The organism is Curtobacterium sp. GC_Cur_3, from assembly GCF_026544205.1.
Classification (GTDB): Bacteria; Actinomycetota; Actinomycetes; order Actinomycetales; family Microbacteriaceae; genus Curtobacterium.
Window position 1 is genome coordinate 1 of sequence record NZ_JALNUI010000027.1, and the last position, 55999, is coordinate 55999.

General features: G+C 71.6%; 58 protein-coding genes and 1 tRNA gene. 27 read left to right on the top strand and 32 right to left on the bottom strand.

Going from position 1 to position 55999, the window contains the following annotated elements:
• Positions 1-1103 (top strand): substrate-binding domain-containing protein (locus tag OXR63_RS14065; protein WP_267424262.1); only part of this gene is annotated, 1103 nt, incomplete at its 5' end.
• Between the two features lie 470 nt (positions 1104-1573).
• Here OXR63_RS14065 and OXR63_RS14070 read toward each other — a convergent pair.
• From OXR63_RS14070 to dcd, 3 genes are read right to left on the bottom strand one after another with little or no spacing between them, the layout of a single operon-like run.
• Positions 1574-1903, bottom strand: coding sequence for a HepT-like ribonuclease domain-containing protein (locus OXR63_RS14070; RefSeq protein ID WP_267424264.1), 330 nt, complete (start codon positions 1901-1903; stop codon positions 1574-1576).
• Positions 1900-2415, bottom strand: a complete 516-nt coding sequence (locus tag OXR63_RS14075) for a helix-turn-helix domain-containing protein (RefSeq protein WP_267424266.1) — start codon at positions 2413-2415, stop codon at positions 1900-1902. Before OXR63_RS14075 ends, OXR63_RS14070 begins: the two co-directional genes overlap by 4 nt.
• A 45-nt stretch (positions 2416-2460) precedes the next feature.
• The gene (gene dcd / locus OXR63_RS14080) at positions 2461-3048 is read right to left on the bottom strand and encodes a dCTP deaminase (RefSeq protein WP_071279613.1); all 588 of its coding nucleotides are present in this window, start codon (positions 3046-3048) and stop codon (positions 2461-2463) included.
• A gap of 86 nt (positions 3049-3134) precedes the next feature.
• On the opposite strand from dcd, the gene OXR63_RS14085 reads away from it, so the two are divergent.
• The 3 genes from OXR63_RS14085 (at position 3135) to OXR63_RS14095 (ending at position 7076) form a co-directional block, all read left to right on the top strand.
• Positions 3135-4238, top strand: a complete 1104-nt coding sequence (locus tag OXR63_RS14085) for a GNAT family N-acetyltransferase (RefSeq protein ID WP_267424269.1) — start codon at positions 3135-3137, stop codon at positions 4236-4238.
• A gap of 10 nt (positions 4239-4248) precedes the next feature.
• Entirely contained in the window at positions 4249-4944 is a 696-nt protein-coding gene (locus tag OXR63_RS14090) for a DUF6882 domain-containing protein (protein ID WP_267424271.1), read from the top strand.
• Positions 4945-5030: 86 nt separating this feature from the next.
• Positions 5031-7076 (top strand): cytochrome c oxidase assembly protein, encoded by a 2046-nt coding sequence (locus OXR63_RS14095; protein WP_267424273.1) that lies wholly within the window; start codon positions 5031-5033, stop codon positions 7074-7076.
• 59 nt (positions 7077-7135) lie between these two features.
• Here the strand turns inward: OXR63_RS14095 and OXR63_RS14100 are convergent, their stop codons facing one another.
• Complete coding sequence (locus tag OXR63_RS14100) at positions 7136-7483, bottom strand: hypothetical protein (RefSeq protein ID WP_139200826.1); 348 nt, start codon at positions 7481-7483, stop codon at positions 7136-7138.
• Complete coding sequence (locus tag OXR63_RS14105) at positions 7473-8570, bottom strand: DUF6177 family protein (RefSeq protein WP_267424280.1); 1098 nt, start codon at positions 8568-8570, stop codon at positions 7473-7475. The genes OXR63_RS14100 and OXR63_RS14105 overlap by 11 nt, the downstream gene beginning before the upstream one ends.
• Positions 8571-8800: 230 nt before the next feature.
• On the opposite strand from OXR63_RS14105, the gene OXR63_RS14110 reads away from it, so the two are divergent.
• From OXR63_RS14110 to OXR63_RS14120, 3 genes are all read left to right on the top strand, one after another.
• Positions 8801-8871, top strand: a tRNA-Gly gene (locus tag OXR63_RS14110).
• 64 nt (positions 8872-8935) lie between these two features.
• Positions 8936-9490, top strand: a complete 555-nt coding sequence (locus tag OXR63_RS14115) for an AAA family ATPase (RefSeq protein WP_267424281.1) — start codon at positions 8936-8938, stop codon at positions 9488-9490.
• 97 nt (positions 9491-9587) lie between these two features.
• On the top strand, positions 9588-10823 hold the full coding sequence (locus OXR63_RS14120) for an amidohydrolase family protein (protein ID WP_267424287.1): 1236 nt from the start codon (positions 9588-9590) through the stop codon (positions 10821-10823).
• A gap of 55 nt (positions 10824-10878) precedes the next feature.
• Here the strand turns inward: OXR63_RS14120 and OXR63_RS14125 are convergent, their stop codons facing one another.
• The gene (locus OXR63_RS14125; RefSeq protein WP_267424291.1) at positions 10879-11541 is read right to left on the bottom strand and encodes a TetR/AcrR family transcriptional regulator; all 663 of its coding nucleotides are present in this window, start codon (positions 11539-11541) and stop codon (positions 10879-10881) included.
• 176 nt (positions 11542-11717) lie between these two features.
• On the opposite strand from OXR63_RS14125, the gene OXR63_RS14130 reads away from it, so the two are divergent.
• The 3 genes from OXR63_RS14130 to OXR63_RS14140 all read left to right on the top strand — a co-directional run bounded on the left by OXR63_RS14130 (position 11718) and on the right by OXR63_RS14140 (position 14237).
• A complete protein-coding gene (locus OXR63_RS14130) occupies positions 11718-12722 on the top strand; it encodes a sugar phosphate isomerase/epimerase family protein (protein WP_267424293.1) in 1005 nt (334 codons plus the stop codon).
• Between the two features lie 61 nt (positions 12723-12783).
• Positions 12784-13338: an RNA polymerase sigma factor gene (locus OXR63_RS14135; RefSeq protein ID WP_267424295.1), complete on the top strand. Its 555-nt coding sequence runs from the start codon at positions 12784-12786 to the stop codon at positions 13336-13338.
• Positions 13335-14237, top strand: coding sequence for a hypothetical protein (locus OXR63_RS14140; RefSeq protein ID WP_267424297.1), 903 nt, complete (start codon positions 13335-13337; stop codon positions 14235-14237). The genes OXR63_RS14135 and OXR63_RS14140 overlap by 4 nt, the downstream gene beginning before the upstream one ends.
• A 50-nt stretch (positions 14238-14287) precedes the next feature.
• Here OXR63_RS14140 and OXR63_RS14145 read toward each other — a convergent pair whose 3' ends face one another.
• Positions 14288-14734 carry a winged helix-turn-helix transcriptional regulator gene (locus tag OXR63_RS14145; protein WP_267424299.1) on the bottom strand — a complete coding sequence of 149 codons (447 nt, stop codon included), beginning with the start codon at positions 14732-14734 and terminating at the stop codon, positions 14288-14290.
• A 106-nt stretch (positions 14735-14840) separates the two neighbouring features.
• Here OXR63_RS14145 and OXR63_RS14150 point away from each other — a divergent pair, with 106 nt between their 5' ends.
• The 4 genes from OXR63_RS14150 to OXR63_RS14165 all read left to right on the top strand — a co-directional run bounded on the left by OXR63_RS14150 (position 14841) and on the right by OXR63_RS14165 (position 17589).
• Positions 14841-15494, top strand: coding sequence for an FMN-dependent NADH-azoreductase (locus tag OXR63_RS14150; protein WP_267424300.1), 654 nt, complete (start codon positions 14841-14843; stop codon positions 15492-15494).
• A gap of 72 nt (positions 15495-15566) precedes the next feature.
• The gene (locus tag OXR63_RS14155; protein WP_267424302.1) at positions 15567-16112 is read left to right on the top strand and encodes an isochorismatase family protein; all 546 of its coding nucleotides are present in this window, start codon (positions 15567-15569) and stop codon (positions 16110-16112) included.
• A gap of 65 nt (positions 16113-16177) precedes the next feature.
• Positions 16178-16540 carry a hypothetical protein gene (locus OXR63_RS14160; RefSeq protein WP_267424304.1) on the top strand — a complete coding sequence of 121 codons (363 nt, stop codon included), beginning with the start codon at positions 16178-16180 and terminating at the stop codon, positions 16538-16540.
• A 119-nt stretch (positions 16541-16659) separates the two neighbouring features.
• Positions 16660-17589, top strand: coding sequence for a helix-turn-helix transcriptional regulator (locus OXR63_RS14165; protein WP_267424306.1), 930 nt, complete (start codon positions 16660-16662; stop codon positions 17587-17589).
• A gap of 216 nt (positions 17590-17805) precedes the next feature.
• Here OXR63_RS14165 and OXR63_RS14170 read toward each other — a convergent pair whose 3' ends face one another.
• Positions 17806-19044, bottom strand: coding sequence for an FAD-dependent oxidoreductase (locus tag OXR63_RS14170; RefSeq protein ID WP_267424308.1), 1239 nt, complete (start codon positions 19042-19044; stop codon positions 17806-17808).
• An 89-nt stretch (positions 19045-19133) separates the two neighbouring features.
• On the opposite strand from OXR63_RS14170, the gene OXR63_RS14175 reads away from it, so the two are divergent.
• From OXR63_RS14175 to OXR63_RS14200, 6 genes are all read left to right on the top strand, one after another.
• Entirely contained in the window at positions 19134-19703 is a 570-nt protein-coding gene (locus tag OXR63_RS14175) for a TetR/AcrR family transcriptional regulator (RefSeq protein ID WP_267424310.1), read from the top strand.
• A 32-nt stretch (positions 19704-19735) separates the two neighbouring features.
• Positions 19736-20845, top strand: coding sequence for an FAD-dependent oxidoreductase (locus OXR63_RS14180; RefSeq protein WP_267424312.1), 1110 nt, complete (start codon positions 19736-19738; stop codon positions 20843-20845).
• A gap of 60 nt (positions 20846-20905) precedes the next feature.
• On the top strand, positions 20906-22009 hold the full coding sequence (locus OXR63_RS14185) for a glycerate kinase (protein WP_267424314.1): 1104 nt from the start codon (positions 20906-20908) through the stop codon (positions 22007-22009).
• Positions 22010-22190: 181 nt separating this feature from the next.
• On the top strand, positions 22191-22382 hold the full coding sequence (locus OXR63_RS14190) for a hypothetical protein (RefSeq protein WP_071279573.1): 192 nt from the start codon (positions 22191-22193) through the stop codon (positions 22380-22382).
• A gap of 36 nt (positions 22383-22418) precedes the next feature.
• On the top strand, positions 22419-22880 hold the full coding sequence (locus OXR63_RS14195) for a hypothetical protein (protein WP_267424317.1): 462 nt from the start codon (positions 22419-22421) through the stop codon (positions 22878-22880).
• A gap of 90 nt (positions 22881-22970) precedes the next feature.
• On the top strand, positions 22971-23636 hold the full coding sequence (locus OXR63_RS14200) for a DUF6766 family protein (RefSeq protein ID WP_267424319.1): 666 nt from the start codon (positions 22971-22973) through the stop codon (positions 23634-23636).
• 29 nt (positions 23637-23665) lie between these two features.
• On the opposite strand, the gene OXR63_RS14205 is transcribed toward OXR63_RS14200, so the two are convergent.
• Positions 23666-23824 (bottom strand): hypothetical protein, encoded by a 159-nt coding sequence (locus OXR63_RS14205; protein ID WP_194629231.1) that lies wholly within the window; start codon positions 23822-23824, stop codon positions 23666-23668.
• A gap of 367 nt (positions 23825-24191) precedes the next feature.
• On the opposite strand from OXR63_RS14205, the gene OXR63_RS14210 reads away from it, so the two are divergent.
• Positions 24192-25238 carry an NAD(P)-dependent alcohol dehydrogenase gene (locus OXR63_RS14210; protein ID WP_267424324.1) on the top strand — a complete coding sequence of 349 codons (1047 nt, stop codon included), beginning with the start codon at positions 24192-24194 and terminating at the stop codon, positions 25236-25238.
• Positions 25239-25329: 91 nt separating this feature from the next.
• On the opposite strand, the gene OXR63_RS14215 is transcribed toward OXR63_RS14210, so the two are convergent.
• From OXR63_RS14215 to OXR63_RS14245, 7 genes are all read right to left on the bottom strand, one after another.
• The gene (locus tag OXR63_RS14215; RefSeq protein ID WP_267424326.1) at positions 25330-26733 is read right to left on the bottom strand and encodes a hypothetical protein; all 1404 of its coding nucleotides are present in this window, start codon (positions 26731-26733) and stop codon (positions 25330-25332) included.
• Positions 26723-27556, bottom strand: a complete 834-nt coding sequence (locus OXR63_RS14220) for a TIGR03943 family putative permease subunit (protein ID WP_267424328.1) — start codon at positions 27554-27556, stop codon at positions 26723-26725. Before OXR63_RS14220 ends, OXR63_RS14215 begins: the two co-directional genes overlap by 11 nt.
• Positions 27543-28562: a permease gene (locus tag OXR63_RS14225; protein WP_267424330.1), complete on the bottom strand. Its 1020-nt coding sequence runs from the start codon at positions 28560-28562 to the stop codon at positions 27543-27545. The genes OXR63_RS14220 and OXR63_RS14225 overlap by 14 nt, the downstream gene beginning before the upstream one ends.
• 44 nt (positions 28563-28606) lie before the next feature.
• The gene (locus tag OXR63_RS14230) at positions 28607-30691 is read right to left on the bottom strand and encodes an acyltransferase family protein (RefSeq protein WP_267424333.1); all 2085 of its coding nucleotides are present in this window, start codon (positions 30689-30691) and stop codon (positions 28607-28609) included.
• 138 nt (positions 30692-30829) lie between these two features.
• Positions 30830-34636, bottom strand: a complete 3807-nt coding sequence (locus tag OXR63_RS14235) for a family 78 glycoside hydrolase catalytic domain (protein WP_267424335.1) — start codon at positions 34634-34636, stop codon at positions 30830-30832.
• A 114-nt stretch (positions 34637-34750) separates the two neighbouring features.
• Positions 34751-35890 (bottom strand): CE1758 family FMN-dependent luciferase-like monooxygenase, encoded by a 1140-nt coding sequence (locus tag OXR63_RS14240; RefSeq protein WP_267424338.1) that lies wholly within the window; start codon positions 35888-35890, stop codon positions 34751-34753.
• Positions 35891-36037: 147 nt separating this feature from the next.
• Positions 36038-36946 (bottom strand): phosphatase PAP2 family protein, encoded by a 909-nt coding sequence (locus tag OXR63_RS14245; protein WP_267424340.1) that lies wholly within the window; start codon positions 36944-36946, stop codon positions 36038-36040.
• 244 nt (positions 36947-37190) lie between these two features.
• Between OXR63_RS14245 and OXR63_RS14250 the strand changes: the two genes are divergently transcribed.
• Complete coding sequence (locus tag OXR63_RS14250) at positions 37191-37637, top strand: DUF4383 domain-containing protein (protein ID WP_267424342.1); 447 nt, start codon at positions 37191-37193, stop codon at positions 37635-37637.
• Between the two features lie 683 nt (positions 37638-38320).
• Here the strand turns inward: OXR63_RS14250 and OXR63_RS14255 are convergent.
• The 12 genes from OXR63_RS14255 to OXR63_RS14310 all read right to left on the bottom strand — a co-directional run bounded on the left by OXR63_RS14255 (position 38321) and on the right by OXR63_RS14310 (position 48891).
• Positions 38321-39622, bottom strand: a complete 1302-nt coding sequence (locus OXR63_RS14255) for an ATP-dependent DNA helicase (protein ID WP_267424344.1) — start codon at positions 39620-39622, stop codon at positions 38321-38323.
• On the bottom strand, positions 39619-41613 hold the full coding sequence (locus OXR63_RS14260; RefSeq protein WP_267424346.1) for a cytochrome c oxidase assembly protein: 1995 nt from the start codon (positions 41611-41613) through the stop codon (positions 39619-39621). The genes OXR63_RS14255 and OXR63_RS14260 overlap by 4 nt, the downstream gene beginning before the upstream one ends.
• Positions 41614-41772: 159 nt before the next feature.
• Positions 41773-42060, bottom strand: a complete 288-nt coding sequence (locus OXR63_RS14265) for an HU family DNA-binding protein (protein WP_056123550.1) — start codon at positions 42058-42060, stop codon at positions 41773-41775.
• 294 nt (positions 42061-42354) lie between these two features.
• On the bottom strand, positions 42355-42660 hold the full coding sequence (gene rpsN / locus OXR63_RS14270) for a 30S ribosomal protein S14 (protein WP_267424355.1): 306 nt from the start codon (positions 42658-42660) through the stop codon (positions 42355-42357).
• 2 nt (positions 42661-42662) lie between these two features.
• Positions 42663-42833, bottom strand: coding sequence for a 50S ribosomal protein L33 (gene rpmG / locus OXR63_RS14275; protein ID WP_056123557.1), 171 nt, complete (start codon positions 42831-42833; stop codon positions 42663-42665).
• On the bottom strand, positions 42833-43069 hold the full coding sequence (gene rpmB, locus OXR63_RS14280; protein WP_071279553.1) for a 50S ribosomal protein L28: 237 nt from the start codon (positions 43067-43069) through the stop codon (positions 42833-42835). The genes rpmG and rpmB overlap by 1 nt, the downstream gene beginning before the upstream one ends.
• Positions 43070-43399: 330 nt before the next feature.
• Positions 43400-44836, bottom strand: a complete 1437-nt coding sequence (locus OXR63_RS14285; protein WP_267424357.1) for a lipase maturation factor family protein — start codon at positions 44834-44836, stop codon at positions 43400-43402.
• 193 nt (positions 44837-45029) lie between these two features.
• Positions 45030-45725 (bottom strand): alpha/beta fold hydrolase, encoded by a 696-nt coding sequence (locus OXR63_RS14290; protein ID WP_267424358.1) that lies wholly within the window; start codon positions 45723-45725, stop codon positions 45030-45032.
• Between the two features lie 10 nt (positions 45726-45735).
• Positions 45736-46167 (bottom strand): Fur family transcriptional regulator, encoded by a 432-nt coding sequence (locus tag OXR63_RS14295; protein ID WP_267424359.1) that lies wholly within the window; start codon positions 46165-46167, stop codon positions 45736-45738.
• Positions 46164-47090 (bottom strand): metal ABC transporter permease, encoded by a 927-nt coding sequence (locus OXR63_RS14300; RefSeq protein ID WP_267424360.1) that lies wholly within the window; start codon positions 47088-47090, stop codon positions 46164-46166. Before OXR63_RS14300 ends, OXR63_RS14295 begins: the two co-directional genes overlap by 4 nt.
• The gene (locus OXR63_RS14305) at positions 47090-47983 is read right to left on the bottom strand and encodes a metal ABC transporter ATP-binding protein (RefSeq protein ID WP_267424361.1); all 894 of its coding nucleotides are present in this window, start codon (positions 47981-47983) and stop codon (positions 47090-47092) included. The genes OXR63_RS14300 and OXR63_RS14305 overlap by 1 nt, the downstream gene beginning before the upstream one ends.
• Positions 47980-48891, bottom strand: coding sequence for a metal ABC transporter solute-binding protein, Zn/Mn family (locus tag OXR63_RS14310; protein ID WP_267424362.1), 912 nt, complete (start codon positions 48889-48891; stop codon positions 47980-47982). Before OXR63_RS14310 ends, OXR63_RS14305 begins: the two co-directional genes overlap by 4 nt.
• 112 nt (positions 48892-49003) lie before the next feature.
• Between OXR63_RS14310 and OXR63_RS14315 the strand changes: the two genes are divergently transcribed.
• Together OXR63_RS14315 and OXR63_RS14320 are read left to right on the top strand one after the other, a co-directional pair.
• On the top strand, positions 49004-49549 hold the full coding sequence (locus tag OXR63_RS14315) for an RNA polymerase sigma factor (RefSeq protein WP_267424363.1): 546 nt from the start codon (positions 49004-49006) through the stop codon (positions 49547-49549).
• Positions 49542-50561: a CU044_5270 family protein gene (locus OXR63_RS14320; RefSeq protein ID WP_267424364.1), complete on the top strand. Its 1020-nt coding sequence runs from the start codon at positions 49542-49544 to the stop codon at positions 50559-50561. The genes OXR63_RS14315 and OXR63_RS14320 overlap by 8 nt, the downstream gene beginning before the upstream one ends.
• Positions 50562-50649: 88 nt before the next feature.
• On the opposite strand, the gene OXR63_RS14325 is transcribed toward OXR63_RS14320, so the two are convergent.
• Positions 50650-51918 (bottom strand): PTS transporter subunit EIIC, encoded by a 1269-nt coding sequence (locus OXR63_RS14325; protein WP_267424365.1) that lies wholly within the window; start codon positions 51916-51918, stop codon positions 50650-50652.
• A gap of 179 nt (positions 51919-52097) precedes the next feature.
• Between OXR63_RS14325 and OXR63_RS14330 the strand changes: the two genes are divergently transcribed.
• A complete protein-coding gene (locus OXR63_RS14330) occupies positions 52098-52334 on the top strand; it encodes a PTS transporter subunit EIIB (protein WP_071279534.1) in 237 nt (78 codons plus the stop codon).
• The gene (locus OXR63_RS14335; protein WP_194629256.1) at positions 52331-52783 is read left to right on the top strand and encodes a PTS sugar transporter subunit IIA; all 453 of its coding nucleotides are present in this window, start codon (positions 52331-52333) and stop codon (positions 52781-52783) included. Before OXR63_RS14330 ends, OXR63_RS14335 begins: the two co-directional genes overlap by 4 nt.
• A gap of 178 nt (positions 52784-52961) precedes the next feature.
• Here the strand turns inward: OXR63_RS14335 and OXR63_RS14340 are convergent, their stop codons facing one another.
• On the bottom strand, positions 52962-53738 hold the full coding sequence (locus OXR63_RS14340; protein WP_267424366.1) for a GntR family transcriptional regulator: 777 nt from the start codon (positions 53736-53738) through the stop codon (positions 52962-52964).
• 121 nt (positions 53739-53859) lie between these two features.
• Between OXR63_RS14340 and OXR63_RS14345 the strand changes: the two genes are divergently transcribed.
• Positions 53860-54030, top strand: a complete 171-nt coding sequence (locus OXR63_RS14345) for a hypothetical protein (protein WP_267424367.1) — start codon at positions 53860-53862, stop codon at positions 54028-54030.
• A gap of 9 nt (positions 54031-54039) precedes the next feature.
• Here the strand turns inward: OXR63_RS14345 and OXR63_RS14350 are convergent, their stop codons facing one another.
• A complete protein-coding gene (locus tag OXR63_RS14350; protein ID WP_267424368.1) occupies positions 54040-54615 on the bottom strand; it encodes a GNAT family N-acetyltransferase in 576 nt (191 codons plus the stop codon).
• A gap of 242 nt (positions 54616-54857) precedes the next feature.
• Positions 54858-55999 (bottom strand): dihydrolipoamide acetyltransferase family protein (locus OXR63_RS14355; protein WP_267424369.1); only part of this gene is annotated, 1142 nt, incomplete at its 5' end.

A 55999-nucleotide genomic window follows, 5' to 3' on the forward strand; every position in this document is an offset into this window, starting at 1 on the left:
TGCGCAAGAAGATCGTCGCCGGCCTCAGCCTGGCGCTCATCACCGGCCTCGCCCTCAGCGGCTGCTCGGCCCGTGGCTCGGACTCCGGCAGCGGTTCCGACGCGGCCATCAAGAAGGGCGACCTCATCGGTGTCGCGCTCCCCGCCAAGACCTCGCAGAACTGGGTCCTCGCGGGCGCCGCGTTCAAGAAGTCGATCGAGGACGCCGGCTTCAAGGCCGACATCCAGTACGCCAACGCCGGCAACCCGGTCCCCGACCAGCAGTCGCAGATCTCGGGCATGATCACCAAGGGCGCCAAGGCCGTCATCATCGGTGCCGCCGACGGTTCGCAGCTCACCTCGCAGGTCAAGTCGGCGAAGTCCTCCGGCGCCGTCGTCATCGCCTGGGACCGCAACATCCTGAACACCAAGAACGTCGACTACTACGTCGCGTTCAACAACTACAAGGTGGGCCAGCTCCAGGCCAACGCCCTCCTCAAGGGCCTCAAGGAGAAGAAGAGCGACGGACCCTACAACGTCGAGCTCTTCGCCGGTTCGGCCGACGACGCCAACGCGACCGTCTTCTTCAACGGTGCGATGAACGTCCTGCAGCCGAAGATCGACGACGGCACGATCAAGGTCGTCTCGGGTCAGACCACCTTCCAGAAGGTGCAGACCAAGGGCTGGCTCGCGCAGAACGCCCAGTCGCGCATGACCGACCTGATCTCGCAGTACTACTCGGGTGACACCAAGCTCGACGGCGTCCTGTCGCCGAACGACACCCTCGCCCGTGCGATCCTCACCGCGACCAAGGCCGCCGGCAAGGAGAACCCGGTCGTCACCGGTCAGGACTCCGAGACCGCGTCGATCCCGCTCATCATGAACGGCACGCAGTACTCGACCATCTACAAGAACACGACGGACGAGGCCCAGGCGGCCATCGACCTGGTGTCCGACATCGCCGACGGCAAGACGCCGAAGACGACCAAGGACAAGAACAACGACAACGGTGCGAAGGTCGTCCCCGCCGTCGAGCTCACCCCGGTGCTCGTCACGAAGGACAACGCCGTCGAGGCCTACAAGGGCAACGACGCACTCGAGCAGCTGGCCAAGGCCGGCGAGTAGTCACTCGTTCCACACACAGGGCCCCGTCCGCATCGCGGATGGGGCCCTGTCCCGTCTCCTCGGCTCGCTTGCTCGGACCCAGGACAGATTCCGATTCGACGGTTGACGGATCCGGTTCCCGATCCTCGGGCCGAGCCGACCAGATCCGTCAGCGCCAGATCGCAACGCCATCGCACGGACAGCCCGGCACCGTCGTCTCGACCACGGCCGGACGGAGGCCCGACGCCAGACCGGCAGGCCGACCGGTGCGCAATCTGTGGAGACGGGGCAGTTTCCGAATCGGCGGCTGGCGGATCCGGTTCACGATCCTCGGGCCGAGCCGACCAGATCCGTCAGCGCCAGATTGCGACGTCACCGCACGCCCGGCGGTGAACGTGGTCGCGACCACGGCCGGACGGGAGGCGCGGTGCCAGCCCGGACCGAGCCTCCCGTCCGGTGGGACGTGACCCGAGGACCGACCGCACCCGCCGTCAGCGCTGGCTGGCCCGGAGCCGCTGCGCTGCCTGCTGCAGGTGCGGGACGTCGACCTGCGCGGTGCCGAGGACGAGGGCCGGGGTGGTGTCGGCGGGCCGGTGCGTGAGCCGCTCCCCCAGCAGCGACAGGCGCGACCACGGGATGCCGGGTTCGCCCGCGGTCAGCGCGACGGGGAGCATCCGCACCGCCTCGCCGATCTCGACCAGACGCATCCGGACGGCGTCGTGGACCACGTCCTCGGGCAGGGTGTCCGCCGACACGTACCGGGCGATCACGCGGCAGGCGCGGATGACGTCCTCGAGCCGCTCGTCGACGTCCCGGTTCACAGTGGCACCGCCTGTCGGACGACCTCCGGGCGCATCCCGTCGGCGGTGACGACGTCGACCCGGACGCCGAGCACCTCCTCGGCCGCGTCCTGGATCCGCATCAGCGTGAACATGCCGAGGCCCGGGCAGAGGTCGACCATCAGGTCGACGTCGCTGTCTGGGCCGTCCTCCCCGCGTGCGACGCTGCCGAACATCCGCGGGTTGCTGCCGCCGAGTCGGGCGACGGCATCGCACAGTTCGGTGCGGTGGGCTGCGACGCGCTCGCGGAGCGACGTCGTGGTGGCCATCGGCTCGAGATCGATCACCGTCAGGAACCCGGCTGCGCGGAGCAGCCGCTGCAGGGCGGCGAGCGAGGGCTCGCGGCGACCGTTCTCGTACGTGCTGATGACGCTCTGCGTGACCCCCGCGCGACGGGCGAGCTGCACCTGGGTGAGTGCGGCGCGGTCGCGGGCGTCGCGGATGAGGTCAGCGGCGGAGACGGGCGGCGTTGTCCGTGTCGGAACTCCGTTCATGGTGCAACGATACACATCATTCTGTATTTCGCTATGCGGATGGTGTCAATCGCGCTCGGACACGTCCGCGCGGTGGAAGTTGAGCGCCGAGCGGGACGCCGTGGGACCGCGCTGTCCCTGGTAGCGGGACTGGTACTCGGCCGACCCGTAGGGCTTGTCCGCCGGGCTCGACAGCTGGAAGAAGCAGAGCTGCCCGATCTTCATGCCGGGCCAGAGCTTGATGGGCAGCGTCGCCACGTTCGAGAGCTCGAGCGTGACGTGGCCGGAGAAGCCCGGGTCGATGAAGCCGGCGGTGGAGTGCGTCAGCAGACCGAGGCGACCGAGCGAGCTCTTGCCCTCGAGCCGGGCCGCGATGTCGTCCGGCAGCGTGACGACCTCGTACGTGGACCCGAGGACGAACTCGCCGGGGTGCAGCACGAAGGCCTCGTCCGGGTCGGTCTCCACCAGCCGGGTGAGGTCGGGCTGGTCGACCGCCGGGTCGATGTGCGGGTACTTGTGGTTGTCGAACAGCCGGAAGTACTTGTCCAGGCGGACGTCGATGCTCGACGGCTGGACGAGCGAGGCGTCGTGGGGGTCGAGGCCGATCCGTCCGGCGGCGAGCTGGGCGGTGATGTCGCGGTCGGAGAGCAGCACGGTACCGAAGCCTAGCGGCCGGGATCGGCGCGCCGGTAGGCTGGCCGGCTGCCCTGCACCGTGCTCGGTGGCGGGAGGGGACCACCGTGTACCGCGTCATCGAGCTCGACGTGCCGAGGACCATGGACGACGACCCGGCGACGGTCGCGGCGTTCCGCGAGTGGGTGGCGGTGTCGGCCCGCGCCGAGGTGGCCGTCCACGGGCTGACCGAACTCGTCTGGACCGCCGAGGCCCAGCTCGCGATGATGCACGACCCCGAGGCACCGAGTCGACTGTTCGTCGTGCGGGACGAGGACGACGACGTCGTCGCTGCCGGCTCCTACGACTCGAAGACCGCGGCGGGCACCCCGAACTGCTGGCTCGCCGTCGGCGTCGACCCCGAGCACCGTCGTCGTGGCGTCGGCACGCTGCTCGCCGACCACCTGGAGGAGATCGCCCGGGCCGAGGGCCGCACGCAGTGGAAGACGTACGCGGTGTCGCGGCAGGTCGGGCCGGCCACCGGGCCCGGGTACCTGCAGGCGCCGACCGGCTTCGGCGCCGTGCCGGAGGACGAGGCGGGCGTGCGCTTCCTGACCGGACGCGGGTGGCGGTTCGGCCAGGTGAACCGGATCAGCCGGCTCGCGCTGCCCACCGACGCCTCGGTCGTGCGCACCCTGCACGACCGCGCCGCGACCGCCGCCGGCTCCCGCTACCGGGTGCACGCGTGGACCGGCCCGACACCACCGGAGTGGCAGGAGGGCATCGCGCTGCTCGAGACCCGGATGAGCACCGACGCCCCGGAGGGCGACATGGAGGAGCCCGAGGACGTCTGGACGGTCGAGCGCCTGCAGGAGCACGATGCCCTGCTCGACGCGTCTCCGCGCACGATGCTCACCGTGGCCGTCGAGCACGTCCCGACCGGGGTCCTCGCCGGGTTCACGCAGTTGGCGGTGCCGGACGAGGTGGCCGAGCCCGTGTTCCAGTGGGACACCCTCGTGCTGCGTGAGCACCGTGGGCACCGGCTCGGGTGGCTGCTCAAGGTCGTGGGCATCGAGACCGTCGAGCGGGACCACCCCGGACACCCGTCGATCATCACCTTCAACGCGGAGGAGAACCGCCCGATGCTCGACGTCAACGAGGCGGTCGGGTTCGTCGGTGTGGGGAGCGAGGGGATCTGGGAGCGCCGGGTCAGTGCCGGGGGTGCCGAGTAGGGTCGGCCGCATGACGCGCTCACGGGGGATGCAGGCACTCATCGACGACGGGGTCTTCCTGGCCCACGAGGCCCAGCTGGCCCTGGCGGACCGCTTCGAGGACCACGAGCACTGGGACGTGGACCTGGCAGCGGGGCAGTTCCACTTCTCCGGGGCCGACCCGGCCACCTTCCCGGTGCAGTTCCTCGGCACCGCTGCCCCCGGCCCGCGCAGCTGGCTGTGGGGCTGGGCGAACCCGGGCCAGCACCCGGAGCAGGTGCTCCGCGCCGCGACGGCGGCACGGGCGCTCGGCGACCGGTACGACGTGCCCGAACTCGTGCAGGGCGAGGTGCCGTTCGACGGCACGGCCGACGACGACCCCCAGCACACCGGGTACGAACTCGGGTGGGGCCTGTCGATCGCGGCGCGGCTGGCGAGCGGCACCTGGTTCGGCTACAACGCCGAGGTCGGCGGAGGCACCCGGGTCTGGCTGCTGCTCGAGGGACTGCTCTTCGACGCCCCGACGGTCCCCCGGATGCTCCGGGTGTTCGCCGAGGGCCTCCGGTCGATCGAGGTGCTCGACCACCGCCGGGCCGTCGCGAGCTGGGCATCGCTCCGCGGTGCGCCGTGGGACGGCCGCACCCTGACCCTGTCCGGCGGCACGATCACGGTCGACTTCGACGAGCAGGGACGTCTGCGCGACATGCAGGGCACCGCGAGTTCCTGAGCAGACGGACGGCCTGGATCCAGGCCCGCGCGCCTACGATGGAGGGTCCGCGGTCTCGCGGGCGAAAGCGTCCCCGGAACAGGTCGATGTCCGTCACCACCACCGCAACCACCGCTGGAGGCCCGACGCCGGAAGCGGCGCCCGTCACCGCGCGCACGTCCACCGTCGCGACCGTGCTCGCCGTCGCCGTGCCGCTCGCCGTCGCGTGCTCGATCCTCGGCATGACCGTGACCGGGGCCTTCACCGCGAACCAGCAGCTCGTCAGCGCCGGCGACCTCGTGCAGTACGGCCTCCCCGTCGCGCGGGCCGTGCACGACACCATGGCCGCGCTGACGATCGGTCTGCTCATCGTCGCGGCGTTCGCGCTGCCGGCGCAGAAGGCCGACCACCGAGCCATCTCGAGCGTGCAGCACCGCGCGGTCCGCTGGGCGGCGACGACCGGGGCCGTGTGGTTCCTGTCCGCCGTCGTGGGCATCGTGTTCACGGGCGCGAACACCCTCGGGTCCTCGATCACCTCACCGCTGTTCGCCCGCAACTTCATGGTCTTCGCGTTCCAGGTCGAGATCGGGCAGTCGCTCGTGGTGTCGGCCGTCGCGATCCTCGTCGCCACGGTGCTCGCGGCCTTCGCCACCCGCGTCACGACCCTCGCGGTGGCCACGGTCGCCGGGCTGTTCGCCCTGCTGCCCCTCGCGCTCTCCGGGCACGCCGCCGGGTCACTCGAGCACGCCAACGCGGTCAACTCCCTCGCGATCCACCTCATCGGCGTCTGCGTGTGGGCCGGCGGCCTGGTCGCCGTGCTCCTGCTCCGCACCGGCACGAAGGGCGCCACCGGCCGCGTCGTCGCGCGGTACTCGACCCTCGCCGGCTGGTCCTTCGCGGCCGTCGCGTTCTCCGGCATCGTCAACGCGTCCCTCCGCCTGACCGGCCCGCTCGACCTGGTCACGACGACCTACGGCTGGCTCATCACCGTCAAGGCCGTGATCCTCGTGCTGCTCGGGCTGGCCGGCATCGTCCAGCGCCGCAAGCTCGTCCCCGCGCTGCTGCGCTCCCCGCTCGACCGCCGCTCCTTCACCCGGTTCGCCCTGGCCGAGGTCGTCTTCATGGCGATCGCCATCGGCGTCTCGGTCGCGGTGTCGCGCAGTCAGCCGCCGATCCCCCAGACGCCGGAGACCGGGCAGGACACCCGCTCCGGGCTCATCGGGTACCCGTACCCGCCGACGCAGACCCTCCACACGTTCCTGACGCAGTGGCACATCGACTGGGTGTGGCTCGCGCTCGCCGTCGTCGGAGCCGGCTGGTACCTGCTCGCGGTCCGCAAGCTCCGCAAGCGCGGGGACTCGTGGCCCGTCGGCCGCACGATCTCGTGGGTGCTCGGCTGCGCCGTCTTCATCTGGACGACCTCGGCCGGCCCGTCCGTCTACGGCATGATCCACTTCTCGTCGCACATGATCCAGCACATGCTGCTGATGATGTTCGTGCCGCTGCCGCTCGTGCTCGGCGGACCGGTGCTGCTGGCCCTGCGCACCCTGCCGGTGCGCAACGACGGCTCCCGCGGGGCCCGCGAGTGGCTGATGCTCTTCGTGCACTCGCGCTACATGCAGTTCATGGCCAAGCCGGCCGTCGCCGGGGTGATCTTCGCCGGGTCCCTCGTGGTGTTCTACTTCACGCCGGCCTTCCAGTTCGCGATGCAGTCGCACGAGTGGCACGTGGCCATGGTCATCCACTTCGTGCTGAGCGGCTACCTGTTCTTCTGGGTCTTCGTCGGCATCGACCCGGGCCCCCAGCGCCCGCAGTACCCGATCCTCATCATCGCGCTGCTCGCGACGCTGGCCTTCCACGCGTTCTTCGGCGTCGCGGTGATGACGTCGCAGGCCGTGTACGCCGCCGACTGGTTCCACGCCCTCGGGCAGACGAACGACGTCGGGCTGCTCGCCGACCAACACACCGGCGGCGGCATCGCGTGGGGCGCCTCCGAACTGCCGATGGTGTTCGTCGCGCTGCTCGTGGTCCGGAACTGGGTGAAGTCGGACGAGCGGATCGCCAAGCGCACCGACCGTCAGGCCGAGCGCGACGGGGACGCCGAGCTCAAGGCGTACAACGAACGCCTGACGGCGATGCGCCAGCGCGACTGAGCGGCGGCGGCTGCGGGGCGGCGGCGCAGCGCAGCGCAGCGCAGCGCGGTGCGGTGCGCTCAGTCGCCGTGCACGATGCACACCGCGTCGAGGTCCATCGCGGCCTCGAGCGCTGCGCTGATCCCGGACTCGCCGTCCGGGCCTGCGGGCATCACCGTGTCGACCCACCACACGGGGATCGTCATGGGCGGCGCGTCCGGCAGGATCCGTTCGACCTCGTCGAGCACGTCCACGCGCCGGACCCCGAGCACCGTCACGACGGGGTGGTCCTGGTCACGGCAGACCTGCATCACGGGGCCGTCGTCGAGCGCCCGCACGCCCCATGTGTCGTCGTGCAGGAGCAGCGCCTCGGCGACCTCCCGCACCTCCACCGGCCCCCGGCAGAGCAGGGTCACGTCACGCGGCACCGTGCGCTCCGTGCACGCCACCGGCGCTGACGTGGCCGTCGAGGGAGCCCTCGTCGTGCGAGGGGTCGAGCGGAGCGCCACCGACGAGCTGCAGGAAGCGGTCCTCGTCGATGCGGTCGAGGAAGGCCTCGAGCGCCGTCCACCCGTCCTCGAGCCGGACGATGAGCCCGGCACCGTCGGCACCGGCGCCGTCCGGACCGGTCTCGCCCACGAAGCTCGACGTCGAGGTGTGCGGCGGTGGCCAGACGTCACCGCGGTCGAGCAGCCCTGTTGCCTCGGGTCCGACGACGACCGCGAGCGGAGCCGGTTCGCCGTGTGACACGGGACGGACGAGGTGGTCGGCGTCGCCACGGCGCTGCATGACCACGCCGAACACGGGCATGACGTCACCCGCCACGCGCTGCACGGCGTCGAGCATCCGTTCGGCGAGCGCGGGGTCACTGCCTTCGTCGGGGATGGTCAGGACGGCGGACATCGTCTCGATGACGACGCCGTCCGTCAGGTGCGCGGTCATCGTCGCCGAGAAGCCGTCACCCACCGCGTAGGAGGTGCTGATGCCCGGCGACTCGTGCTTGGCGTACTGCGTGACGACCCAGCGGTCCCAGGGCACGGCGAGCGGCTCGGTGGTGCCCCAGCGCGTCGGGCAGGTGCCGACCGTGTGGCACAGGGCCTCGATCGCGGAGCCGATGTCGACCGCGCGCTCGGCGTGGTGGCGGAGGGTCAGGTCGATGCTGATCTGGCGGACGGACCCCTCGGCGACGGGGTGCGCCGGCGAGGGCACCCCGAGCAGCTCCGGTCCGTGCGTGACGAAGTCGGTGACGCCAGCGGCCTCGACCCCGGTGCGGCCGTCGCGCAGCGTGCCGTCCGCGGCGGTGACGGCCCAGGCCGCCCCGTGCGCACCGAGAGCGTGGCGCAGGGCGGGCGTGATGGCGGCATCGGGACGGGTGCGGACCACGACGATGCGTCCGGCGGCCGATGCGCGCTGCAGCAGCGAGGCGAGCGCGTCCGTCAGCCACACCACGCGTGCGTCGGAGTCGACCACGATCGCGGAACCGATGACGTCGTCGATGAGGGGATGCCTGACCATCCGGGCCTCCTCGGGGTCGGGGTCGATCAACTCCCTGGACGGTACACACGGGCCCGACACCTGTCCGTCAGCGGGGCGGCCTCACAGGGGAGACACGGCCATCACGCATGGTCGGTCCCGGCGGCGGCCGGGAGGCTCGGCTCGGCCCCGGCGCATCGGCCTGCGGCGCGTGGTCGGCTGGCGTCCAGGGCGGAATCCGGTATGGTGGTCGAGTCCCGCTGAGCGGGCGCGCGAGTGTAGTTCAATGGTAGAACTCCAGCTTCCCAAGCTGGTAGCGCGGGTTCGATTCCCGTCACTCGCTCCGAAGGACCGATGGACATCGCTGGTCCGTTGCGATGCCGACACCCGGGCCGTACCGTCGGGACATGACAGCCGGGACCGTCGTGATCCTCACCGGCCCACCCGGCGCAGGGAAGTCGACGACAGCGCGCACGCTGGCCGCCTCGTACGAGCGCGCGGTCCACCTGCACTCGGACGACTTCTGGCACGCCATCGTCTCCGGTGCCGTCCCGCCGTACCTGCCGGAGTCCCACGACCAGAACGAGACGGTCATGGAGGTCGTCCGCAGCGCGGCGTTCGCCTACGCGGCTGGCGGGTACCTCACCATCGTCGACGGCGTCGTCGGGCCGTGGATGCTCCACCACTTCCGCACGACGCGCGGCGGCATCGACATCCCGGTGCTGCAGTACGTCGTGCTCCGGCCATCGCGAGGAGAGACGCTCCGCCGCGCCCGGAGCCGGACCGCGGACGGTGCGCTGGTCGACGAAGGCCCCGTCGCCTCGCTGTGGGACCAGTTCGCGGACCTGGGCGAATGGGAGGGCCACGCGCTGGACACGACTTCGCACTCCCCGGCTGACACCGTGGCCGCGGTGTGGGACGCCGTCGGCGGGGGCTCGTTCGCGCTCAGGCCCACTCCGTAGCGGGAGGTCCGCCGAGTGCACCGTTGCCCTCGCGTGCTAACGTATTTTTGTTAGCAACCGTGAGCAGATCGCGGCCCACCTCCACGACAGGACCGACATGACCTCCACGACGATCTCGAACGTCCGCGTCTTCGACGGCGGACGCACCCTCGAGAACCAGACCGTGACGATCGAGGGGACCACCATCGCCTCGGTCCGCTCCACGTCCGCCGACGACCAGACGCACTCTGAGACCCACATGGTGATCGACGGGACCGGCCGGACCTTAATGCCGGGTCTCATCGACGCCCACACGCACTCCTCGCTCGACGCGCTCCGCCTCGCCCTGCGCTTCGGCGTCACCACCGAGTTGGAGATGGGCGGGGTCCTCACGGCTCCGAACCGCGAGGACATCGTGACCGACGACGACCTCGCGGACGTCCGTTCATCGGGCTTCGGGCTCACCCCTCCCGGCGGACACCCGTTCGAGATCATCCCGGAGGGGTCGTTCCCCGGTGAGGGCGAACCAGGGTTCGGGGACGTCGTGATGCCGCTCGCGACCACGCCCGAGCAGGCCGTGGCGTTCATCCCGCAGCTGATCGCATCCGGGTCGGACTACGTCAAGTTCCTCATCGAGGACGGCTCGACGGCGAACGCACCCGGGCTGCCGATGCTCGACCAGGCCACGCTGAACGCCGGCGTCGCCGAAGCGCAGCGCCTCGGCATGACGACACTGGCCCACACACTGACCGTCGGGGCGACGCGCATGGCCCTCGAGGCCGGGATCGACGGGCTCGCGCACCTGTTCGTCGACGAGGCACCGACGCCCGAGGTCATCGACCTGATCGCCGCTGCAGGGGTCTTCGTCGTCCCGTGCATCGTCCTGAACTCCTCGATCGTCGGCGTCACCGGTGCAGCGTTCGGCGCAGACCCCCGCGTCAGCGCCCGACTCGACCCGCAGTGGCTCCTGACCCTGCAGAGTGCGATCAACCACTACCCCGCCGGCGCAGTCGACGACGTCCTGGCCACGGTCCGAGCGCTGCACGACGCCGGTGTCCCGATCCTCGTCGGTACCGACGCATCCGCGCCCGACCCCGCACTCGGCGGCCTCGCACACGGTGCCAGCGTGCACCACGAGCTGCAGATGCTCGTGCGTGCCGGGATGCGCCCTGCGGACGCGCTGGCCGCCGCGACGTCAGTGCCGGCCAGGCACTTCGGTCTCACGGACCGTGGCCGGATCGCCGAGGGCCTGCGTGCTGACCTCCTGCTGGTCGACGGCGACCCGACCTCGACGATCTCGGACACCCTGAACATCACCGCGGTCTGGCGCCGCGGCACCCAGGTCCGGATGTGAGCGAGCCGCGCGTCGACGCCTGACTGGAGGGGTCCGGCACACGCGCGCGTGCTGCCTACCGTGCGAGGCGGTCGAGCCAGTCGCCGAAGAGGGCGCGCTCGTTGGCCGTCAACGCCGTGGTGTCGTCGAGCTGGTGCCGGAGTTGCATCGCGGCGCCGGCCCGGTCCTCGCGGCTCGCGGGTTCGGCGAGGATCGCGTTCAGCGTCGCTTCACGAGCCCGCGTGGACAGGGACATGTCGCGGGAGTCGGCGGGCATCGCGAGGAGCGTGAAGACGACTCCCACTCCGGTCGCACGGATCATGCTGACGGCGTCGGCGACGGGAACCGCCAGTCGACCGTCCCGCGCGGCTTCCTCGAGCTGCGTGCGGAGGATCGCGTCGATGGCGTCCGCCGCTGGGGACGAGCTCCCCGTGCGAGGTTCGCCGTAGGCGATCGAGTACACCTGCGGGTGCTGCAGCCCCCAGTCGACGTGCATGTCCCAGCCCTGGCGCAGCGAGTCGATCGGGTCAGCGCCGGGGGTCCACCCGGTCCAGGTCGCGAGGTGCGCGGAGAAGCCGTGGAGGGCGATCTGGTCGAGCAGTCCCTGCTTGTCCCCGAAGATCCGGTAGATCGTCGGCGCCTGGATGTGCAGGGCAGACGTGATGGCGCGCGTGGTGACGGCGTCGCGACCTTCGGCGTTCAGGAGGGCGTGTGCAGTGTCGAGGATGCGGACGCGCATCTCCTCCGAACGAGTCAACACGTGCCTTTCGGTTCGGGGATCCGCAGAGCCGGCGGGATCGTGGGTGCAGTCCATGATCCCACCGGCTCGAACGTCACGGAGGCCCTCGGTCCCCGCGTTCGTGGCATCATGTCCTGACAAATCACCCGCACGGTGGTGTTCGAAGGAGAACTGGGATGCGACTCGGCCTGTACGACGCGATCTTCCACGACCGACCGCTCGCGGAGGCGATCCACGAGGTCGCCCGCAACGGGCTGACGGGCATCGAGCTCAACACCGGCGGCTTCCTGCCCGCCGTCCACGTGCCGGACATCGACGCGATCCTGACCGACGACGCCGCGCGTGACGCGTACCTCGCACAGTTCGACGGCACCGGGGTGGTCATCGCTGGCCTGAACTGCAACGGCAACCCGCTGCACCCTGACCCGGCGATCGGAGCGGCGCACGCCGAGGACGTCCGCCGCAGCATCCGCCTCGCCGCGCGCCTCGGGCAGGACCGGGTCGTCACGATGTCCGGCCTGCCTGCGGGTGAGCCCGGGGGCACACGACCGAACTGGGTCGTGAACGCCTGGAACTCCGCAGCGCTCGACGTCCTCGAGCACCAGTGGAGCGTGGCGGTGCCGTTCTGGCAGGAGATCGACGCGCTCGCACGGGAGCACGGCGTCAAGGTCGCCCTCGAGCTGCACCCGCAGAACCTCGTGTTCAACCCGGCGAGCATCCGCGAGCTCGTCGGGCGCGGCGGCCTGACGAACGTCGGGGTCGAACTCGACGCCTCACACCTGTTCTGGCAGCAGATGGACCCGGTCGCCGTCGTCCGCGACCTCGGTCCGCTGGTGTTCCACGCCGCCGCGAAGGACGTCCGGATCAACCCGTACGCCGCGGTCAACGGCGTGCTCGACAACTCCTTCCGTCGGCTGTCGCCCGACGAGCACCGGACGAACCTCGGCGGTGACGAGTGGGCGAACGAGTGGCCGAAGCCGTCGGCGTGGGACTTCGTTGCGCTCGGCAAGGGGCACGACGAGGCGTACTGGTCGACGTTCCTCGAGGCCCTCTCCGAGGTCGACCCGGACTTGTGGGTGAACATCGAGCACGAGGACACGTCGCTCGGCCGCGAAGAAGGAGTGGCACTCGCCGCGTCCGTCCTCCGGCGATCAGCGGACGCGCTCGCTCGACGGAGCTGAAGGCCGAACTCGTGACACGCCGAGGAGGGAACCGATCGCGGGTCTGCGGACAACTCAGGACATGAACGAGATCACGGGTGACCGGGCCGACTGGGCTCTGAGCACCGCGGGCGACGGGCAGGCGTTCGGGCGGGTGTTCGACCGCCACGCCGCACGACTGCGGCGGCATGCGATCGGACTCGTCCCGAGCCCCGCCGACGCGGATGACGTCGTCGCCGTCGCCTTCCTCGAGGCGTGGCGGCGTCGCGACGAGGTCCGATTCGTCGACGATTCGCTGCTGCCGTGGCTGCTCGTGACGACGACGAACGCGGCCCACAACGTGACCCGGGCGACCGGGCGACACCGCCGCTTCCTCGGCCGGTTCCCCGTCGACGACCCCGCCCCTGACCCGGCGGACCAGCACACGGACGGCGACGCCGTGACGGCACTCCGCGCACTCGGGCTCGCCGACCAACGCGTGCTCACCTTGTGCGTCATCGAGGGACTCAGCGAGCGCGAAGCCGCCGCCGCCCTCGGTGTCGCCCCCGGGACCGTCAAGTCCCGGCTCCACCGAGCGAAGGCTCGACTCCACCAGCGGTACACAGCCACAGCGGAACCCCTCGGAGGCGCACTGTGAACGACGACATCTCCCCCCGCCTGACCGCGATGCGCGACGCCCTCGTCGCCGACGTCGCGTCCACCCGCACGACCACCCCCGAGCGCCGCCGCGGCCGTCCGACCCGTGGGGCGGTCATCGCCGTGGTGGTCGCGTTCCTCGTCGGCGGCGGCCTGACCGGTGGACTCACCGCTGCGGCGCTGCCGGGCAGCGACCCCGACGTCGCCGTCCAGAGCTCCCTCGCCACGACGGCGCGGTACATGGTCGAGGACGCGAACCACGGCCGGATCGTGGGGACGCCGACGTTCCGGGTGGTGCGGGGCGCCACCTCGCTGACCCCGTCCCGTCGCCCCGCCGGTGCGGACAGTGTCGCGGTGGCGTGGGCGTGCCTCGACGGAGCCGCACCGACCGTCGAGGTCGCCGGCCGCCCCACGACGGGTACCGCCTGCGGTCGACGAGGCGATCCGACATCCGAGGACACCGGATGGACGCTGTCCCCGGCGGCCTCGACCGGAGCCACCGACGTGACCTTCTCCGCCGGAGACACCGACCGGTACGCCGTCTGGGTCTCCTGGGCGCGGGCTCCACGCATCGCCGCATCCTCCGCACAGCAGGATGCCGAGACCGTCGACGGCGTCGTCACCCTGGACGAGTACCGGACGGCGTTCAACCGCCTGCTCGCGTGCCAGGCACAGGCGGGACAGGCGATGGACGGCGTTCCTCTCACCTGGTACGCGGACGGGTCGTGGAACACCAGCGCACGAGGGACCGGGCCCTGGTACCTGTACGCGACGCCGTCCACGGGCAGCGAGGTCTTCGACACACAGTGCTACCCGCGGGAGTTCGGCGCGGTGGACGCGATCTGGCAGGACGAGCACCCACAGCCCGAGGACCCGCCGGTCGATCCCGCCGTCGGCTGACGACGAGCCGGTCAGGGGAGGATGCCCTCTCCAGCGTGCCGGTGTCGTCGTCAGCGGTCTCGGTCGTCGCCGTCGAAGTCCTGCCGGTTGCCGGCGATCGTCTGCTGGTGCTCCCTCACCCAGTCGGCGAGGGCGAGTGCCACGTCCTGGAGCGACCGACCGAGGTCGGTGAGCTCGTAGTCGACACGGGGCGGCACCTGGGCGTGGACCGTCCGCACCACGAGCCCGTCGCGCTCGAGTGCGCGCAGGGTCACGGTCAGCATCCGACGCGAGATGCCGGGGATGACCTCGGAGAGCTCGGTGAACCGCCGCTGTTCGTCGCCGAGCACGCCGATCACCAGGAGTGTCCACTTGTCACCCATGCGTGACAGCAGCGACCGGAACAGCTCCGGGTCGTCGCTCGTGCAGAGTTCGGCCATCGTGGGCATGGTCTGGTCGAGCCTGGCCTGCAACGTCTGCAGTGCCGTCTGCTCCGTTATGTCGTCTCCAGTGGTCACTGCCGGGTAACAGGGGATCGTTTGCGGTAACGGGACCCCGGCGGGCAGGGTTACTGATCGTAACTGTAGCCGGGGTCGCCGACCCGGGCACGACCGAAGGACTGTCATGACCCTGTTCCGCCTGGACGCCAGCATCCGCACCGACGGCTCCACCAGCCGAGCACTCGGCGACATCGTCGAGGCCGAGTGGAGCGCCGTACACGCGGGCTCCGCGGTGACCCGCCGTCACGTCGGCACCGAACCCCTGCCCGCCGACGTCTGGGCCGACGCCGTCGCAGCGTCCGCGACACCGGAGTCCGATCGCACGCCCGCCCAGGTCGCCGCGGTCGCCCTGGCGAGCGAGCTGACCGACGAGCTCGCCGGCGCCGACGCGTTGCTGTTCGCCGTCCCGCTGTACAACTTCGGCGTCTCGCAGCACTTCAAGTCCTACGTCGACCTCGTGCTGACCGATCCGCGCATGTCACCCGGCGCTGTGCCCGCCACCGTCGGCAAGCCGGCCGTCCTGGTCACGGTGCAGGGCGGCAACTACTCCGCCGGCACGCCGAGGGAGGGCTGGGACCACGCCACGGCCTGGATGCGGCGCATCCTCGAGGACGTCTGGCAGCTCGACCTGGACGTGGTGACGCGTGAGTTCACGCTCGTCGGGGTGAACCCGGCCCTCGACCAGTTCACGGAGCTGGCCGACGAGCTGCGCGTTCGCGCCGAGGAGGACGCTGCCCGCCACGGCCGCACGTTGGCGACCATGCCGCGAGCCGCCTGAACCACGGCGTGCGAGCCTCCTGGTCGTGAGACGGCCGCTCCGGCCAGGAGGCGTCGCTGCCATGATGAGCCGATGAACGGAACCACCGCGGTCATCGTGATCGACATGCAGGTCGGCGTCCTCGACGGGTGCTCCGACGCGGACGGGGTGACCCGCCGCACCGCGTCACTCGTGGACCGGGCACGGGCGGCCGAGGTCCCGGTGATCTGGGTCCAGGACCACGACGACTTCCCGGAGGGGACGCCGGATTGGGAACTCGCGGCACCACTCGGGCGGCGGCAGGACGAACCGCTCATGCGGAAGACCCGGCGTGACGCGTTCGTCGGCACCGAGCTCGCCGAGGTCCTCGCCGAGCTGGGCACGACGCACCTCGTCATCGCCGGCGCGCAGACGGACTACTGCATCCGGACCACCACCCAGTCCGCGGCGGTACGGGAGTTCGACGTCACGCTGGTCGGGGACGCACACACGACCGTCGACGCCGAGCACGAGGGCGTGGCGATCACCGCGCGTCAGGTGATCGCGCACACCAACATGTACTTCTCCGGACTGCGGTACCCGGGACTCCGCTTCGCTGTCGAGCAGCACGACCAGGTCGAACTCACGTCGATGCGCTGAGGACCGGAGCGCGTCGACGCGGCGAGCAGCGAGCAGCGAGCAGCGACAGAACCTACCCTGGGGGGATGCTCTCCCGACGCGATGCCGCCGTCCGCCTCGACATCCCCATCGAGATGGCGACCCACCACGGGATCCCGTCGCGCCTCAGCGAAGCCGAGCTCACGGCGATCGAGCAGGACCCGCCCGCCTGGCTCGTCCAGTCCCGGGCGAACCGCACGGGAGCGAAGAAGGTGTGGGTCCACCTGGAGTGCTCGGTCTGCGGCTACTCCGAAGAGGCGCGACCGAAGAAGTGGTGGCCGGACTGGGACCACCTGATGTGCGACTACCACGCGCCTTACCAGGCACCGGACCCGACCGCTGGGCTCGTCCGGCGCGAGGTCGACGGCGTGGGCAGCCGGTTCGTCGCCCTCGTCGACGAGCGGCCGTAGTCGGGCTGCCCGTGCCCGCCGAGCACCGGTGGCGGATCTCCTCGGTACGCTGATCTGACCTGAGCCGGCCCCACCAGCCGATGCTCGGATCAGGCACACTCCCCAGGAGGAGACACGGCATGCTCGTCGACGCGAGGTTCACGACGCACGACCGCGACGAGGCACAGGAACTCGTCCAGCGGGTCTACCCGGGCAGCGCCTTCCGCGAGTGCGTGTCGCCCTTCACGTACAAGCAGCGGGTCGTCGGCGACAGCGAGGCGGTGAGCGTCGCCCGGTTCGAGGTGAGCTCACGGTCCGAGCTCGCCGTCCGCTTCGACGGGGTCGTCGGCATCGGGATGGCCTCGGGCGCGGACTACCGCGCCACGAGCAACGACGACCCGCTCGACACGGCGAAGCCCTTCCTGCTCCGTCCGGGGATCGCCAGGTCATGGTCGTCGGACCACCACCTGATGGTGGTCAACCTCGACGTCGGCGCGCTCGCCCGACACGTGGGGACCGACGACCAGGGTGCCCGCCTCCGGACGGCGTCCTCGGGACCGCTCACCGATGCGGCAGCGAGCTACTGGTGCCACGTCGCCCGTCACGCTGCGAGCGTCTTCTCCACCTCGGCGCTCAGCGGCTACGCGCTCATCCACAGGGCGACGACCGACCTCGTCCTGGCCTCGGCGGCGGATGCCTTCGGCATGACGGTCGAGCAGGTCGGCTCCGCCGCGGGCGACGCCGCCCTGCCCAGCGCCGTGCGTCGTGCGGCGCAGTTCATCGAGGACAACGCCGCCGCGCCGATCGGCATCGTCGAGATCGCCGAGGCAGCCCGGATGAGTGTCCGGGGCGTCCAGCTGGCGTTCCGGCGAGCGCTCGACACGACCCCGACGGAGTACCTGCGGCGAGCGCGCCTGCGTCAGGCCCGAGCGCACCTGACGACATCGACGCCCGGCGAGACGACCGTCACCGAGGTGGCACGGACGTGGGGGTTCACCAACCTCAGCCGCTTCAGCACGGCGTACCGCCAGGCGTACGACGAGTCCCCACGGCAGACGCTCGAGCGTTGAGCCCATCGCTGCGGGACCGGGGTCGTCCTGGACGCACGGCGCACCGGGGAGACACTCGGCGCAGGATCGACGGACCCGCAGCGCAGCCGAGGACGAACGGGGCGGTTCGACGAGCGGCCTGCTCGATCATGGTGAGGCCTCGATCCGGTCGCTCAGGGACGGTCGAGAAGAGGGGCGGGGAGCCAACCACTCCCCGCCCCTTCATCCGTGTCACCGCTAGTCGGCCCGGTAGGCGGCGGCGTTCGATCGCCAGCGTTCCGCCTCCTCGTCGAAGTCCGGGATGCTGTCGAGGTCCGGACCGCCGGCGGCGTAGTGCTCCGCGATGGCGTCGTTCGCCGCCCTGCCCATCGCGGCCCCACGCGCTGTCATGACCGTCTCGTAGTCCCGGACGGCGGCGTCGAGGTCGATGCCGGCGTGGACCGCCCCGACGACGGCGCGCGCGAGTTCGGCGCCGTCGAGGAGTGCGAGGTTGACGCCGTTGCCACCGAAGGGCGACATGACGTGGGCCGCGTCGCCGAGCAGCGTGACGCCCTCCCGGTGCTCCCACGTGGTCGGGGTCGGCAGCGCGAAGATCGGCCGGTTGGGGAGGGCACCCTCGGACTCGTCGATGACGCGCAGGAGCTCGGGCGCGAACTCCACGAACCGCTCCCGCAGGACCTGTCGGACCCGCTCGGTGTCGGTGGCGGTCGTGCCGTTGGCGTCCAGGACGCCCCCGCGACCGTCGGGAGCGCCGAGCCCGGCGGTCGCGAGCCAGTCGAGCTCGGTCCGGAACGAGATGTACCCGCGGACGGTGTCGCCGCTGTTGCGTTGCAGCACGAGGGTCTTGCCGTCGCCGTTGGCCCACATGTGACCGTCACCGACCAGCGCGGCGATCTCCGGGTGCCGCTCGGTGACGTCCGTGAAGAGGGCCTCGACGAACGTGACACCGGTGTACCGCGGGGCGGCGTCGGTGAGGACCGCCCGGACACGTGACCAGGCGCCGTCGGCACCGATGACGAGGTCGGCGGTCGCGGTCGTGCCGTCGGCGAAGGACAGGGTGCGGCCCTCGACGTCCACCAGGCGGTGTCCCCACCGGATGGTGCCGGGCACGAGAGACCCGGCGAGCATCTCCCGCAGCTGCGTCCGGTCGATCTCGGGAGCGGCGGTCTCGCCCGGTGCCGGGTGCTGCTCGGCGACGACCGCGCCGCTCGGGTCCAGGAGGCGGTGGGCCTGGCCCTCTGGACGTGCCAGCGCGAGGAACTGGTCGGTGAGGCCGGCGTCGTCGATCGCGATCTGGCCGGAGTCGGCATGCAGGTCGAGCGTGCCGCCCTGCGTCCGTGAACCCGACGACGCGTCGGCGTCGTGGACGGTGACGGCGACGCCGCCGAGCTGCAGGATGCGCGCCGCGAGGAGGCCGCCGGGGCCGGCCCCGATGATCGCGACGGACGGTCCCGTGGTGTGGGTCGGTGTGGGCATGGAGCACTCCGTTCGATCATTTACCGAACGATCGTTCGGTAGGCCCGACACTACTGACCGAACGATCGTTCTGCAACTAGGCTGTCTCCATGGAGAACGAGAAGCGCCGGTCAGGCAACGAGACCCGGTCGGAGATCCTCCGCGTGGCCCTCGAGCTGTTCACCGAGCGCGGCTTCGAGGGGGCGTCGATCCGGGACCTCGCCGAGGCCCTCGGCATGACGAAGTCGTCGCTCTACTACCACTTCGCCAGCAAGGACGCGATCCTCGCCGCCCTCATGGAGAACCGGCGCGACGAGGTCGACGGCCTGCTCGCCTGGGTCGACGAGCAGCCCCGGACGCCCGACCTGCTCCGTCGGACGGCGTTGCGGTGGGTCGACTCGACGGGCGAGGAGCGGCTGCAGGGGATGCGCTTCGCGCACGCCAACGGGCCGGTGATGCAGCGGCTCGCGGCGGACGGCACGGATCGACGGTCCCTGTTCGGAGCCGTCATCGACCGGGTGCTGCCCGGATCGGCGACGGTGCCCGAGCGACTCCGCGCGCAGATGGCGTTCGACAGCGTCAGCGCCGCGCTGTTCGCCGCGCAGGGCACCACCGCGTCGGACGCCGACGTCCTGGTCTCGGCGCGCGAGGCCACCGTCCGCCTGACCGACGACGCCTAGGCCCGGTACGACCGCCGCCGTAGGATCGCGGGATGCACGCTGCCTTCGACCACGTCGTCATCGGGGGCGGGGTCGTCGGTGCCGCGAGCGCTCGGTCCCTCGCCGCCCGGGGCGAGCACGTCCTGCTCGTCGAACAGCACGGCCGCGGACACGACCACGGCTCCTCGCACGGGGCCAGCCGGATCTTCCGCATGGGCTACGCCGACCCCGAGTACGTCGCGCTCTGCCAGCAGGCCCTGGAGGCGTGGGTCGCGCTCGAGGCCGCGAGCGGCCGCCAGCTCCTCGATCGCACCGGCGCTGTCGACCACGGCCGAGCAGCACGGATCGACGCCATCGCGCGGGAGCTCGCCGCGGCGGGCATCGCCCACGAACGGCTCACGCCCGAGCAGGCCACAGCGCGGTGGCCGGGCCTGGCGTTCGAGGGGCACGTCCTCACGCACGCCTCGGCTGGTCGCATCCGCTCGGCCGACACGATCGAGGCGCTCCTCGACCTGGCGACGTCGGACGGTGCCGAGCTCGGGTTCGACACCAGGGTCACCGGCGTCGAGGACCACGGAAACTCCGTCACGCTGACGCTCGACGGGCCGGACGGCGCCACGACCGTGACGGCACCGAGCATCGTCGCGGCGGTGGGGTCCTGGGCTCCCACGCTGGTCGGTGCGCTGTTCCGGGAACGCGGGGCGAGCCTCCCGGCCATCCGCGTCACCCAGGAGCAACCGGCCCACTTCCCCAGCCACCTGCCGGACGGCGCCTGGCCGAGCTTCGTGCACTGGCCGGAGGGCGGCCCCGACGTCTACGGGCTGCTCACGCCCGGCGAGGGTGTCAAGGTCGGGTTCCACGGCACCGGCCCCGTCGTCGACCCGGACCAGCGCGACCGGACGCCCGTGCCGGAGGAGCTCGAGCGGCTGCAGGCGTACGTGGCGCGCTTCGTGCCGGGGGTCGACGCGAGCCGGCCGGAGCCGATCAGCTGTCTGTACGACAACTCCCCCGATGACGACTTCGTGATCGACCGTCGCGGACCGGTCACGGTCGCGACGGGCTTCTCCGGGCACGGGTTCAAGTTCGCGCCGCTGCTCGGGGTGATGGTCGCAGACCTGGCGACGGGCGGGGCGCCGCACCCGCGCTTCGCGCTGAGCAGCTGAGCAGCTGACCGGCCGTCGGCCGTCCTGTCCGCGGGTCGACGCGACCGCTAGCGTTGCTGCGTGCATGTCGTCGTCGCGCCGGACTCGTTCAAAGGGACGGCCACCGCTGCCGCCGTCGCCACCGCCATCGCGGACGGGTGGCTCGCCGCCCGACCCGACGACACCGTGACGCTGCTGCCGATGGCCGACGGGGGTGAGGGCACCCTCGACGCGTTCGCCGCCGCGGTCCCCGGGTCGCAGCGCATGCCGGTGACGGTGACCGGGCCGGCAGGCGCCCCCGTCGACGCCGAGTGGCTCGCGCTGCCCGACGGCCGTGCGGTGGTCGAGCTCGCGGCGACCAGCGGGCTCCCGCTGCTGTCGACACTCGAGCCCGACACCGCGCAGACGACCGGGTTCGGCGAGGCCATCGCCGCCGCGCTCGACGCCGGGGCGACGGGACTGGTGCTCGGCATCGGCGGGAGTGCGTCGACGGACGGTGGAGCGGGGCTCCTCGGGGCGCTCGGACTCGGGGGTGTCGGCAAGGGTGGCGGCGCCGGTTCCGGTTCCGGTTCCACTGGGCCGGTCTCGCTGCTGGACGGACTCGGTGAGCTGACCACGGCGGCGCTCCGACCCCTGCCACCCCTCGGCGTCACCGTGCTGACCGACGTGACCTCACCGCTCCTCGGCCCGACCGGTGCCGCGGCGGTGTTCGGACCGCAGAAGGGCATCACACCCGACCGGGTCGCGGTGCACGAGGCCCGGCTGGCCGCCTGGGCCGCACGCTTCCCCGACGTCGACCCGACGACGCCCGGTGCCGGTGCCGCGGGCGGGGCCGGGTTCGGCCTGCTGGTGTGGGGAGCGACGCTCGCACGCGGGGCCGGTGCGGTGGCGGCGGTGCTCGGGCTGCCCGACGTGGTCGCGGCCGCTGACGTGGTGATCACGGGCGAGGGTCGCTTCGACGGGCAGTCTGCCGCAGGCAAGGTCGCGTCGGTCGTGTGCGCGATGGCCGAGGGTCGGCGGCGGATGCTCGTCGCGGGGGCGATCGACGCGCCGGTGGACGACTTCGACGCGGCGGCCTCGCTCACGGTGATCGCGACGCAGACCACGGGCGAGCCGTCCGACGCGATGGCCGACCCGCTGCGCTTCGCCCGGATCGCGGGGCAGCGGCTGGCCGCACGGGCGTGAACGCACGGGCCTGAGCGCGCCGGCCTGAGCGCAGGGGCGTGAGCGCGCTGGCCTTGGCGCAACGCGGCTAGAGCGCATGGGCGTGAGCGCGCTTGCCTTGGCGCAACGCGGCCAGGCAAGTCGTCGCCGAGAGCACGCGACCGAGCACGGGCGACACAGCCGCCCTGCGTACGGTGGAGCCATGGCAGGCTCCTGGACACGCAGACCGCACGTCCTGACCCTCGTCGCAGCCCTGGTGCTGCTGCTGGTGGGGATCGGTCTCCTGATCGCCCCGTGGGACGGGGCCGTGGGCGCCGTCGCCTGGGTCCTGATCATCGGCGCCGGGGTGCTCGGGGCGCTGGCGCTCTTCTTCGCCCGGACGCCGCGCAGCTAGGAGTCGTTCCAGTCGACCCGGGGTAGCCCTGGGTGCATGGGACGGCCAGCGCGAGCACCGGGACCGACGGGTGTCGTCGGACGGCTGTGGAGCGCAGTCGGCTCGGCAGCGCTCGTCGTGGTCGTCCTCGCCGTCCTGACCGGGTGCAGTGCCGGCGGATCGGCACGCGCCGACGCAGAGGCCACTGCCGAGCGGTTCGCGCAGGCGGTCTCGGCTGGCCGCGGGGCCACGGCGTGTGCGCTCCTCACGCGGGATGCACGCGAGGACGTCGAGACGGCGAGCGGAGTGGGTTGCGCGACCGGGATATCCCGGCTCCGGCTCGCGGTGCCGCCCGCCGACGCCCCCGGCGACACCCTGGTGTACGGCCGGGCGGCGATGGTCGACCAGGGTGGCCCGGCACTGTTCCTCGCCCGCTCCGGGTCGACCTGGCTCGTGCGCGCTGCGGCGTGCACGCCGCGGACCGACGCCCCGTACGACTGCACCGTGGACGGGAGCTGACGTGCGCCGGGTCGTCTGGGGCTACATCGCCGTGATCGCCGTGGGTCTCGGGTACTTCCTGACCCTCGGGCTGCTGGGACGGTGACCGCGGTGCGGTTCCTGAAGCAGAACTCGCTCAGCCTGTTCTTCGGCGCGCTGTTCCTGGCCGCCCTCGTCGGGCAGTCCGTCGCGGGGTGGGCGTCCTTCAACGAGTCGCAGGTGTCCGAGGGACTCGTGTCCGTCGGGTGGGTCGAGTACGTCACCTCGTCGAGCTTCGCCGCGGACGTGGCCGAGAACTGGCAGTCGGAGTACCTGCAGTTCCTGCTCTACATCTGGGCGACGATCTGGTTCGTGCAGCGCGGCTCGTCGGAGTCGAAGGACGTCGACCAAGCCGGACCACGCTCGGACCGCGAGGAGCAGGTCGGACGGTTCGCCCGAGCTGACTCCCCGGCATGGGCTCGTGCCGGCGGTCTGCGGCAGGTCGTGTTCGCCCACTCACTGCTCATCGTGATGGGCGGCATCTTCGTGCTGTCCTGGCTGGCGCAGTCCGTGGCCGGGGTGGTCGCGTACGACGAGCAGCAGCTCACCGCGCTGGACGCTCCGCTCACGTGGGGCGAGTACGTCCGCAGCGCGGACTTCTGGAACCGGACGCTGCAGAACTGGCAGTCGGAGTTCCTCGCCGTCGGGAGCATGGCCGTGTTGGGCATCGTGCTCCGTGCGCGCGGGTCATCCGAGTCGAAGCCCGTCGGGGCGAGCCACGAGGACACCGGCGCCTGACGGCGACAGCGGCCAGGACGGGCCAGCGCTCAGGCGACCTGTTCGCCGAGGAAGTCCGCGTAGGTCGGTTCGTGCAGGTCGGTGAAGTGGACGAGGCGGGCCTCGACCAGGGCGGCGATCTCGGCGGGGGAACGGAGCCCGCGGCGGTGCCATTCGTGGGTGGGCAGTGAAGCGGTCGTGGCGGTCATGCGACCAGCCCCTTCGTGGGCGGTGAAGGCCCGTGCTGCCGAGGTGTTCCGCTGTGTCAGGGATCCGCAGGACGCGGGTGACATCGTGACGACGGAATCGGTACCATCTCGGTTCCTCCACCGTAGGGCCTCCCCCGGCCGGGGCCGAAGCCGGGTGCGTGAACTGGTCAGCGGCCCGGGGTGCCCTGTCCGTGCCTCCCTCCGGAGCGCTCCACCGGGCACCATGGACGGTGGATCGGAAGCGGTCCGCCCCGCGCGGGCCCACGGCCCGCACTCTGCGAGCGCACCGCTGACGTCCCGTGTGGGCCCACCGGCCCGCACCCTGCGAGCCCACCGGCTCGCACCCCGGAACCCCACGAGGAGACCAATGCGCACCGTCAACGCGTACGCGGCACCGTCCGCCACCGAACCGCTCGTCAAGACCACCATCGAGCGCCGCGACGTCGGCCCGGACGACGTCGAGATCGACATCGCCTACGCCGGCATCTGCCACTCGGACATCCACACCGTCCGTGGCGAGTGGGGCGACATCCAGTACCCCCAGGTCGTCGGCCACGAGATCGTCGGCCACGTCCGTGCCGTCGGCGAGAACGTCACGAAGCACCAGGTCGGCGACCTCGTCGGCGTCGGCTGCATGGTGAACTCCTGCGGCGAGTGCGAGCAGTGCCTCGCCGGCCAGGAGCAGTACTGCCTCAAGGGCAACACCGGCACCTACACGAGCGTCGACCCGGCCGACGGCACGATCACCCAGGGCGGCTACTCGCAGGCGGTCGTCGTGGACCAGGACTTCGTCCTCCGCGTCCCGGAGTCGCTCGACATCGAGAAGGTCGCGCCGCTCCTCTGCGCCGGCATCACGCTGTACTCGCCGCTGCACCACTGGAAGGCCGGCCCCGGCATGTCCGTGGCGATCGTCGGCCTCGGCGGTCTCGGCCACATGGGCGTCAAGATCGCCGCAGCGCTCGGCGCCGAGGTCACCGTCCTGTCGCAGACCACCGCGAAGCAGGAGGACTCGCTGAAGTTCGGCGCGAAGGCCCACTACGCGACCAAGGACCCGGAGACCTTCGAGAAGCTCAAGGGCTCCTTCGACCTCATCATCAACACCGTGTCGGCGAAGGTCGACATGGGCGCCTACCTCGGCCTGCTCAAGGTCGACGGCACGCTCGTCAACGTCGGCGCCCCGTCCGAGCCGCTCGAGGTCCCGGCGTTCGCGCTGCTCCCGGGCCGCCGCAGCTGGGCGGGATCGTCCATCGGTGGCATCAAGGAGACCCAGGAGATGCTCGACTTCTGCGCCGAGCACGGGATCCTGCCGGAGACCGAGCTCATCAGCGCCGAGCAGATCAACGAGGCCTACGAGCGCGTGCTCTCCTCGGACGTCCGCTACCGCTTCGTGATCGACGCGGCGACGCTGGCGTAGTCCAGCCGCACCGTCCCCATCGAGGGAGCAGCGGACGTCGGGTCAGCACCTCGGGCCCGACGTCTCCTGCTCCCTCGACGTGGTTCCGGGGTCACCCGACCTGGTCGCCGCTCGGCAGCGCGGTGCACCAGTCGACCTGCTCACCGGCGGTGCTCGCCTCGAGTGCCCCCGTGGTCGCGTCGACGATGCTGACGAGCGCGCCGTCGCGGGACCGCGTCGCGAGCGCCACGAACTGCCCGTTCGGCGAGGGACACACCGCGTTCAGGGTCGCGTCGGCCGGGATGGTCACGGGCAGCCGGGAGGCTCGGGTGCCGTCCACGCGCACGATGCGGCTGGCGATCGTCCCGTCGCCGCGGACGTCGCCCACCGTGCGCAGGTACGTCCGGTCCGTCAGCTGCGCGATGCGCCCGAGGTACGGCGCGTCCGTGCTCAGCGCCGGAGCGGTGATGGGCGTCCGCTTCCCGCTCGTCAGGTCGACCCGCTCGATGCCCGTGCCGGACTCGACGACCGCGGTGGTGCCGGACCCGACGAAGCCGTGCAGGTACGTGGCCGACCCGAGTCGCACGGCCTCGGCGTGTCCGCTCATGTCGACGAGGAACAGCTCGTCGGTGCCGGTGCGGACCAGGGCGCTCTCGGTCCGCGGGACGTAGGCCCACTGGCTGACGGTCATCGGCACGGCACCGGTGGTCGGCCTGCCGTCGGCCGCGATCGCCTCGGGCATGTGGGTGCCGGTCATGTCGACCACGTACAGCCCGACGTCCTTCGACTCCCCCGACGACGTGTCGGCGTACTGGAACCCGAACGAGGCCCCGTCGTCCGCGGCGTGCAGCGCGGACGCGTGCCCGGCGGAGGTCGGCAGCGTCAGGTGCTCGACGGGCGCGTCCTGGTCCTCGACCCCGCCCGCCAACGAGACGACGTCGATGCTGGACTCCCCCACGGCCGTGTCGCTGAGCACCACGAGGAACCGGCTGAGCTGGACGTACTCGGTGATGTCGGAGCCCTCGTACACGGTCGTCGCGCCCGAGGCGTCGAGCGACCGCCGCACGATGCGGTCCTCCCCCGCACCGGCACCTCGCACCAGGGCGAGGACGTCGGTGCTGCCCGTGCGGATCGTCGCCCGGAGGTCCGAGGTCGCACGCTGCCCGGGCGCCCGCGCACCCGCCACCGTGACCGTGTAGCGGCGGTCGTACTCGAGCGGCCCGGCGAACTCGACGGCCACGGTGTTGCCGCTCGAGGTCACGGTGTGCGCCGCCGCCGGGCTGACCCGGACGTCCGCCGCCGTGACGCGCTGCAGGGCCTGGTTCGCCGTGATGATGACACGTTGCGCCGGACGGGACACGATGCCGCTCGCGTCGTACGCCACCGACCGCAGCCGCGGGCCCTGGTGCGAGCCGACGACGGCCGCGAGCCCGGCCACGACGACGAGCACCAGCACGACGGCCACGAAGCGCCGTCGGAAGCGCTCCGCCACGGGGCGCCGCGTCTCAGTACTCATAGGGGTCCTCGGGCTGCTGGACGCGCTTGACCGTCTGCGCCTTCACGACCGTGCGGGCGTCGGCGGCCTGGTCCGGGTTCGCGGCGAGCGCCCCGCTGACGGTGACCCACTGGTTCGCGTCCGGGACGGCACCGTCCGTGGTCACGACGAGCCCGACGGGCTGCGCGTCGACGGCGCAGCAGCTGATGACGAACCGCGTCAGGGTGAAGGTGCCGTCCGCCCCGGGCACGACGAACCCCGTCAGCCGCACCCGCTTGCCGACGAGCGAGCTGGTGTCGGTCGTCTGCCGGATGAGCGCCGCCCAGTCCTTCACGCCGTAGCCGGCGGTGTCGACGGAGCCGCTGCCGAGGAGCGCCACGTTCCCGCTCGACCCCGTGGCGTCCGAGAGCGTCGCGCTGTCGACGCTCCGCTGCTGCGCGGTCCTGGCCGACAGCGTCGTCGGGGGCAGGACCAGCATCGCCAGCGTGAGCGCGATCGTGACGGCCGCCGCGACGCCACCGAGGACGGTCCCGAGGAGGCGAGCCGGGCCTCCAGACCGGCCGGAGGCGACCACGTCGTCGTCGGGACCCGCGTGGTCGTGCGTGTGTCCCGCTCCCCGCGCGACGACGAGCAGGCCGGCGACCGACGCCGGCACGGCGACGGCCGCGAGCACGACGGTGAAGACCGAGTACCGCGGGTTGATGTAGAGGTCGAGGTGGCCGACGGCGGCGAGCCACAGCGTGCAGAGGGCGACGGCGAGCACCGAGCCGAGGCCGACCAGCGCGCGCCGACGACCACCGCCGTGGGCGGTCTCGTGGGTGACGTCGTGCTCAGACGAGGACATTCATCACCAACCCGACGGCAGCGGCGAACAGGACACAGACGACGGCGAGCAGCACGAGGAAGCGCACGCGGAACGTCGTGCGGAGCAGGGCCAGCATCTTCACGTCGATGATCGGCCCGATGACGAGGAACGCCGTGATCGACCCGGGCAGGAACGTCGAGGCGAAGGACAGCGCGAAGAAGGCGTCCACGTTCGAGCACAGCGACACCGTCATCGCGAGCAGCATCATCGCCAGGACGGACAGCACCGGGTTGGACCCGATCGCCACGAGCGTGGACCGGGGCACCGCGACCTGGATCGCGGCGGCGAGCCCGGCGCCGACGAACAGCGCCGGCATCATCGTGGCGGTCTCGCCGCCGAACTGCGCGGCGCTCTCCCGCCAGCGGTTCGTCGGGGCGGCGCTGCCGACGGCGGCGCGGCAGCGGGCCTCGAACGCGGGGAGCAGCAGGTCGGCGGGACGACGGTGCGCAGCGACGATCCACCCGACCAGGTTCGCGACGACGAAGCCGCCGACGATGCGCACGGGCAGGATCCACCCGGACCAGCCGAAGGCCTGCGCGGTGCTGATGATCACGAGGGGGTTGAGGATCGGGGCGGCGACCAGGAAGGTGACGGCCTCGGCGGGGGTGAAGCCGCGGAGCATCAGCCCCCGGGCGAGCGGGACGTTGCCGCACTCGCACACGGGGAACAGCATGCCGATGAGCGAGATCACGGCTCGTCGTGGCATCGGGCGGCTCGGCAGGATGCGCTCGAGGGCGCCCTGCGGCACCCAGACCTCGACGACGATCGAGAGCACGATGCCGAGCACGACGAACGGCAGGGACTCCACGACGACGCTGATCGCGAGGGTGAGGAAGTCCTGCACCACGTCGGGCAGACCCGCTGACCCGATGCTCGGCGTGACCAGGCGGATGCCCAGGAGGACCATGACGGCCAGCAGCACCAGGCCGGGGCCGGTGAGCGTCCGGGCCCTGGTCGCAGTGGCGCGGGGCAGGGTCCTCGTCACGACTCCAGCCTAGGGCGCTGGCGTGACGGGGCGGGCGGTGCGGGTCAGCGGGACTCGACCGCGCGGTCCACCGCACGTCCGGCCGCCTCGGCGGTGGTCTTGGCGAACGTCGCCGTCATGTGGTGCGACCCGAAGTACACGATCAGGCCGCCGATCACCGTGTGACAGGTGCCCGCGGTGCAGAACAGGTCGCTGAGGTCGAGCACGTGCACGCCCCGGACGGCCTGCGATCCGAGCAGCATCGGGTCCGCCGTCGACGCGAGCTGGGCCCGGTCCGACGGCGTCGCACACGGGTCGGTCTGGTCGAGGTGCTGCGCGACGCACTGCGGGACGTCCACCCCGGCGGCGTTCGGGATGTCCCGGAGGGCGATGACCTGCTTGCCGCGCTCCTGCAGCGGCTTCCAGACCTGCTCGAAGTCGTCCGAGGTCAGCGACCGCCACGGGGACGGCGCGTGCGTGTAGGCCTGCGTGTAGTTCGTGAACACCACGGCCTGGATGTCCTTCGAGCTCAGGATGTCCTTCTGGACCGCCTGCCCCCAGGTCGCGCAGCTGTGGACGACGTCGGGGTTGCCGTTGCCGCTCGCCGCGACGCCCTCCGCTCCGGTGCCCGCGCAGTAGCTCTTCAGGTACGTCACGAACTCGATGCCGTGCGCGGCGCCGTACTTCGCCAGCGGCAGCAGGAACTGCCCGGCGTGCGAGTCGCCGATCAGGGCGACGACCTTGGCCGGGTCGTGCGTGTCGCCCACGCGGCACACCATGACGGCGGTCTCCGTCAGCCCCTGCTTGCAGGGGTCGACGACGGCGACGCCCTTGCCGATGTCCGTCGCCGCGACCCCGGGGTCGGTGAGCGCGGTCGGCGTGAACGGGTTGCGGCACGACTCGTCCGTCATCGCGCCGGCACCGAGGCACGCCCGTTGCGCGGCGGCGGCACGTTCGACGGATGCCGTGTGCGCCCGGACCGAGGCGTCGGTCGCGACCGCGACGGTCCCGCTGCCGGCGACCACGAGCGCGGCAGCCGCGACGCCGACGACCACCGAGATCAGCGGCCGACGTCGCACGAGCGGTTGCATCGTCCGTGCCGGGTCCTCGACGAAGCGCTTCGTCAGCCAGGCGAGGACGACCGCGACCGCGAGGACGACCACCTTCGACTTCAGGCCCAACGGGTGGCCGAGGGCGAACGGCGCGATGGTGAGCAGCGGCCAGTGCCAGAGGTACAGGGAGTACGAGACGGCACCCACCCACTGGACGACGCCGAGCCGTGCCAGCTGGGTCGGGGACCACCAGATGTGCGGGGTCCCAGCGGCGATGACGAGCAGGGTGCCGGCGACGGGCAGCAGTGCGGCGGACCCGGGGAACGGCGTGGCGGCGGTGAAGAGCAGCACGGACAGGCCGATCGCGACCAGCCCGGTCCAGCTCATCGCCGCAGCGAGGACCCGGTTCGGCCGGCGTCGTCCCGCGGTCGCGAAGGCGAGGAGACCGCCGAGGGTGAACTCCCACGCGCGGGTGACGGTGCTGAAGTACGCCGTCGAGGAGCTCAGGGAGGTCATGACGACGCAGTACACGAGGCTCGCGACGGTGATCGCGGCCAGCAGCACGAACAGGATCCGCTTCAGGCGGGCATCCGGGCGGGACCGCACCAGTGCGACGACCACCAGGACGACCAGCGGCCAGGCGATGTAGAACTGCTCCTCGACCGAGAGCGACCAGAAGTGCTGCACCGGCGACGCGGCGTTGTCCGCCCCGAGGTAGTCGACGCTGTTCGCGGCGAGCAGCCAGTTCTGCACCGAGAGCGACGACGCCGCGATCTCCTTGAAGAACTGGACCCACAGCACCTGTGGCACCCAGACGAGGATCGCGACCGCGGTCGCCAGGAGCACCACGATGCTCGCCGGGAGCAGTCGGCGCACCCGCCGTGCCCAGAAGGACATGACGTCGACGGTGCCGGTCCGCTGGGTCTCGCGCAGCAGGTGCCCGATGATCAGGAACCCGGAGATGGCGAAGAAGACGTCGACGCCGACGTAGCCGCCCGTCAGTCGGTGGGGCCACAGGTGGTACAGGACCACCGATGCCACCGCGACCGTCCGGAGTGCCTGGATCTCGGGCCGGAACCGACCCTCGATCTGCTGCATGACCCGCCTGCTGATGGCGCCGCCCCCTCGTCGTCGCGACACCGCGTCGAGCCGCGGGGCCTGGAAACCAACAACGTGACGATACCCCACCGCTTGGACGGGGATCGCCGCCGGCCGGCGGTGCCGCGGGTCAGACGGTCAGCCGCAGACGTCCCCGGGGAGCTGGTCGTGGGCCGCTCCGTCCGTGGCGGAGGTGTCCGTGGCGGAGGTGTCCGTGGCGGAGGTGTCCGTGGCGGAGGTCGACACGGTGTGGCACCCCGGTCCGAGCCGCACGGTCCCGTCGTGCCGCTCGTCGCGTTCGCCTTCGACCCAGACGTCCCCGGTGTCGTCCGTCCCGGGCAGGCGGACCGTGGCGGTCGACGCCGGCGGCACACGGACGCTGACGACCACGTCCGAGCCGACGGTGCGGAACCCGGCCGTGACGTCCCCCCTGGCGGTCGGTCGGGTGATCGACGCCCACCGGACGCCGCCGGGGTGCGGTGCGACCTCGAAGGACGACCACGTGGGCGCGGCTGGTCGGAGTCCGAAGAGCCCGGTCGCGACGGAGGCCGTGGGTGACGCCCCCCACGGGTGCGAGTGCGTCGAGTTGTCCTTGATCCGGGTGTCCCAGGCCTCCATGGTCGACCCGGCACCGCTCGCGATCATGTTCCGCCAGCTGCGCTCCCCCGTCGCGGTGAGGAGCGACACCGCTGCGCGGCCCTGACCCGACTCGAAGAGCGCCGGGACGAGGAACGCGGCGCAGTACACGCTGCACTGCATCCCCCGCTTCGCGAGGTACGCCCCCGCGCGCGGCGTCGTCGTGCTGTCGGCGACGCCGAGGGCCAGCGCGAAGGCCGTGGCGTGGACGGCCCAGTGCCGGACCGGCTTGCCGTCCGCGGTCAGACCGTCGCGGTAGGCCCCGACGGACGGGTCCCAGAGTCGGTCGTTGATCGCCGCGCGCAGCGCCGTCGCCTTCGCCGCGTACGACCGGGACTCGGCGGTGTGCCCGATCGCCTTCGCCATCTCGGCCATCGTCGCGAGGTCCCGGTAGGTGAGCACGTTGACGACGGTGTTCACGGGCGTCCGGACGTACCCGTCGCGCTCGCCCTTCGGCCAGTCGACGATGTCGTCGTGCTCGTCGTGGTCCACGAGCCCGGTCCGCCGGTCGATCGAGGACGTCAGGAGGGTGCGCTGCAGCGCCGCCCAGTTCGCCGTGATCTCCCGGGTGTCGCCGGTCTCCTGCCACGCGGCGTGCACGGCGAGCGCGTTGAACAGCGGCCACTCGGTCGGCCACGTCGGGTGGGCCAGGAGCCAGCGGGTCGTGTACTCCGCGGACGCCGAGTGGGCGTCGACGGCGGCCTGGGCGATCTGCTGGATGTACGCGTCCGCCTCGTAGGGTGCTCGCTCCCGCTTCCAGGAGTCGACGTACATGCCGAGGGCGGTGCTCTCGAGCGTGCCGGCCGAGAACTGCACGACCTCGTCGAGCGCGTCGTCGGAGGACGCGAACGCCCCGGTGCTGACCGGCGAGTGCAGGGCGAGTGCGGTGACGTCGGCCGCGGTCGTCCCGGTCGGCAGACCGGTGAGCTCCACGTACCGGAACACCCGGAGTCCCCAGCCGGCGACGGCGTCCGGACCGGCGTGCAGGCGGAAGTGGTCGCGCTGCCGGTTCTCGCCGTGGGCCACCGCGGGCGCGGTGCCGGCCGCGGTGAGGGTCTCGGCGTACTCCACGCGGACGTCCCGGTCACCGGCGCTGGTCGTGTCGAGGCGGACGCTGCCCATCCAGGTCCTGCCGAAGTCGAGCAGGAGCCGTCCGGTGCCCGAGGCCACCGTCCGGACCGCCTGGTGTGCGGACTGCACGATCGGTTCGAGTGGCGAGGGCTGCAGGGTGCCAGCGGCGAACGGGCTCCTGGACGCCGGTGCCCGCCAGCCGGTCGCGTCGAAGCCCGGTCGGTCCCAGCCGTCGGGGAACGCCGCGGTGTCGATGTCCTCCGACGGCGCGGTGAAGTACCCGGTCCCGACGGGCGCCCCCGGTCGGATCGCCGCGGAGCCGTCGAGGGTGCGCCACGCCCCGTCCGTGCCGATCGTGATGCGCCGGCCGTCGTCGTAGGCCACGACCACCTGCGCGACCAGCCGACGGTCGCGCTCGGTGTGGGCGAGCAGCCCGACGACGTTCTCGGCGCCCGCGTGCACCATCGCGGTGACGTCGGTGGCGTCGTAGCGGACCTCCGACCCGATCGACCGAACGGGTCCGGCGGCGGCGAAGGCGCCGTTCACCTGCGCGCGGTAGACGTACTGCCGCGCGGGTTCCGGGGACGTACCGGTCGACCACATCGTCGCCCAGCTGATCGTCCCCGCCGGCAGCGTGAAGCTCCGCCGCGCGAACGTCCAGTCCGGTTCGTGCGACCGGACGAGGCACTGCGACGACCGCGGGACGACGAGCGCTCCGGCGTCCGAGACCGTCGCGCAGGAGAAGTCGCTGGCATGCTGCCCCGCGGTGTAGACGGCAGCACCGGTCGGGTCCGTGACGACGTAGGACGTCGCGGTCACCGTCTCGCCGGCACCGGTCCGGAAGCCGACGAGGCCACGCCGGAAGGTCCGATCGGTCCGGGAGTCGATCCGCTTGCCCTGGAAGGTCGTCCGGATGGAGGATCCGCTGAGGTCGATCCGGATGGTGTACTTCCGCCCCGCGACGACGTCGGTGCGGAGCGGCACGGGCGTCAGCGCGCGGTAGGACCCACGGACGCGGACGTACGGCAGCAGCTGGGAGCGCCGCGTGTCGACCTGCCACAGGTAGCCGTTCCGGTCGTCCTGGGCGCGGAACACGAAGCCGGTGGCACCCGTCGTCGCGACGAACGAGGTGGAGAGCGTGTAGTCGGACCACGGGTCGTACACGCAGGTCCGTCCGGCGGGCACAGTGATCCGCTCGCCCCGCTGGGTCACGCACGGCAGGGACGGCGTCGACCCGGACGCCGTCGCCTTCCAGAGCACGGCACCGGTCGGTCCGGTCACCCGGAGGCCGTCGAGCGTGCCGCGGTCGCCTCTGCCGGTCCGCACACCGACCCAGCCGGACGCGAAGGTGTCGTCACGGCGGTCGTCGACGAGCACCCCGTCGACGGTCGTGCGCAGTCGGTCGCCCACGGCGCTGATCGACACCGTCGCGGCCGTGCCGGTGCGGAGATCGACGCCGGCCGCGCCGAGGTCCACCGCGCGACCGGCCGTGTACACGCCGGCGTGCTGGACGAACGGCACCAGGGTGTCGTCGTCCGGACGGAACTGCCACAGGTACCCGTTCGCCGCATCGGCGGCCCGGAAGCTGATGCCCGTCGCCCCGGCGTCCACGGTCAGACGGGTCGAGACGGTGTAGTCCGACCACGTGGCCCCCGTCGTCGGTGCCCAGATCGGGACCGCGTCCCAGCTGCGGACCGTCGTCCCGAAGGACGTCGGCTCCGACCAGGGTGATGCGTCCTCGTCGGGACCGGCGGTGCGGACGGCGAACCAGTACCGGCTCGCTGACGCCAGCGCCGGTCCGGCGTACGCGATCCCCTGCGTCGAGGCGGAGCTGACGTTCCCGGAGTCCCACACGTCGCCGTGCCCGGCCGCCGCGTCCGCCGCGTCCGAGGCGACGACCACGCGGTAGGCGGACTGCGTCCCGGTGGCCGGGACCCATGAGAACCGGACGTCGGCCGGGTCCACCGCCATCGGTGCGTCGTTGCCGCCGACCCGCAGCCGCGACGGGACGCCGGTGGGCTGCGGCGCCGTGGTGGCGGGTCCGGACGACACCGCGGACAGCGCGACGGGAGGATCGGCGTCGGCACCGCGCGACCAGGTCCCGCCGACCACGGCCGCGCCGAGCACGACGGCCACGGCGAGGACGGCGGCCGGGACACGCAGTCGACGCGGAGCGCGGACCAGGGTGGGCGCGGTGTCCGATCCGGTCCGGTCGGTGGTCGGGCGACGGGGCGACATGGTCCTCGGGGGTCGGAGATCTCGTGCGGAGCCGGGCTGCGCCACGCTACCAGCCGCGGACGGGAGGCCCGGTGCCAGCTGGCACCGGGCCTCCCGTCCGTCACGTGGTCCGGATCAGACGGACGCTCCGGTGAACTCGTCGACCGCGGCGACGTGGTCGCTGCCGACGGCGCCCGCGAGGCGGGCCGCCGCGACGCGCTCGGCGTGGCTCGGCGGGTTGCTCGGGACGTGGGCGGGGCGACCCTCCTCGTTGATCCGCCGGAGCTCGGGGACGATGTCCTCGGCCAGGACGTCGATCTGCTCGAGCACCGTCTTGAGCGGCAGCCCGGCGTGGTCGATGAGGAAGAGCTGGCGCTGGTAGTGGCCGACGTGGTCCTGCATCGCGGCGTACCGGTCGATGACCTGCTGGGGCGAGCCCACGGTGAGCGGGGTCTGGGCGGTGAAGTCCTCCATGGAGGGGCCGTGCCCGTAGACCGGGGCGTTGTCGAAGTACGGGCGGAACTCGTTGACCGCGTCCTGCGAGTTCTTCCGCGCGAAGAACTGGCCGCCGAGCCCGACGATGGCCTGGTCGGCGCTGCCGTGGCCGTGGTGCTCGAAGCGCTGGCGGTACAGGCCGACCATCTGCTCGGTGTGCTGGATCGGCCAGAAGATGTTGTTGTGGAAGAAGCCGTCACCGTAGTACGCGGCCTGCTCGGCGATCTCCGGCGTGCGGATGGAGCCATGCCAGACGAACGGTGCGACGCCGTCGAGCGGGCGCGGGGTCGAGGTGAAGCCCTGCAGCGGCGTGCGGAACCGGCCCTGCCAGTTCACGACGTCGTTCTCCCAGAGCTGGCGGACGAGCGCGTAGTTCTCGATCGCCAGGTTGACGCCCTGCCGGATGTCCTGCCCGAACCACGGGTAGACCGGGCCGGTGTTGCCGCGGCCCATCATCAGGTCCATGCGGCCGTCGGAGATGACCTGGAGCATCGCGTACTCCTCGGCGATGCGGACCGGGTCGTTCGTCGTGATGAGGGTCGTGCTCGTGGAGAGCGTTATGTGCTTCGTGCGCCCGGCCAGGTAGCCGAGCATCGTCGTCGGGCTCGAGGCCACGAACGGCGGGTTGTGGTGCTCCCCCGTTGCGAAGACGTCGAGGCCGGCCTGGTCGGCGTGCTCCGCGATCGTCATGATGTCGCGGACGCGCTGCGTGTCGTCCGGGGTGGTCCCCGTGGTGGGGTCGGTGGTGACGTCACTGACCGTGAAGATCCCGAACTGCATGATGCGCCTGCCTTCCACAAGGTCGATGCGTTTGCATCGAACTGATGGGTACAACGTACTGCACGCGGGGACATTCCCGCTCGCGGCCGCGTCGGCGCGGTCCGGTCCTGCTGGCGCGTCGGCGCGGTCCGGTGCTGGCGCGTCGGCTCAGCGGCTGGCGGGCGGACCCGTCGGGTCCGTCGTCGGCGCCGCGTGGTGCAGCCCGTCCGCCAGCCACACCACCGTGGCCGTGAGCAGCACGCTCGCCGAGGACGCCATCCGCCCCGCGACGAGCATCGCGTCGTGGTCGCCGGAGGGGTCGGTCAGCGCCACCACGACCGCCGCCGCACCGACCGCGAGCGTCACCCCCGTCGCGATGAGGAGCAGCGCCGTCACGACCTTGCGCGGTCCCCGGCGTCCGTCGCGGTCGCCACGGACGCCCAGGTCGACCCTCGGTCCGAGCCACCGGACGAGCCCGAGCCAGAACAGCGCCACCGCGCAGGCGCCGATGATGTCGCTCACCCGGTGCCACCCGTAGACCACGGTCTGGTTCGCGACGAACACGGCGTAGACGGTGCCGACGACGAGCACCAGCGGGCGGAAGCGCCGGGGCGTGACCATCATCACCGCGAACAGCGCCGCCATCGCGATGGTCGCGTGTCCGGAGGGGAACGAGTTCGGCGTCGTCGACTGAGCGATCTCCGGGCGCACGGCGATACTCTTGAACACGGTCGATGTGCCCGCCGAGGCGAGCACGACGACCCCCGCCGCCAGACCGACGGCGAGCCGCCTCCGTGCGAACGCGACGGCGGCGATCACGACCACGAGCAGCAGGATCACGGGGACCGAGATCACGTTGAGCGCGGTGTCCGACCCGAACAGGTCGGTCTCGCGAACACCGCCGAGCGCCGAGTCCTCCACCCGCTGCCCGAGCGGCGTCAGCACGGCGACCGCGTAGACGAGAGGCACGATCACGAACCCCAGAGCCGCGAGCACACCCCACCGGAGCCGTCGCGACACACTCGGCCCCCGAGCGTCGCGCGACCCCGGCACGTCGCGCTCGGGTGTCCGGGTCACGGGGATCATCCTCCTCGGGGTGGTCGTCGCCGGTGTCGTGGCACGCCTCCTCGGCCTGCTCCGATTCGGTCGGTCGGGGTCGGACACGATACCGTTGGAGGGCCGGTCGAACCCTGGGAACCAGGGCGCGGTCGGCGGGTTCCGCCAGGCTGACGCTCCTGCGCGGACGCCCCGGCAGGGTGACGTTCCTGCACGGGCGGCAAGCGCCACGACGACCATCGTGGCACCAGACGAGGAGACCGACGTGGCCATCAAGGAACCGAGCATCATCGCTTCGCCGAACCGTGCGCTCGCGCTGACGGCCGGCACCGTCCTGACCATCTGGGGCATCCTCGGCTTCTTCTTCGCCCACGAGCGCGGTCACGCCTTCTTCGGTGACGTCGGCGGCCTGCTGTGGAACGCCTTCCAGGTGAACCCGGCGCTCGGTGCGGTCTGGACCCTGCTGGCCTTCGCGCTCTTCATCGTCGGGCTCGGCAACACGATCGGTTCGCGCAACGTGAACCTGCTCGTGGGCATCGTGCTCGTGGTCCTGGCGGTGTACGGCTTCGTGTTCTCGAGCACGTCGGCCAACGTCTTCGCGCTGAACACCCCCGACAACGTCTTCAACGCCATCGTCGGCGTCGTCCTGGTGCTCACCGCACTCGGTGCCGACAAGCAGAACATCAGCGCGCTGCGGGCTGCCCAGGGCTGAGGCACGCTGCGTCCGACGCCCGTCTGCCGTCCGGCAGGCGGGCGTCGTCGTGTGTGGGGCGGGTGGCGGGTGGCACTCCCGACTCGGAGCGACAAGGTCGCTGTCGTACGACCTCGACGTTGTCCCGTGGGCCGCAGGCGTCCGCTCCGCACGCGCCCGCCCGACTCGGAACGACACCATCGCTGTCGTAGGACCTCGACGTTGTCCCGTGGGCCGCAGGCGTCCGCTCCGCACGCGCCCGCCCGACTCGGAACGACACCATCGCTGTCGTACGACCTCGAGTTTGTCGCGCGGGCCGCAGGCGTCCGCTCCACACACCCATGCCCGACTCGGAACGACACCATCGCTGTCGTACGACCTCGACGTTGTCGCGCGGGCCGCAGGCGTCCGCTCCACACACCCATGCCCGACTCGGAACGACACCGTCGCTGTCGTACGACCTCGACGATGTCGGAACATGCGCACGCACACGCCGACACCGCGCCCGTCGAACGACTCGTGCGGCGTCGGACCATGCCCACGCACCAGATCCGTCCACATGATCCGACACGACGGACGTCGAACGACACGTGCCGTGTCGCACGATGCGGACGCACGCTGCGGGCCGTGGGGCCGACCACCCACCGGACGGGAGGCTCGGTGCCAGGCCGCCACGGGCCTCCTGGCCGGTGGGCGGTGGCGGATCAGGCGTCGGGCTTGGGGGCCTCGAGCTGGGTGGCGACGATGCGGGGTGCCTCGGACATGAAGCGTCGGACGTCGAGGTCCACGATGATGTCCGACGGGCGCAACGGCCGCGACAGGAAGAGCCCGTCGAGCGAGGTCAGCCGCGAGAGCGCGACGTAGGTCTGCCCGGCGCTGAACACCCGGTTGCCGAGGTCGATCATCGCCCGGTCGTAGGTGCTGCCCTGCGACTTGTGGATCGTCACGGCCCAGGCCAGACGCAGGGGGAACTGCTGGAACTCCCCGATGGTGTCCTTCTTGAGCTCCTTCTTGTCGGCGTCGTAGGAGTACTTGAACTTCTCCCACACCGAGGGCTGGACCTCGAAGGACTCCCCGTCGACGTCGACCCAGACGGTGTCGCGGATGGTCTGCACGACACCGAGTGTGCCGTTCACCCAGCGCTGGTCCGGGTCGTTGCGGAGGAACATCACGTGGGCGCCGGGCTTGAGCTCGAGGGCCTCGTCCGCGGGGAAGTTCCGCCCGCCGAAGTCGCCGTTGACGTCGGCCTTGGCGGTCTTCGTCTTGCCGGGGAGCCGCTCGAGTGCCGCCTTGTTGATCTTCGCGACGGTGTCGTTCCGCGTCGCCAGGGTGATGGCGTCGTCGGGCGCCGGGCGCGCGCCGGCCTCGTTCAGCTGGTTGGCGATGTCCGCGGTCACCCGGCCGTGGCGGACCGCGGTGAGCATCGCGGCGAAGGCGTCGTCACGCTGGCGGTGCACGGTCGCGAGCTCGATGATGTGGAGCTCGGCCTCGAGCCAGACGCGGGCGTCGAAGAACCACAGCGACCGGTAGTGGTCGGTGAAGTAGGCGCGCTCGTCGGCGTCGCCCGGTACCGGCGGCAGCTGGTACGGATCGCCGAACATGACGACCTGGACACCGCCGAAGGCCTCGAACTGGCGCCCGCGGGCCTTCCGCAACGAGCGGTCGATGGCGTCGAGCAGGTCGGCGTTGACCATCGAGACCTCGTCGATCACCAGGGTGTCCATGGTGTTCAGGAGCTTGCGGGTCTCCGGGCCCTGGCGGAGGTCGGCGTCGGCGATGAGGCCGATCGGCAGCCGGAAGAGCGAGTGGATGGTCTGACCGCCGACGTTGAGCGCGGCGACGCCCGTCGGGGCGCAGATGACGACCTGCTTGTCGGTGTTCCAGGCCAGGTGGTTGAGCAGCGTCGACTTGCCCGTCCCCGCGCGGCCGGTGATGAAGACGTGGTCGCGGGTGGACTCGATGTACTCGAAGACCGCGCGCTGTTCGGCGCTGAGTTCCACGCTCATCGGGGGGCCGCCCCGTCGTGCGGCACATCGGGGTCGCGAGTGGGCGGCGCAGGGACGGCGAACGGGTCAGAGACGGCGACCGGGTCAGAGACGGCTACGGGTGCGGTCGTCGTACCGCGCCGGACCTGCACGAACCCGATGACGAGCACGGCGACGACCAGCAGCACGCCGGCCACGACGAGCACCACGCCCGCTCGTGCCTGGTCGACCAGCGGGTCCGGCCCCCACGTGCGACCCATCGCGCCGAACCACGACGCCTGCAGCAGCCCGAGCGGCCCCTGCATCGCGATGCCGAGCGACACCGTGCCGGCAGCGACCACCACGGCGCCGACGGCCCGCACCAGGAACGCCGGCACCGACGCCCGACGGGCCCCGGCGGCGACCGGGGTGAACAGCGTCGGCAGGGCGAGCAGTCCGACCAGCAGGAAGACGACGTCGATGACCGTCCGGCCGATCGGGTCACCGGTGGACCACCGCACGGCCTGCGTGCCGTAGAAGCCCCACCAGACGGCGGCCAGCAGCACGAACGCCGGGAAGGGCTGCACGAGGTAGCGCACGGCGGCGTTGTCGACGAGCACGCCGGTCCACTCGCGGACGCCGGTGCTGTCGTCGTCGCGGGGCAGGACCGCGGCGCGGATGAGCTGCACGGGCGCGGCCGCCCACACCAGCGCCGGGACGACGAGGCCGAGCAGCACGTGTGCGCCGACGTTCGCGGAGATGAGGAAGCGGTCGTACTCGTGGACGGAGCCGGAGGTGGCGACGACGAGGGTGACGACGGCGATCACCGCGGCGACGGAGCGGCGTCCGGGCCAGGACATCCCGCGTCGGCGGAGTCGGACGACCCCCGCGGCGTACGTCGCCGCGATGAGCACGGCGGCCATGAGCCAGAACAGGTCGACGTTCCAGTGGGTGAGCCACCCCCAGGCGCCGGGGGCGTGCGGCAACGGGTCGTCGGTGAGGAGCTCGGCGGGCGACGGGTCCGCCGTCTTGCTCGGAGCGATCTGGGAGACGGGCGGTGCCGTCCGGCCGAGCGCGGCGGCGAACCCGGAGGCGACGCCCATCACCGCGAGCTCCAGCACGATGAGCGTCCAGAACGGGCGGTGCCGTGCGGGTGTCGCGGCGAGGGCGATCACGGTGCGACGGCGCTGCACGGCCCCGAGGACGCCGAGCGCCACGATCGCCCCGATCTTCACCAGGATGAGCACGCCGTACGGGCTGAACAGGTTCGACAGCGCACCGACGCGGATCTGCGCCGACGCCACCCCGGAGACGGCGACGAGCACGAAGCACCCGAGCGCGATGCTGGAGTACCGCCCGACGACGGCGGCCAGACGGTCCTGGGACACGACCCCGCGGATCAGCACGAGCATGACGATCCCGCCGACCCAGAGCGCGGCGCCGACGAGGTGCAAGCCGAGCGCGGTGACGGCGGCGTCGTGGCTGGCGGTCCCCGCTGCGTGGCCCTGCTGCGCGAGCGGGACCAGGCCGATCATCGCGACGCCCGCGGTCAGTGCGACCATGCCGCGCGAGCGCACGGCGAAGCAGAGCACCGTGACGGCTGCCGCGACGAGCACCGTGACGAGCCACGCGAGGCCGAGGTCCGTCCCGGTGAGGAAGACGCCCATCGACTGGCCGAACTGGTCGTCGAGGCTGACCCGGGACCCGGCGACGCTCAGGAAGGTCAGGAAGGTCGTGATGGCCGACACGACCGTCCAGACGCCGGCGGCGGCCGCGGCGACGTCGATCGCGCGGTTCCACTCCGGGGCCGTCTGCGAGAGCCCGACGGTCGCGAGGGCGAGACCGCCGATCGCCGCCGCTGCCGCCAGGTCGACGACGACCCGGGCGATCGGGAGTCCGAACCGGACGACGGGGCCCGGGTCGGCGATGAGCGCGGGGTCCGCTCCCCCACCGATGACGAGGGCGACCAGGACGGACACGAACGCGACGAGCACCAGCACGGCTGGGCCGCTGATGCGCGCGATCCGGTTCACCCGTCAAGCCTAGGCGGTGCCCACCCCGGACAGCACCGGCGACGGCCGACCTGTGGAGAGCGCACCCGCCCCCGCGAACGACGACGGGGACGACCGAAGCCGTCCCCGCCAACGACGACGGGGACGACCGAAGCCGTCCCCGTCGTGCGTCGAACAGTCCTACTTGACCGCAGCCTTGAGCTTCGAGCCGGCGCTGACCTTGACCGAGTCGCTCGCGGCGATCTCGATGGCGTCACCCGTCTGCGGGTTGCGGCCGGTGCGGGCGGCACGGTGCGTCTTCTCGAAGGCGATCCAACCGGGGATCGTGACCTTCGTGCCGTCGGCGACGGAGCCCGAGACGACGCTGAAGAGCGCGTCGACGACGCCGTTGACGGTGGCCTGGCTCTGGCCGGACTCGGCGGCGACAGCAGCGACGAGCTCGGTGCGGTTCAGTGACTTGTCAGCCATTGGGTGTCCTCCTCGGACTTCTTGCGTATCGGTCGGACGCACGAGGCGCCCGGTGCCCTTGGCGGTTGCCCCGGGGCTTCGGACCAGCGGGCCGAGGGCCCGGCGGAACCGGAGTTGAACCTACCAGCCGGGTGCAGTGATTCCTGCCGACTCGCCCGGATTTCCGGGCTTGTCGAGGGTCTGGAGCGACAGAAGTGGCCAATGTGACGACCTTGTCCCCCGAATGCAACGAACACGAACGCAGCGAACGCCCCGCCACCGGTGAGGGTGACGGGGCGTTCGGGGAGTGCGTGCTTACCAGGAGCTCTTCGTGATGCCCGGCAGCTCGCCACGGTGCGCCATGTCGCGGAAGCGGACACGGCTGATGCCGAACTGCGTCAGGTGGCCACGGGGGCGACCGTCGATGGCGTCGCGGTTGCGGTAGCGCACCGGCGATGCGTCGCGGGGGAGCTTCTGCAGCCCCACGCGGGCGGCCTCACGCGACTCGTCCGTGCCGTTCGGGTCCACGAGGGCCTTCTTCAGCTCGAGACGACGCTCGGCGTAGCGCGCGATGATGTCTGCACGCTGGTTGTTCTTCGCGATCATGCTCTTCTTCGCCATGCTTAGCGCTCCTCACGGAAGTCGACGTGCTTGCGGACCACCGGGTCGTACTTCTTCAGCACGAGACGGTCCGGGTTGTTGCGACGGTTCTTCTTGGTCACGTAGGTGAAACCAGTGCCCGCCGTCGAGCGGAGCTTGATGATCGGACGGACGTCCTGACCCTTCTTCGCCATCAGATCTTCTCCCCGCGTGCGAGGACGTCCTTGACGACGGACTCGATGCCGCGAGCGTCAATGACCTTGATGCCCTTCGCGCTGAGCGTGAGGGTGACCTTCCGACGAAGCGAAGGCACGTAGTAGGTCTTCTTCTGCACGTTCGGGTCGAAGCGACGCTTCGTCCGACGGTGCGAGTGCGAGATGTTGTGTCCGAAGCCGGGAACGGCGCCGGTCACCTGGCACACTGCTGCCATGGTTTCCTCCTGATGCATACCGTGCGTCCGATCGGACGCACCCAAGGTCACTTGCCTGGCACACACACGCGCAGGCCACCGGGAGGTGACGTCACGAGGGGGTTGTGTGTGCCGCCCAGTCCGACCGCGAAGGCCGGAACCACGCGACCGCGGCGTTCGCGACGGTCGGAGGGCTGAACAACGGGACCGCGCAAGCGCGGACCAGCCACCAACACTACGCGAGCGCCGGGCGTGTCGCAACCGAGCCGACCCCGGGCCCGACCGCGAAGACGACCACCAGCACCAGCACAAGCACCAGCACCAGCACCAGCACCAGCACCAGCACCACGCTTACCCCGGCAACGACGTCGGCGGCAGCATCGTGAACCGCTCCTGCCGGATCCAGTACATCCCCGTCCGCCGACGCTCCTCCCGTGTGGCGAACCGGTAGCGGAACACCCGCGCCCGCACCGCCAGGGGTCGACGTCCGTCGAACGGGTCGTGCCGCAGGAGCCGGAGGGTCGGTGCGTCCGCCTCGAGCAGCCGCAGGACGAACACCTGGAACCACCGTTCCTCGATCCCGAGCGCCAGGAACCACATCAGCCAGTCGAGCCGCAGGTGGTACGGCGCGAACTGGCCGGGCCGACGCCGGGGATCACCCGGCTTCCCCCGGAACTCGTACGCGCGCCACTCGCCGTCCTCGCCGAGCCCCTCGACGATGACCTCGTCCCGCTGCTGCGTCACGCTGCCGAACGCCCCGTACGCGTTGACGAGGTGCCACCGGTTGAACGACGCGTTCATCAGCTGACGTCGGGACACCAGGTTCCGCGCTGCCGGCACGGACAGCCACAGCAGCAGGACCCCGACGAGCACGGTCAGCACGACGAACCAGGGCGGCGTCGCCGTCGGACCGGCGTCGGCGACCGGCGCCAGGAAGGGCAGGACGGCGGTCACCGATCGGTCGTCGACCGCCGCGAACGCCAGCACGAGCGTGATCCAGTTCAGCCACGCGAAGTTCCCCGACACCACGAGCCACAGCTGGGTGACGAGCACGAGGGCAGCGGCGACCGAGGCGACCGGCTGCGGGGCGAACAGGAGGAACGGCACGACGAGCTGCACCACGTGGGACGCCGCCGTCTCGAACCGGTGCACGGGGCGCGGCAGCAGGTGGGCGGTCCGCGACACCGGGTTGGGCATCGGCTGCGTCTCGTGGTGGTAGTACAGCGCGGTCAGGTCGCGCCAGGACCGGTCACCGCGCATCTTGATCATGCCGGCACCGAACTCCAGTCGGAACACGAGCCACCGCAGGGCGATCAGCACCACGATCGGCGGTGCAACCCGGTCCGACCCGAGGAACGCCACGGTAAACAGGGACTCGACGAGCAACGACTCCCACCCGAAGGCGTAGAAGGTCTGGCCGACGTCGGAGATCGACAGGTACGCGAGCCAGAGCACCAGGAAGCAGACGGCCGGCACCCACGCGGGTCCGAGTTGCGGCACCCCGACGACGACCGCGAACGCGAGGACGGCTCCCCCGACGGCGAGCGTCCGCAGGCGGGCGTCGGTGTACCGCACCCACCGCCACACCACGGGCAGGGTCCGCGCGTACGGCCGTTCCATGAACCGGGGCACCGGCAGCAGGCCCCGCTCCCCGAGCAACGCGGGGAACTGCAGCACTGCCGACACGAAGGCCAGGCACGCGATCGCCGCGACCCCGCGCTGCAGCACGAAGCGGGCGACGTCGTAGTCCGCCGCGCCGGCCCAGCTCGTCCACGTGTCGAGTCCCACGCGCCGTCACCGTACGCGGGGCAGCCCGCACGTGGACACGACCTGGCGGGCGCGGCCCGGACGAGGACCGGCCTGGAGGCACGACCCACCCCCGCCACGCAGCCACCGCCGTGCTGGTGACCGGTGCGCGACCGCACCCGCGTCCGCGACGCGAGCCGAGCCTCCTGTCCGGAGCCCGTGGCCGGAACGCGCCCTACGGCCCTTCGGTCGGCTTCGGTGCCAGCGCCCGCACGATCAGGTCCCCGAGCGCCACCGGCGCCGAGAACATCGGCCAGTGGCCGGTGTCGAGCCCGACGATCGAGAGCTCCTCGGTCGCGACGAGCTCCGCGGCCCAGGTCTGGTGGTCCGCGACCATCGCCGCCAGGTCGGCCGCCGGGATCTCACAGGTGATGACGGTCGCGGGGACCGTGTGGCGGGCCGCGTCCTCGTAGTGGAAGGGGTCGCTCGGCACCGCTGCCGGCTCCGGGACCGCCCGCTGCTCGAACGCGGTGCGCAGCTCCGCCGTCATCCCCCGGACGGTCGCCGGCTCCCAGAAGTCCCACGCCGGCAGCGGCACGACGCCGTCCACGACGGGCAGTTCGTCGTTGACGCAGCCGCCCTCCGGCCCCGGGAACGTGTCGACGTACACCAGGTGCTGCACGAGCGATGGCCGCCGGTCGAGCGCCATGTAGGCGATCGGGCCGGCGCCGGAGTGCCCGACGAGCACGACGGGTTCCTCAGGCGTGGCCACGTCGTCGAGGCGTTCGACCAGCGCGGCGACCTGCTCGTCGAGCGTGTCGCCGTCGCGGGTGACGGCCTCGACCGAGTGGCCGGCCGCGCGCAGCACCGGCACGACCTCGTCCCAGGCGTCCGCCTCGAGCCAGAACCCCGGCACCATGATCACGTGCATGCGCCGGACCCTACGCGCCCGCGCGGGCGGCGGTGCAGGAGGCGCACGCACCGAAGATGTCGACGACGTGGCTGGCGTTCGTGAAGCCGTGTTCGGCCGCGACGCGCTGCGCCCACTGCTCGACCGGGTCGGCCTGGATCTCGACGGTCCGGCCGCAGTTCCGGCAGATGAGGTGGTGGTGGTGCTTGTCCGTGGTGCACGCGCGGTAGAGCGACTCGCCGTCCTGCTGCAGCGAGTCCGCGTCGCCGTCGGTGGCCAGGTCGGCCAGCGCCCGGTAGACCGTCGCGAGCCCGATCGTCGAGCCGCCCTCGCGCAGGTGGGCGTGCAGCGCCTGGGCGCTGACGAAGCCCTCCGACCCGTCGAGCGCGCCGCGCACCGCTTCGCGCTGCCACGTGTTGCGCTTCGGCTTCGGCGTCACGCCGGGGTTCTGGACGGCGTTCATGCTCGGACCTCCTGTGGTGCATCGGTACCGGTCTGGAGGCTCGGTGCGCCCCCGTCGTGCTCGTCGCGGACCGCGACCCGGTCGCGTCCACGGCGTTCCTTCCGCGCGCCGACGATGCGGCACACGACCCAGATGGCGAACGAGATCGACGTCACGTACGGACTGATCGGCAGCCCGCCCCCGAGTGCCAGCAGGATGCCACCGACGACCGACACGACCGCGAACAGCATCGACAGCAGGGGCACCAGCAGCGGGTGCACGGTGAGCCGCAGCGCCGCGGCCGCCGGCGTCACGAGCAGCGAGAGCACGAGGAGCGCGCCGACGATCTGCACCGAGACGGCCGTCGCCAGGCCGAGGGTCAGCATGAACACGAGGGCGAGCGTCCGGACGGGCACCCCGGCGGCCGCAGCGACGTCGGGGTCGACGGACGCGAACATCAGCGGGCGCCAGATGACGATGAGGGTCGCGACGACGATCGCGCTGACGACGATCAGGAAGGTCAGCTGCGGGTTGTCGACCGAGACGATCTGCCCGGTGAGCAGGCCGAACTTGTTCGCCGCGCGCCCCTTGTAGAGCGCCAGGCAGAGGATGCCGAGGCCGAGCCCGAACGGCATGAGCACGGCGATGATCGAGTTGCGGTCGCGGGCCCGCGAGCCGAGCACGCCGATGAGCAGCGCCGCGACCACCGACCCGACGAGCGAGCCCGTCACGACGTTGACCCCGAGGAGCAGGGACGCGCTCGCACCCGCGAAGGACAGCTCGCTGATCCCGTGCACCGCGAACGGCATGTTCCGCGCGACGACGAACGGGCCGATCAGCCCGCCGACGATGCCGAGCACCGCGCCCGCGAGGATGGAGTTCTGCACGAGCACGAGGAGCTCGCCGTAGTCCTGGAACGAGAACACCGTCGACCAGACGTCCATCAGATGCGCCCTTCGTCCGGTGCCGCGGCGTTCGGGTCGACGTCGTGGTGGTGGTGGTGTTCGCCGGTGTGGTCGTGGGTGTCGTTCGCGCCGACGATCACGATTCGGCCCATGGTCCGGACGACGTCCACGGGGGTGCCGTACAGGTCCGAGAGCACGTCGGCGCGCAGGACCTCGTCCGGTGAGCCGATCCGGAACCGACCGCCCGCGATGTAGAGGACCCGGTCGACGACGTCGAGGATCGGGTTCACGTCGTGCGTGACGAAGAGCACCGCTGCGCCCTGCTGTCGACGCTGTCGGTCGATGAGCTCGGTGACGCCGCGCTGGTGCCGGAGGTCGAGGGAGATGAGCGGCTCGTCGCACAGCAGCAGTGCGGGGTCGGCGGCGATGGCCTGCCCGACCCGGGTGCGCTGCTGCTCGCCGCCGGACAGCTCGGACACGGGCGCGTTCGCGAACGCCGTCGCCCCCACCTCGTCGACGATGCGGTCGATGCGCTCGCGCTCGGCCTTCCGTTCGGGCCTGACGCCCCAGCGGTGCCCGGTCACGCCCTGCGCGATCATGTCCCGCGCGCGCAGCGGGGTGCCGGACTCCATCAGGCGCTGCTGCGGGATGTACCCGATGCGTCGGTGCCCGCGTCGGACCGGCTGCCCGAGGAACGCCATCGAGCCGCTGGTCAGCCGCTGCTGCCCGAGGACCGTGCGCAGGAGCGAGGTCTTGCCGGCACCGTTCGGCCCGAGCACGGCGAGGAACTCCCCCGGCGCGACGTCGAGGTCGAGTCCGCTCCACAGCTTCCGTGTGCCGTACGACAGGCCCGCGTCACGGAGCGCGAGCACGGCGGAGCCGCCACTGCGCTCGGAAGTGACGGCTCGCGTCGGTTCCTGGACCGTCGTCACTTGGTCAGTGCCGCCTGCACCGCGTCGATGTTCGCCTGCTGCCACGAGACGTAATCCTCCCCCTTCGGGAGCGTCTCCGTGACACCGACCACCGGGACGTCAGCGCTCTTGGCGGCCTTCTCGACCTGTTCGGTCTCCGGGCTGGAGGTCTGCTCGTTGTACGCGAGCAGCCTGGCCTTCCCGCCCGAGAACAGCTTGACGGTGTCGTTGAGCGCGGCCGGCGGGACGTCGTCGCCCTCCTCGATCGCCTCGGAGAAGTCCGGCGGCGTGACGTTGTCGAGGCCCATCGCGTCGAACAGGTACCCGGGCACCGGCTCCGTGTACGCGACCTCCTCCCCGTCGACGGTCTTCTTCACGGCGGCCGTCTGCGACTCGAGGTCCTGCAGCTTCGTGGTGAGCGCGTCGGCGTTCTTCGTGAAGGTCGCCTCGTCCGCGCTGTCGAGCTGCCCGAGGCGCTTCGTGACGTCCGCCACGAGCTTGACCATGGTCGGGTAGCTGTAGAACACGTGCTCGTTGAACTCCGCGTCGCCGCCCGTGTCGAGCCCGGAGAGCTTCACCACGTTGATGGTGTCGGCCTTCGTGTTCGACGACTTCGCCAGCGTGGTCATGAAGTCGTCGTACCCGCCACCGTTCTCGATGAGCAGGTCGGCCTTGGACACCGCGAGCTGGGTCGTCGCGCTCGACTCGAACGAGTGCGGGTCCTGCGACGGGTCGTTCAGGATGCTCGTCACCTGCACGTGGTCGCCGCCGATCGTCTCCACGATCGAGCCGTACACGTTGGTGGAGGCGACGACCCGGACGGTGCCGTCGTCGGACGCGTCCGAGGAGGCGGAGGACGTGGCGCACCCGGTCAGGGCGAGCGCAGCGGCGCCGACGACGAGCGGCAGGGCGAGGAGGCGGGAGTGCATGGTCACGACGCTAGCGCTTCGTGAGAACGATTGTCAAAACCGGTATCACCTGGCTGCACGATCCGCGGCTACGGTGATGGAACTCCGACGGCAGGACCGGGCAGTACCCATCGTGACCACCACCCACCCACCTCCCGACGGCCCGGCCGAACTCGGCGCGCTGTTCGACCAGCACGGCCGACGGATCCTGCTCTACCTCGCTCGCCGGACGGACCTGCAGACCGCCGAGGACGTCCTCGGCGAGACCTTCGTCATCGCGCTCACCCGGTGGGACGCCCGGGACCCGGACCGCGGCGATCCCCTGCCCTGGCTGTTCGGCATCGCCACGAACCTGCTCCGTCGCCACTGGCGCTCCGAGGCCCGCGCCCGCCGCGCCCTGGCGAGGGCAGCCGAACCGGACCTCGTCGAGGACGACCCGAGCGACCGGGTCGACCGAGAGCGGGCCGTCCGTGCCGTCGTGCGAGAGCTCGACCGGATGCGCCCGGCCGTCCGCGACACCGTCCTCCTGCACGCCTGGGCCGAGCTCACCTACGAGCAGATCGCCGCCGCCACGGGCGTGCCCGTCGGCACCGTCCGCTCCCGACTCAACCGCGCCCGCGCCGCCCTCCGCGCGACACCGGACCTGCCGACCACCCTGAACGGAGAACTCCGTGCCTGACTTCACCACCCTCCGCGCCGTCCGCTCGGAGGTCGACGACCTGCCGCCCGCCGTCGTCGACGCCGCCCTGCACCGCGCCAGGGCGCGGATGTCCGCAGCACCCGTCGCACCCGTCCGCCGTCGACGACCGGTCCTGCTCACCGCCGCCGCGGTCGTCGCCGTCGGGGCGCTGACCGGCGCAGTCGTCGGCGTCGCGCACCTGACCGCCCCGGATTCCGCAGCGGCGGCGACCCTGCACGACGCCGCACGCGCCGCAGCCGCCTCCGGCAGCGCGTCCCCCGCGGCCTACACCCGGGTGACGGTCACGGAGCTGGCGCTCGGGTACGCGACGAGCGACGGCGAGCACTACGACGAGGGGTACCTCGCGCCGACCACGACAGTCACCTGGGTCCCGCGGTCCGTCGCCGGGCAGTGGGTCCGGCAGTCCTGGTCCGAGCCCGCCACGGTCTTCTACGGCGGCACTGCCGCACGGGAGGCTGCCCGTTCGGACTTCGCGACCAGCGCCCACCGTGACGACCCTGCACGCCAGCGGGCCCTCGCCGGAGCGTTCACGAACGGGGAGCTCGGGGGCACGGCACCCGGCACGCTGACCGCGGTCGACGTCGCCGGTCTCCCCCGGGACCCGGCGGCGCTCGTCCGGCGGATCGAGGACGCCCCGCGGGCGAAGGGCGCCTCCGACACCGAGCACGTCTTCGACACGGTGGCGTCGTTCCTGCGCCTGGGCATCGTCCCGGAGGACCTGCGCGCGACGATGTTCGAGGTGCTCGCCGACCTGCCCGGCATCGTCGTGACGGAGGAGCAGACCTCGCTCGACGGTCGGCGCGGCACCGCCATCGGCCTGTCGGAGGAGGGCGACGACCTGCGGCAGGAGGTCATCATCGACCGATCGGGCGGGGAGTACCTCGGCGAGCGCACCCTGCAGACCCGGCGGACCGGCAGCATCCCGGCCGGCACGGTGGTCGACTCCGCGTCCGTGGTGACCACCCCGGTGGGCAGCGTTCCCGAGAACTGACCGGTCGGCGGATGGTGCCGGACGACAGACGGGAAGCTCGGTGCCAGCTGGCACCGAGCCTCCCGTCGTTGAAGGGGTCGCGTCGCGACTACGCCTTGGTGAGGTCGTCCACCGAGGCCGAGGCGATCTCGTCCTCCGGCTCGCGGCCGGGGGTCCCGAGGTTCCACTTCTTGATCACGAAACTGAACAGGAAGTAGTAGACCGCCGCGTACGCCAGGCCGATCGGGATGAGCCAGATCGCCCCCTGCGCCTTGCCGAAGTTCAACACGTAGTCGATCGCACCGGCGGAGAACGAGAAGCCGTCGTGGATGCCCAGGGCATTCACGAGGGCGAGCGACGTCCCCGTCAGCACGGCGTGGATCACGTACAGCGGCCAGGCGACGAACATGAACGAGTACTCGAGCGGCTCGGTGATGCCGGTGACGAACGAGGTCAGGGCGGCCGAGAGCATGATGCCGCCGACGAGCTTGCGCTGCGACGGGCGGGCGTTGCGCCAGATGGCCAGGGCGCCGGCCGGGAGCGCGAACATCATGATCGGGAAGAAGCCGGTCTGGAAGATGCCGGCGGCGGGGTCACCCGCGAGGAAGCGCGCGATGTCACCGTGGTAGGTCACGCCACCGGTGGTGAAGGACCCGAGCTGGAACCACGGGAAGAAGTTGAGCAGCTGGTGCAGCCCGATCGGGATGAGCATGCGGTTGACGAACCCGAAGATGCCGCCACCGATGACGGGCTGGGACGTGACCTGCTCGCCGACCCAGGTGAGCCCCTGGTCGAAGTAGCGGTACACGAAGGACATCAGCACCGCGATGATCAGTGCGGCGACGGCGGCCAGGATCGGCACGAGACGACGACCCGAGAAGAAGCCGAGGAAGTCGGGCATCTTCGTGCGGTGGAACCGGGTCCACAGACCCGCGGAGACGAGCCCCATGATGATGCCGCCCAGGACGCCGAAGTTGATCGTCGCCTGGTTGCCGGACGAGTCCTTCACGCCCTCGAGGACGATCGGCGACATGGCCGCGAACACCTGGTACATGACCATGTAGCCGACGACCGCGGCGAGGGCCGTCGTGCCGTCCGACTTCTTCGCCCAGCCGATCGCGATGCCCACCGCGAAGAGCAGCGGCAGCCAGGTGAAGACACCGTTGCCGGCCGCGGCGACGATCGTCGCGCCCTTCTCGAAGCCGGGGATCGCACCCAGCATGTCGCTCTGGCCGAGACGGAGCAGGATGCCGGCCGCGGGCATGACCGCGATCGGGAGCAGCAGGCTCCGACCGAGTCGCTGCGCATTCGCGAAGACCCTGCTCTGCTTCTTCGGCGTCTTCTTCTCCGGCACATCCGTGGTTGCAGCAGTGCTCATCGGAGGTCCTCTCGTCATCGGGTGGAGCTGGTCGGGGTGAGTTGAGTCGTGCAGCCGGCGCCGGTACTCTCAGCAGTGTCGCGAGGTCCGGTCCTGTCCGGTCATGACCAGTACGTAGTGTCGACGACCTGTGTACTGACTGTCAACCTGATCGCGAAGCCGTAACGAGGAGGAAACAGATGGCCGACATCAAGGCAGCCGACATCATCGCCGCACTCGGCGGAGCCGACAACATCGAAGAGGTCGAGGGCTGCATCACCCGCCTCCGCGTCGAGGTGGAGGACGGCGACCTCGTCGACAAGGACGCCCTCAAGACCGCCGGCGCCCAGGCCGTCGTCGGTGGCGGCACCGGCTGGCAGGTCATCGTCGGCCCGATCGCCGACAACCTCGCGCAGGACATCCAGGACGAGCTGTGACGGCTGTCCGCACGCCGTTCGCCGGGCCGGTCGTCGCACTCGCCGATGTGCCGGACCCGGTGTTCGCCGGACAGCTCGTCGGTGCCGGGGTCGCAGTCGACCCGACGGGCGTCGACGGCACGGTCACCGCGGTGGCACCGGTCGACGGCACCATCGTGAAGCTGCACCCGCACGCGTTCGCGCTGCAGGGCTCGGCGGGCACGGACCTGCTCGTGCACGTGGGCATCGACACCGTGAAGATGGCCGGCGAGGGCTTCGAGCTCCTCGTCGCCGAGGGTGCCACCGTCGCCGCCGGGGACCCCGTCGTCCGGTTCACGCCCGCCACGATCACCGCCGCCGGCTACTCGCCGGTGTGCCCGGTGGTCGTGCTCGGTTCCGCGCCGGACTCCGTCGCGCAGGACGCCGTCGGCACCACCGTCGCTTCCGGCGACACCCTCTTCACGGTCTAGCGGCCGCGGGTCGGCCGGCCGGCGCCGGGCGCGCCGCCGGTGCGGGCGCACGCCGGTCGGCGCCGAGACTCGGCGCTGCGGACACGTTCGTGGGTCGGCGCCCGCGGAAGTGTCCGCTGGGCCGAGTCTCGGCCCACTCGCGCGCGACGCCGCAGCGCGGCCGACGCGGCCGCGGCCGCTACGCGACGGCGCGAGTGGCCGTGACCTCCATCTGCACGCGGTAGCGGTCGGACCGGTACCACGAGCGGGCGTGCTCCACGGGGCGGTCCCCCGCGTAGGACACCCGGTCGAACTCCAGCACGGGGGCGCCGGTCTTCGTTCCGAGCAGGGTCGCGACGTCGTCCGCCGCGGGCTTCGCCGCCACGGTCTGCTGTGCCCGGTCGATGGGCAGCCCGTACTCGTTCGCGACGATGGAGTACACCGACCCGGACAGGTCGTGCTCGAGCAGCCCGGGGAACGCGTCCGCCGCGAGCCAGGCGTCGTCGATGGACACCGGGGCACCGTCGGCCATGCGCAGGCGCTTCAGGTGGTACGCCGTGTCGTGCTCCCCCAGCCGCAGTGCCGCGGCGGTGTCGGACGGGGGCACCCGTTCCTCGCGGATGAGCACCACGGTGGTGGGGACGTGCCCCATCGCCCGCATCTCCTCGGTGAACGACGCGAGGTGCAGCGTCGACTGGACTGGCCGGTGCGCGACGAAGGTGCCCTTCCCGCGGACCCGTTCGAGGTAGCCCTCGTTGACGAGCTGGCCGAGGGCCTCGCGCACCGTGATCCGCGAGACGCCGTACTCGGCGATGAGCTGCCGCTCCGACGGGATCGCCGCACCCGGAGCCAGGCGGACGGTCGCAAGCTCGAGCAGGATGCGCCGGAGCTGCTGGTGCTTCGGCTCGGCACCCTCGGTGATGCGGGTCGTCATCGGCTCCTCGTGCTCCATCGCGGTGGTTCGGTGACTGGTCATGGGCGGACATGACCAGTTGTCCTCAGACTACCGAGTCACCCTCCATGCGTCGATGCCGCACACCCGGAGTTCATCCGTCCGGCCGATGCCCGACGGCGGATGGTCCGCTTCGATGGGACGCATGACCGCGATCCGACTCGGCACCGTGGGGGCTGTGGTCCTCGTGACGACGCTCCTGCTGACGGTCGCGCACGGGGACTCGTGCTGGGTCGCGGCGCTCACACTCGTGCTGTGCGCCGCCGTCGCCGCGGTGATCGCCGGGCAGCCGCGGGACGGCGGCCGGGTCGACTGACCGCCCGGGTCAGGCGTTCGCGACGAGCCAGCGGTGTTGCTCGGCTGACAGGGCTCGGTCGGACCAGACCTGGCGCTCGACACCAGCCGGGGTCGGCGCCGCGGTGGTGCCCTGCCACACGAGCGAGAGCCCGGCGCGCGCGAGCACCCGGGACGAAGCCGGGTTGTTCGTCAGGACCCGGCCCGTGACGGGGACACCCGGGGCGATGTCGCCGGCGGCCGTGACGGCAGCCTGCGCGATCTCGGTCGCGTAGCCCTTGCCCCAGGACTCCGGCGCGAGCCGGTAGCCGAGGTTCCAGACGCCACCTGCGGTCATGTCAACGCCGCCGGCCCCGATGACCTCGCCGGTGTCGATCGACCGTGCGGTCCACGACCCGAGGCCGTGCCGGGCACGCCCACCGATCTTGCGCTGGACGAGGTCCTGCGTCATCGCTCGGGAGGTGTGCCGTCCCGAGGGCAGATGGGTCCACGTGCGGGCGTCCGAGAACACCGCGTGCACGGCGTCCACGTCGGACGGCGTGACCGGTGTGAGCACCAGGCGACCCGTTCGGATCTCCTGTGGGGGCATCAGGAGCTGGTGGACCATGTCACGATCATCGCCCCGACCGCCGACATCCGCGTGAACACCACGCGTTGTTTCCCAGAACGTGCGCGATGGGGAGCACTTTCGCGCGTTGCGGGTCGGAAGGAACGACCCCCTACGCGCGGGACGACTCGCTACGCGCGGAACGACCCGCTGCGCGCGGAAGGACCCCCGCCAAGCGTCGAGCGACCCACCGCCACGAGCGACCCGCCGCCACGCGCCGGCCCGCCCGCTCCGCGGCGCCGCTAGTCGAGCAGGAGCGCCGGCTCCTCGATGACCGAGGCCACGTCGTGCACGAACCGCGACGCGACGTCGCCGTCCACCACGCGGTGGTCGAACGAGGCGCCGATCGTCGTCACCATGCGCGACCGGACGTCGCCGTCGACGACCCACGGCTTCGGCTTGATCGTGCCCATGGCGACGATCGCGACCTGACCCGGGTTGAGGATCGGCGTGCCGGTGTCCATCCCGAAGACGCCGATGTTCGTGACGGTGATCGTGCCGTCGGCCATCTGCGCCGGGCTGGTCTTGCCGTCGCGGGCGGTGATGGTCATGTCCTCGAGCGCCTTGGCCAGCTCGAGCAGCGACATGTCCTGGGCGTCCTTGATGTTCGGCACGATCAGCCCGCGGGGGGTCGCCGCCGCGATGCCGAGGTTGACGAAGTGGTGCACGATGATCTCGCGGTCGGTCCAGGACGAGTTGACCGAGCGGTTGCGGCGCACGGCCCAGATCACGGCCTTCGCCATGATGAGCAGCGGCGAGACCTTCACGCCGGCGAACGTCGGCGAGGCCTTGAGCCGCTTGACGAACTCCATCGTGCGGGTCGCGTCGACGTCGACGAACAGGGACACGTGCGGCGCCGTGAAGGCCGACGTGGTCATCGCCGTCGCGATGGCCTTGCGCACGCCCTTGACCGGGATGGTCTCCTGGCGGACGTCGCCCCACTCGGGCGTCTCGATGTTGCGGAAGACGCTGGCCTGCTGGGCGTGCCGGATCACGTCGTCGCGGGTGACCTCACCGGACAGGCCGGTCGGCACCACGATCGCGAGGTCGACGTCGAGGTCCTTCGCGAGCTTCCGGATCGGCGGCTTCGCCATCACGGCCGGCATCGACGGTCGCGCGGGACGCTGCCCCTGCGCGGCGACGGCGTCGGCGGTGGTCGCCTCGCCCTCGTCGGTCACGACCAGGTCGGTCTCCCGACTGGAGGCTCGGTTCGCCTGGGCAGCGGCCGCTGCGGCCCGGCGGGCGCCCGGCTTGCGGCGCGAGGGGGCACTGGTCGCGGAGCCGTAGCCGACCAGGACGGCGCCGGAGGACTCGTCGGTACCGACGACGGACGCGCCCTCGGCGGCGGGGAGCGAGGCCGGCATGCGGGACTCGGTCGGCGCGG

Coding starts and splice junctions, on each gene's coding strand:
- OXR63_RS14075 (WP_267424266.1), bottom strand. CDS start 2,415: ATGAACGGAGTTCCGACACGGACAACGCCGCCCGTCTCCGCCGCTGAC.
- OXR63_RS14090 (WP_267424271.1), top strand. CDS start 4,249: ATGACGCGCTCACGGGGGATGCAGGCACTCATCGACGACGGGGTCTTC.
- OXR63_RS14095 (WP_267424273.1), top strand. CDS start 5,031: ATGTCCGTCACCACCACCGCAACCACCGCTGGAGGCCCGACGCCGGAA.
- OXR63_RS14105 (WP_267424280.1), bottom strand. CDS start 8,570: ATGGTCAGGCATCCCCTCATCGACGACGTCATCGGTTCCGCGATCGTG.
- OXR63_RS14115 (WP_267424281.1), top strand. CDS start 8,936: ATGACAGCCGGGACCGTCGTGATCCTCACCGGCCCACCCGGCGCAGGG.
- OXR63_RS14120 (WP_267424287.1), top strand. CDS start 9,588: ATGACCTCCACGACGATCTCGAACGTCCGCGTCTTCGACGGCGGACGC.
- OXR63_RS14125 (WP_267424291.1), bottom strand. CDS start 11,541: ATGCGCGTCCGCATCCTCGACACTGCACACGCCCTCCTGAACGCCGAA.
- OXR63_RS14130 (WP_267424293.1), top strand. CDS start 11,718: ATGCGACTCGGCCTGTACGACGCGATCTTCCACGACCGACCGCTCGCG.
- OXR63_RS14135 (WP_267424295.1), top strand. CDS start 12,784: ATGAACGAGATCACGGGTGACCGGGCCGACTGGGCTCTGAGCACCGCG.
- OXR63_RS14150 (WP_267424300.1), top strand. CDS start 14,841: ATGACCCTGTTCCGCCTGGACGCCAGCATCCGCACCGACGGCTCCACC.
- OXR63_RS14155 (WP_267424302.1), top strand. CDS start 15,567: ATGAACGGAACCACCGCGGTCATCGTGATCGACATGCAGGTCGGCGTC.
- OXR63_RS14160 (WP_267424304.1), top strand. CDS start 16,178: ATGCTCTCCCGACGCGATGCCGCCGTCCGCCTCGACATCCCCATCGAG.
- OXR63_RS14165 (WP_267424306.1), top strand. CDS start 16,660: ATGCTCGTCGACGCGAGGTTCACGACGCACGACCGCGACGAGGCACAG.
- OXR63_RS14170 (WP_267424308.1), bottom strand. CDS start 19,044: ATGCCCACACCGACCCACACCACGGGACCGTCCGTCGCGATCATCGGG.
- OXR63_RS14175 (WP_267424310.1), top strand. CDS start 19,134: ATGGAGAACGAGAAGCGCCGGTCAGGCAACGAGACCCGGTCGGAGATC.
- OXR63_RS14180 (WP_267424312.1), top strand. CDS start 19,736: ATGCACGCTGCCTTCGACCACGTCGTCATCGGGGGCGGGGTCGTCGGT.
- OXR63_RS14190 (WP_071279573.1), top strand. CDS start 22,191: ATGGCAGGCTCCTGGACACGCAGACCGCACGTCCTGACCCTCGTCGCA.
- OXR63_RS14195 (WP_267424317.1), top strand. CDS start 22,419: ATGGGACGGCCAGCGCGAGCACCGGGACCGACGGGTGTCGTCGGACGG.
- OXR63_RS14205 (WP_194629231.1), bottom strand. CDS start 23,824: ATGACCGCCACGACCGCTTCACTGCCCACCCACGAATGGCACCGCCGC.
- OXR63_RS14210 (WP_267424324.1), top strand. CDS start 24,192: ATGCGCACCGTCAACGCGTACGCGGCACCGTCCGCCACCGAACCGCTC.
- OXR63_RS14215 (WP_267424326.1), bottom strand. CDS start 26,733: ATGAGTACTGAGACGCGGCGCCCCGTGGCGGAGCGCTTCCGACGGCGC.
- OXR63_RS14220 (WP_267424328.1), bottom strand. CDS start 27,556: ATGTCCTCGTCTGAGCACGACGTCACCCACGAGACCGCCCACGGCGGT.
- OXR63_RS14230 (WP_267424333.1), bottom strand. CDS start 30,691: ATGCAGCAGATCGAGGGTCGGTTCCGGCCCGAGATCCAGGCACTCCGG.
- OXR63_RS14235 (WP_267424335.1), bottom strand. CDS start 34,636: ATGTCGCCCCGTCGCCCGACCACCGACCGGACCGGATCGGACACCGCG.
- OXR63_RS14240 (WP_267424338.1), bottom strand. CDS start 35,890: ATGCAGTTCGGGATCTTCACGGTCAGTGACGTCACCACCGACCCCACC.
- OXR63_RS14255 (WP_267424344.1), bottom strand. CDS start 39,622: ATGAGCGTGGAACTCAGCGCCGAACAGCGCGCGGTCTTCGAGTACATC.
- OXR63_RS14265 (WP_056123550.1), bottom strand. CDS start 42,060: ATGGCTGACAAGTCACTGAACCGCACCGAGCTCGTCGCTGCTGTCGCC.
- rpsN (WP_267424355.1), bottom strand. CDS start 42,660: ATGGCGAAGAAGAGCATGATCGCGAAGAACAACCAGCGTGCAGACATC.
- rpmG (WP_056123557.1), bottom strand. CDS start 42,833: ATGGCGAAGAAGGGTCAGGACGTCCGTCCGATCATCAAGCTCCGCTCG.
- rpmB (WP_071279553.1), bottom strand. CDS start 43,069: ATGGCAGCAGTGTGCCAGGTGACCGGCGCCGTTCCCGGCTTCGGACAC.
- OXR63_RS14290 (WP_267424358.1), bottom strand. CDS start 45,725: ATGCACGTGATCATGGTGCCGGGGTTCTGGCTCGAGGCGGACGCCTGG.
- OXR63_RS14295 (WP_267424359.1), bottom strand. CDS start 46,167: ATGAACGCCGTCCAGAACCCCGGCGTGACGCCGAAGCCGAAGCGCAAC.
- OXR63_RS14300 (WP_267424360.1), bottom strand. CDS start 47,090: ATGGACGTCTGGTCGACGGTGTTCTCGTTCCAGGACTACGGCGAGCTC.
- OXR63_RS14310 (WP_267424362.1), bottom strand. CDS start 48,891: ATGCACTCCCGCCTCCTCGCCCTGCCGCTCGTCGTCGGCGCCGCTGCG.
- OXR63_RS14325 (WP_267424365.1), bottom strand. CDS start 51,918: ATGAGCACTGCTGCAACCACGGATGTGCCGGAGAAGAAGACGCCGAAG.
- OXR63_RS14330 (WP_071279534.1), top strand. CDS start 52,098: ATGGCCGACATCAAGGCAGCCGACATCATCGCCGCACTCGGCGGAGCC.
- OXR63_RS14340 (WP_267424366.1), bottom strand. CDS start 53,738: ATGACCAGTCACCGAACCACCGCGATGGAGCACGAGGAGCCGATGACG.
- OXR63_RS14345 (WP_267424367.1), top strand. CDS start 53,860: ATGACCGCGATCCGACTCGGCACCGTGGGGGCTGTGGTCCTCGTGACG.
- OXR63_RS14350 (WP_267424368.1), bottom strand. CDS start 54,615: ATGGTCCACCAGCTCCTGATGCCCCCACAGGAGATCCGAACGGGTCGC.